The sequence below is a fragment of the Hymenobacter rubripertinctus genome, assembly GCF_003583925.1.
Classification (GTDB): Bacteria; Bacteroidota; Bacteroidia; order Cytophagales; family Hymenobacteraceae; genus Hymenobacter; species Hymenobacter rubripertinctus.
Genome location: NZ_QYCN01000005.1, coordinates 112,680 through 168,109, shown reverse-complemented (window position 1 = coordinate 168,109; position 55,430 = coordinate 112,680). Strand labels below are relative to the sequence as shown.

At 63.2% G+C, this 55,430-nt stretch carries 48 protein-coding genes and 1 tRNA gene (1 of these 49 only partly in view); 29 read left to right on the top strand and 20 right to left on the bottom strand.

The window, feature by feature from the left end; genetic code table 11:
* Nucleotides 1-488: 488 nt before the first annotated feature.
* Nucleotides 489-2,771 (top strand): M4 family metallopeptidase, encoded by a 2,283-nt coding sequence (locus D0T11_RS05585; protein ID WP_119654790.1) that lies wholly within the window; start codon nucleotides 489-491, stop codon nucleotides 2,769-2,771.
* Nucleotides 2,772-2,990: 219 nt separating this feature from the next.
* Here the strand turns inward: D0T11_RS05585 and moaD are convergent, their stop codons facing one another.
* On the bottom strand, nucleotides 2,991-3,260 hold the full coding sequence (gene moaD / locus D0T11_RS05580) for a molybdopterin converting factor subunit 1 (protein ID WP_317127251.1): 270 nt from the start codon (nucleotides 3,258-3,260) through the stop codon (nucleotides 2,991-2,993).
* Nucleotides 3,261-3,356: 96 nt separating this feature from the next.
* Between moaD and moaA the strand changes: the two genes are divergently transcribed.
* Both moaA and D0T11_RS05570 read left to right on the top strand, forming a co-directional pair.
* Nucleotides 3,357-4,376 carry a GTP 3',8-cyclase MoaA gene (moaA, locus tag D0T11_RS05575; RefSeq protein WP_119654789.1) on the top strand — a complete coding sequence of 340 codons (1,020 nt, stop codon included), beginning with the start codon at nucleotides 3,357-3,359 and terminating at the stop codon, nucleotides 4,374-4,376.
* 171 nt (nucleotides 4,377-4,547) lie between these two features.
* Nucleotides 4,548-4,826, top strand: a complete 279-nt coding sequence (locus D0T11_RS05570) for a DUF1294 domain-containing protein (protein ID WP_119654788.1) — start codon at nucleotides 4,548-4,550, stop codon at nucleotides 4,824-4,826.
* A gap of 177 nt (nucleotides 4,827-5,003) precedes the next feature.
* Here D0T11_RS05570 and D0T11_RS22440 read toward each other — a convergent pair whose 3' ends face one another.
* Together D0T11_RS22440 and D0T11_RS05565 are read right to left on the bottom strand one after the other, a co-directional pair.
* Entirely contained in the window at nucleotides 5,004-5,150 is a 147-nt protein-coding gene (locus D0T11_RS22440) for a hypothetical protein (protein ID WP_182888260.1), read from the bottom strand.
* A gap of 29 nt (nucleotides 5,151-5,179) precedes the next feature.
* Entirely contained in the window at nucleotides 5,180-5,581 is a 402-nt protein-coding gene (locus D0T11_RS05565; protein WP_119654787.1) for a hypothetical protein, read from the bottom strand.
* A gap of 144 nt (nucleotides 5,582-5,725) precedes the next feature.
* Here D0T11_RS05565 and D0T11_RS05560 point away from each other — a divergent pair, with 144 nt between their 5' ends.
* From D0T11_RS05560 to D0T11_RS05530, 7 genes are all read left to right on the top strand, one after another.
* Entirely contained in the window at nucleotides 5,726-7,783 is a 2,058-nt protein-coding gene (locus tag D0T11_RS05560; RefSeq protein ID WP_119654786.1) for a WG repeat-containing protein, read from the top strand.
* A gap of 99 nt (nucleotides 7,784-7,882) precedes the next feature.
* Nucleotides 7,883-10,621, top strand: a complete 2,739-nt coding sequence (locus tag D0T11_RS05555; RefSeq protein ID WP_245990611.1) for an alpha-L-rhamnosidase-related protein — start codon at nucleotides 7,883-7,885, stop codon at nucleotides 10,619-10,621.
* 87 nt (nucleotides 10,622-10,708) lie between these two features.
* The gene (locus D0T11_RS05550; protein ID WP_119654784.1) at nucleotides 10,709-11,125 is read left to right on the top strand and encodes a group III truncated hemoglobin; all 417 of its coding nucleotides are present in this window, start codon (nucleotides 10,709-10,711) and stop codon (nucleotides 11,123-11,125) included.
* Nucleotides 11,126-11,264: 139 nt separating this feature from the next.
* Complete coding sequence (locus D0T11_RS05545) at nucleotides 11,265-11,633, top strand: group III truncated hemoglobin (RefSeq protein ID WP_119654783.1); 369 nt, start codon at nucleotides 11,265-11,267, stop codon at nucleotides 11,631-11,633.
* Between the two features lie 340 nt (nucleotides 11,634-11,973).
* On the top strand, nucleotides 11,974-13,596 hold the full coding sequence (locus D0T11_RS05540; RefSeq protein WP_119654782.1) for an isocyanide synthase family protein: 1,623 nt from the start codon (nucleotides 11,974-11,976) through the stop codon (nucleotides 13,594-13,596).
* 92 nt (nucleotides 13,597-13,688) lie between these two features.
* Nucleotides 13,689-15,455, top strand: coding sequence for a TauD/TfdA family dioxygenase (locus tag D0T11_RS05535; protein ID WP_119654781.1), 1,767 nt, complete (start codon nucleotides 13,689-13,691; stop codon nucleotides 15,453-15,455).
* A 94-nt stretch (nucleotides 15,456-15,549) separates the two neighbouring features.
* Nucleotides 15,550-16,671, top strand: a complete 1,122-nt coding sequence (locus D0T11_RS05530; RefSeq protein WP_182888259.1) for an NAD(P)/FAD-dependent oxidoreductase — start codon at nucleotides 15,550-15,552, stop codon at nucleotides 16,669-16,671.
* 14 nt (nucleotides 16,672-16,685) lie between these two features.
* Here the strand turns inward: D0T11_RS05530 and odhB are convergent, their stop codons facing one another.
* The 3 genes from odhB to D0T11_RS05515 all read right to left on the bottom strand — a co-directional run bounded on the left by odhB (nucleotide 16,686) and on the right by D0T11_RS05515 (nucleotide 22,656).
* Nucleotides 16,686-18,332, bottom strand: a complete 1,647-nt coding sequence (odhB, locus tag D0T11_RS05525; protein WP_119654779.1) for a 2-oxoglutarate dehydrogenase complex dihydrolipoyllysine-residue succinyltransferase — start codon at nucleotides 18,330-18,332, stop codon at nucleotides 16,686-16,688.
* A 126-nt stretch (nucleotides 18,333-18,458) separates the two neighbouring features.
* Nucleotides 18,459-21,308 (bottom strand): 2-oxoglutarate dehydrogenase E1 component, encoded by a 2,850-nt coding sequence (locus D0T11_RS05520; protein WP_119654778.1) that lies wholly within the window; start codon nucleotides 21,306-21,308, stop codon nucleotides 18,459-18,461.
* A 211-nt stretch (nucleotides 21,309-21,519) separates the two neighbouring features.
* The gene (locus D0T11_RS05515) at nucleotides 21,520-22,656 is read right to left on the bottom strand and encodes an L-dopachrome tautomerase-related protein (protein WP_182888258.1); all 1,137 of its coding nucleotides are present in this window, start codon (nucleotides 22,654-22,656) and stop codon (nucleotides 21,520-21,522) included.
* Nucleotides 22,657-23,085: 429 nt separating this feature from the next.
* Here D0T11_RS05515 and D0T11_RS05510 point away from each other — a divergent pair, with 429 nt between their 5' ends.
* On the top strand, nucleotides 23,086-23,607 hold the full coding sequence (locus tag D0T11_RS05510) for an RlpA-like double-psi beta-barrel domain-containing protein (RefSeq protein WP_147374535.1): 522 nt from the start codon (nucleotides 23,086-23,088) through the stop codon (nucleotides 23,605-23,607).
* Between the two features lie 48 nt (nucleotides 23,608-23,655).
* Here the strand turns inward: D0T11_RS05510 and D0T11_RS05505 are convergent, their stop codons facing one another.
* The 3 genes from D0T11_RS05505 to D0T11_RS05495 all read right to left on the bottom strand — a co-directional run bounded on the left by D0T11_RS05505 (nucleotide 23,656) and on the right by D0T11_RS05495 (nucleotide 27,122).
* Nucleotides 23,656-24,681 carry a hypothetical protein gene (locus tag D0T11_RS05505; protein WP_119654775.1) on the bottom strand — a complete coding sequence of 342 codons (1,026 nt, stop codon included), beginning with the start codon at nucleotides 24,679-24,681 and terminating at the stop codon, nucleotides 23,656-23,658.
* 570 nt (nucleotides 24,682-25,251) lie between these two features.
* A complete protein-coding gene (lipA, locus tag D0T11_RS05500; protein ID WP_182888262.1) occupies nucleotides 25,252-26,145 on the bottom strand; it encodes a lipoyl synthase in 894 nt (297 codons plus the stop codon).
* A gap of 185 nt (nucleotides 26,146-26,330) precedes the next feature.
* Nucleotides 26,331-27,122 (bottom strand): hypothetical protein, encoded by a 792-nt coding sequence (locus D0T11_RS05495; protein WP_119654774.1) that lies wholly within the window; start codon nucleotides 27,120-27,122, stop codon nucleotides 26,331-26,333.
* A gap of 117 nt (nucleotides 27,123-27,239) precedes the next feature.
* Here D0T11_RS05495 and D0T11_RS05490 point away from each other — a divergent pair, with 117 nt between their 5' ends.
* Nucleotides 27,240-27,647 (top strand): OsmC family protein, encoded by a 408-nt coding sequence (locus D0T11_RS05490; protein WP_119654773.1) that lies wholly within the window; start codon nucleotides 27,240-27,242, stop codon nucleotides 27,645-27,647.
* 73 nt (nucleotides 27,648-27,720) lie between these two features.
* On the opposite strand, the gene ytxJ is transcribed toward D0T11_RS05490, so the two are convergent.
* From ytxJ to D0T11_RS05470, 4 genes are all read right to left on the bottom strand, one after another.
* A complete protein-coding gene (ytxJ, locus tag D0T11_RS05485; protein WP_380283837.1) occupies nucleotides 27,721-28,062 on the bottom strand; it encodes a bacillithiol system redox-active protein YtxJ in 342 nt (113 codons plus the stop codon).
* A 24-nt stretch (nucleotides 28,063-28,086) separates the two neighbouring features.
* A complete protein-coding gene (locus D0T11_RS05480) occupies nucleotides 28,087-28,419 on the bottom strand; it encodes a hypothetical protein (protein WP_119654771.1) in 333 nt (110 codons plus the stop codon).
* A 122-nt stretch (nucleotides 28,420-28,541) separates the two neighbouring features.
* Nucleotides 28,542-28,856 (bottom strand): hypothetical protein, encoded by a 315-nt coding sequence (locus tag D0T11_RS05475; RefSeq protein ID WP_119654770.1) that lies wholly within the window; start codon nucleotides 28,854-28,856, stop codon nucleotides 28,542-28,544.
* A gap of 95 nt (nucleotides 28,857-28,951) precedes the next feature.
* Nucleotides 28,952-30,973, bottom strand: coding sequence for an alpha-ketoacid dehydrogenase subunit alpha/beta (locus D0T11_RS05470; protein WP_119654769.1), 2,022 nt, complete (start codon nucleotides 30,971-30,973; stop codon nucleotides 28,952-28,954).
* A gap of 138 nt (nucleotides 30,974-31,111) precedes the next feature.
* Here D0T11_RS05470 and D0T11_RS05465 point away from each other — a divergent pair, with 138 nt between their 5' ends.
* Both D0T11_RS05465 and D0T11_RS05460 read left to right on the top strand, forming a co-directional pair.
* A complete protein-coding gene (locus D0T11_RS05465; RefSeq protein ID WP_119654768.1) occupies nucleotides 31,112-33,706 on the top strand; it encodes a TonB-dependent receptor plug domain-containing protein in 2,595 nt (864 codons plus the stop codon).
* A 144-nt stretch (nucleotides 33,707-33,850) separates the two neighbouring features.
* Nucleotides 33,851-35,122 (top strand): M16 family metallopeptidase, encoded by a 1,272-nt coding sequence (locus D0T11_RS05460; RefSeq protein ID WP_119654767.1) that lies wholly within the window; start codon nucleotides 33,851-33,853, stop codon nucleotides 35,120-35,122.
* Between the two features lie 91 nt (nucleotides 35,123-35,213).
* Here the strand turns inward: D0T11_RS05460 and D0T11_RS05455 are convergent, their stop codons facing one another.
* Together D0T11_RS05455 and D0T11_RS05450 are read right to left on the bottom strand one after the other, a co-directional pair.
* Nucleotides 35,214-35,870, bottom strand: coding sequence for a hypothetical protein (locus D0T11_RS05455; RefSeq protein ID WP_147374534.1), 657 nt, complete (start codon nucleotides 35,868-35,870; stop codon nucleotides 35,214-35,216).
* Nucleotides 35,871-36,196: 326 nt separating this feature from the next.
* Nucleotides 36,197-36,742: a hypothetical protein gene (locus tag D0T11_RS05450; protein ID WP_119654765.1), complete on the bottom strand. Its 546-nt coding sequence runs from the start codon at nucleotides 36,740-36,742 to the stop codon at nucleotides 36,197-36,199.
* 211 nt (nucleotides 36,743-36,953) lie between these two features.
* Between D0T11_RS05450 and pheS the strand changes: the two genes are divergently transcribed.
* From pheS to D0T11_RS05410, 9 genes are all read left to right on the top strand, one after another.
* The gene (gene pheS, locus D0T11_RS05445) at nucleotides 36,954-38,009 is read left to right on the top strand and encodes a phenylalanine--tRNA ligase subunit alpha (protein ID WP_119654797.1); all 1,056 of its coding nucleotides are present in this window, start codon (nucleotides 36,954-36,956) and stop codon (nucleotides 38,007-38,009) included.
* Between the two features lie 67 nt (nucleotides 38,010-38,076).
* Entirely contained in the window at nucleotides 38,077-38,994 is a 918-nt protein-coding gene (locus D0T11_RS05440) for a 3-hydroxyacyl-CoA dehydrogenase NAD-binding domain-containing protein (protein WP_262681793.1), read from the top strand.
* Between the two features lie 74 nt (nucleotides 38,995-39,068).
* Nucleotides 39,069-39,515, top strand: coding sequence for a Rieske (2Fe-2S) protein (locus tag D0T11_RS05435; protein ID WP_119654764.1), 447 nt, complete (start codon nucleotides 39,069-39,071; stop codon nucleotides 39,513-39,515).
* Between the two features lie 96 nt (nucleotides 39,516-39,611).
* A tRNA-Asn gene (locus D0T11_RS05430) sits at nucleotides 39,612-39,688 on the top strand.
* Nucleotides 39,689-39,872: 184 nt separating this feature from the next.
* On the top strand, nucleotides 39,873-41,201 hold the full coding sequence (locus tag D0T11_RS05425; RefSeq protein WP_119654763.1) for a phage integrase SAM-like domain-containing protein: 1,329 nt from the start codon (nucleotides 39,873-39,875) through the stop codon (nucleotides 41,199-41,201).
* A 302-nt stretch (nucleotides 41,202-41,503) separates the two neighbouring features.
* Entirely contained in the window at nucleotides 41,504-42,748 is a 1,245-nt protein-coding gene (locus D0T11_RS22920; RefSeq protein ID WP_220473701.1) for a family 1 glycosylhydrolase, read from the top strand.
* Between the two features lie 15 nt (nucleotides 42,749-42,763).
* A complete protein-coding gene (locus D0T11_RS22915; protein WP_220473700.1) occupies nucleotides 42,764-43,648 on the top strand; it encodes an SDR family oxidoreductase in 885 nt (294 codons plus the stop codon).
* 263 nt (nucleotides 43,649-43,911) lie between these two features.
* The gene (locus D0T11_RS05415) at nucleotides 43,912-45,489 is read left to right on the top strand and encodes an FAD-dependent oxidoreductase (RefSeq protein ID WP_119654762.1); all 1,578 of its coding nucleotides are present in this window, start codon (nucleotides 43,912-43,914) and stop codon (nucleotides 45,487-45,489) included.
* 30 nt (nucleotides 45,490-45,519) lie between these two features.
* Nucleotides 45,520-46,485, top strand: a complete 966-nt coding sequence (locus D0T11_RS05410) for an MBL fold metallo-hydrolase (protein ID WP_119654761.1) — start codon at nucleotides 45,520-45,522, stop codon at nucleotides 46,483-46,485.
* Between the two features lie 380 nt (nucleotides 46,486-46,865).
* Here D0T11_RS05410 and D0T11_RS05405 read toward each other — a convergent pair whose 3' ends face one another.
* Entirely contained in the window at nucleotides 46,866-47,060 is a 195-nt protein-coding gene (locus D0T11_RS05405; protein WP_119654760.1) for a hypothetical protein, read from the bottom strand.
* Nucleotides 47,061-47,130: 70 nt separating this feature from the next.
* Here D0T11_RS05405 and D0T11_RS05400 point away from each other — a divergent pair, with 70 nt between their 5' ends.
* The 5 genes from D0T11_RS05400 (at nucleotide 47,131) to D0T11_RS22910 (ending at nucleotide 52,092) form a co-directional block, all read left to right on the top strand.
* Nucleotides 47,131-47,715, top strand: a complete 585-nt coding sequence (locus D0T11_RS05400) for a thermonuclease family protein (RefSeq protein ID WP_119654759.1) — start codon at nucleotides 47,131-47,133, stop codon at nucleotides 47,713-47,715.
* Nucleotides 47,716-47,780: 65 nt separating this feature from the next.
* The gene (locus D0T11_RS05395; protein WP_119654758.1) at nucleotides 47,781-48,527 is read left to right on the top strand and encodes a hypothetical protein; all 747 of its coding nucleotides are present in this window, start codon (nucleotides 47,781-47,783) and stop codon (nucleotides 48,525-48,527) included.
* Between the two features lie 123 nt (nucleotides 48,528-48,650).
* On the top strand, nucleotides 48,651-49,064 hold the full coding sequence (locus D0T11_RS05390) for a hypothetical protein (protein ID WP_245990609.1): 414 nt from the start codon (nucleotides 48,651-48,653) through the stop codon (nucleotides 49,062-49,064).
* 214 nt (nucleotides 49,065-49,278) lie between these two features.
* Nucleotides 49,279-50,313 carry a PDDEXK nuclease domain-containing protein gene (locus tag D0T11_RS05385; RefSeq protein ID WP_182888257.1) on the top strand — a complete coding sequence of 345 codons (1,035 nt, stop codon included), beginning with the start codon at nucleotides 49,279-49,281 and terminating at the stop codon, nucleotides 50,311-50,313.
* Between the two features lie 96 nt (nucleotides 50,314-50,409).
* Complete coding sequence (locus D0T11_RS22910) at nucleotides 50,410-52,092, top strand: DEAD/DEAH box helicase family protein (RefSeq protein WP_220473699.1); 1,683 nt, start codon at nucleotides 50,410-50,412, stop codon at nucleotides 52,090-52,092.
* Here D0T11_RS22910 and D0T11_RS05375 read toward each other — a convergent pair.
* Together D0T11_RS05375 and D0T11_RS05370 are read right to left on the bottom strand one after the other, a co-directional pair.
* Entirely contained in the window at nucleotides 52,071-52,895 is an 825-nt protein-coding gene (locus tag D0T11_RS05375) for an IS630 family transposase (protein WP_182888256.1), read from the bottom strand. The two genes, D0T11_RS22910 and D0T11_RS05375, sit on opposite strands and share 22 nt — an antisense overlap.
* Nucleotides 52,808-53,083, bottom strand: a complete 276-nt coding sequence (locus tag D0T11_RS05370) for a helix-turn-helix domain-containing protein (RefSeq protein WP_119654755.1) — start codon at nucleotides 53,081-53,083, stop codon at nucleotides 52,808-52,810. The genes D0T11_RS05375 and D0T11_RS05370 overlap by 88 nt, the downstream gene beginning before the upstream one ends.
* A 38-nt stretch (nucleotides 53,084-53,121) precedes the next feature.
* Between D0T11_RS05370 and D0T11_RS05365 the strand changes: the two genes are divergently transcribed.
* Complete coding sequence (locus D0T11_RS05365; protein ID WP_182888255.1) at nucleotides 53,122-54,663, top strand: DUF3427 domain-containing protein; 1,542 nt, start codon at nucleotides 53,122-53,124, stop codon at nucleotides 54,661-54,663.
* 19 nt (nucleotides 54,664-54,682) lie between these two features.
* Here D0T11_RS05365 and D0T11_RS05360 read toward each other — a convergent pair whose 3' ends face one another.
* The gene (locus D0T11_RS05360; RefSeq protein WP_119654753.1) at nucleotides 54,683-55,318 is read right to left on the bottom strand and encodes a PD-(D/E)XK nuclease-like domain-containing protein; all 636 of its coding nucleotides are present in this window, start codon (nucleotides 55,316-55,318) and stop codon (nucleotides 54,683-54,685) included.
* A gap of 19 nt (nucleotides 55,319-55,337) precedes the next feature.
* Nucleotides 55,338-55,430, bottom strand: the 3' portion of a protein-coding gene (locus D0T11_RS05355) for a hypothetical protein (RefSeq protein WP_245990608.1). The gene runs 168 nt beyond the window's last position; only the last 93 of its 261 coding nucleotides appear in the window; its start codon lies beyond the right edge, outside the window; the stop codon is at nucleotides 55,338-55,340.

Below are 55,430 nucleotides of genomic sequence, written 5' to 3'. Positions count from 1 at the left end.
TGAGCGACGGGCAGAAATCCTTCCACGAGCGCTTCGTTAAGCACTAATCCGCTGCGGTTCAGTTGCTTTTATAACCTGAAAAGGGTCCGCCAACCGGCGGGCCTTTTTTTTGTGCCCACCGGCCCGGGAGAGTGCCCCAAATATTGCGGAGCTTATCGGCCCGTGTGGCCCCGGAGGGGCGTTTTTTCGGCGAACGGGCGGCGGGTAAAACGGTAAAATGGCAGGGTCCTGTTAAAAGACAATTTCAGGGCTGGAAGAGGGGTGATTTAAAGCATTTTTTAGCTACGGCGAATACCCACTGAGTTAATGATTTGATATTTTTTCCGCCCTTTTTGGGTCATGAAAGGCATTTTAATGAAAATATTGTTGGCAAATGAGGTGTAAATTTAAAAAAAGCATAATTTGCCGCCGTGGTAGCTCTCCAAAGCGCCGCATTTTTAAGTCCTATTTGCCTTTCATTTCTTCCATCCACAACCAACCTACACGGTATGATCAACAAATACTCAGCGGCTACCCTTTTGCTGCTCGGAGGTCTGTCCTCTACCACCTTTGCCCAGGATTTTTCCCGGGTAAAAAGCCAGGAACTCAACGAAAACGGCACCCCCGCTCTGGTGCAGTTCCGGGAGCAGGGTGCGGCCTACCAGCTCAGTGAAGCAAAGACCGCCCTACGCGACCAGCTCCAGCTGGGCAGCGAAGACCAGATGGTGCAACTGAAGACCGACGCCGATCAGGCCGGTTTCGTGCACGAGAAGTATCAGCAATACTACAAGGGCATCAAAGTGGAGCACGCCACCTACTCGGTACATGCCCGCCAGGGTCGGGTGGAGAGCATCAGCGGCCAGTTTGAGAAAGTGCGGGGCCTGAACACCACGCCCGCTCTGGACGCCGGAGCCGCCCTGGGCCGCGCCATGCAGTTTGTGGGAGCCAAGGAATACATGTGGCAGGATGCCGCCGAAGAGGCGTATCTGAAGGCCCAGGAAAACGACCCCTCGGCTACGTATGCGCCTAAAGGAGAGCTGGTCGTGGTGCGCGACATGCGCTCGGCTAACCCCCTGAAAGTGGGCAGGCCCACGTTGGCCTGGAAGTTCAATGTGTACGCCAAAGCCCCCGTGAGCCGCGCGTTCATCTACGTGGACGCCCACTCCGGCGAAGTGGTATTCCAGGATGCCATCATCAAGCACGCCGCCGCCACCGGCTCGTTTGCCACCCGCTACAGCGGCACCCAGAGCAGCACCACCGACAGCTTCAACGGCTCCTACCGCCTGCGCGACGTCACCCGCGGTTCGGGCGTGCAGACTTTCGACATGAACCAGGGCACGAACTACAGCTCGGCCGTGGACTTCACCGATGCCAACAACAGCTGGACCGAATACAACAATTCGGCCTTCGACAACGCCGCACTGGATGCCCACTGGGGCGCGCAGGCAGTGTATGATTACTGGAAAAACGTGCACGGCCGCAACTCCTACAACGGAGCCGGAGCCGCCATCAAGAGCTACGTGCACTACAGCCGCAGCTACGAAAATGCCTATTGGGACGGTACGCGCATGACCTACGGCGATGGAGCCACGCGCTTCTCGCCCCTGACCTCGCTGGACGTGTGCGCCCACGAAATCGGCCATGCCGTGTGCTCCAGCACCGCCAACCTGACCTACTCTTACGAATCGGGCGCCCTCAACGAAGGCTTCTCCGACATCTGGGGTGCGGCCGTGGAATACTACAAGGCCCCCAACAAGCAGACCTGGCTCATCGGCGAAGACATTGACAAGCAGCGCCCGTCGTTGCGCTCGATGAGCAACCCCAACGCCGAAGGGCAGCCCGACACCTACCAGGGCACCTACTGGGCCACTGGCTCGGGCGACAACGGCGGGGTGCACACCAACTCGGGCGTACTCAACCACTGGTTCTACCTGCTGAGCGTGGGCAAGAGCGGCACCAACGACAAAGGCAACGCCTACAACGTAGCGGCCATCGGCATTGATGCCGCCGCCAAAATTGCCTACCGTACCGAAGCGGTGTATCTGACGGCCAGCAGCAACTACGCCGCTGCCCGGACTTACAGCATTCAGTCGGCCAAGGATTTGTACGGAGCCGGTTCGGCCCAGGAAATTGCCGTAACCAACGCCTGGTATGCCGTGGGCGTAGGAGCCGCAGCTTCCGGCGGCGGCGGCGGCACTCCACCTCCAACTCCGGCTTCTTACTGCACCAGCAAAGGCAGCAATACCACCTACGAGTGGATTGACCTCGTGCAGCTGGGCTCTATCAACCGCACCTCGTCGGCCGATGGGGGGTACTACAACGGCACGGCTACTTCGACTTCGGTTGCTGCCGGTTCTTCCCAGACCATTTACATCTCGGCCGGTTTCCGCTCCACGGCCTACACCGAGAACTGGAAAGTATACATCGACTACAACCAGGATGGCGACTTCACCGATGCCGGTGAAACCGTAGTGTCCGGTTCTTCTTCGAGCAGCGCCACTTTGTCGGCCAGCTTCACGGTGCCGGGTTCGGCGAAATCGGGCGCCACCCGGATGCGGGTAGTGATGAGCGACAACGCCGGCACAACCAGCTGCGGCAGCTTCAGCTACGGCGAAACGGAGGACTACACCCTCAACATCACCGGCGGTACGCTGGCCTCGCAAGGGGTGGCGGCCTCTTCCACGGCTACGCCGAGCGCCTCACTCAGCACCAGCGTGGCCGATAAAGCCGTGAGCCTGTTCCCGAACCCGGCTGAGCGACGGGCAGAAATCCTTCCACGAGCGCTTCGTTAAGCACTAATCCGCTGCGGTTCAGTTGCTTTTATAACCTGAAAAGGGTCCGCCAACCGGCGGGCCTTTTTTTTGTGCCCACCGGCCCGGGAGAGTGCCCCAAATATTGCGGGGCTCATCGGCCCGTGCGGTCTGCTTTTGCGGGCGCTCTGGCGGGAGACGGACAACCTGGAGAAACGCACAACAGAATACCTAGGCGGGACGGCGTGCGGGAGGGCGCTTCTAGCCGCCGCTTACTGGGGGAATCAGGGCTATTTCGTCGCGCTCGTGCAGCGGGGTATCATCGGTGGCGTACTCGTTGTTCACCGCCACGGCCAAGCTGCTCAGGCCGGCCAGGGCCGGATACTGCGCGTGCAGCGCCACAAGCAGGCCCCGGGCCGACTGGCCGGCCGGCGCGGCAACTTCCAGCGTGGACTGGCCGACGATTTCGCGGGCGATACCGAACAAGGCAATTTTCAGGTTCATGGGCGGATCAATATAATTGGGCAACATTACGTAGAGCAAACCCAAACAACCGCACCGGTGTTACGTTTTCTCCCCGATGCCCGGTTTCACTCCGGAGGCTTCCTCTCTTTTTCTTCTTCTTGCATGGCCCTTTCTGCTGCCCCGTCTGTTTTGTTCGATAACCACGGCCGCCCGCTGGAATACCTGCGGCTGGCCGTTACGGACCGGTGCAACCTGCGCTGCTTCTACTGCATGCCCGAGGAAGGCATTAAGTACCTGCCCAAGCAGGAGTTGTTGACCTACGAGGAAATGGAGCGGCTGGTAGCCCTCATGGCGGGTCTGGGCGTGCGCAAAGTGCGCCTGACGGGCGGGGAGCCATTCGTGCGGCGCGACCTGGTGCCGTTTATGGACCGCCTGAGTCAGCTGCCGGGTATCGAGGAGCTGACCCTGACCACCAACGGCGTGCTCACTGCTCCCCACGTGCCCGAACTGGCCCGCATCGGCGTGAAAGCCGTTAATCTGAGCCTCGACACCCTGGACCGCGCCCGGTTTGCCGCCATCACCCGCCGCGACGAGTTGCCCCAGGTCCTGGCCACGCTGTATGCCCTGCTGGCGGCTGGTATCCGGGTCAAAATTAACGCTGTGGTGATGGACGGGCAGAACACCCAGGACCTGCTGCCCCTGGCCGAGCTGACCCGGGAGTTGCCCGTAGATGTGCGCTTCATTGAGGAAATGCCCTTCAATGGCGGCAGCCACGAGGCCACGCCCGCCACTCTGCCCTGGAACCACCACCGCATCCGGGAGCATCTGGCCCTGAACCTGGGTGAGCTGACGCCCGTGCCCACCCGCCCCGGCGACACGGCCTCGCATTACACCGTGGCCGGCCACCAGGGCCGCCTGGGCATCATTGCGGCCTATTCGCGCACCTTTTGCGGCACCTGCAACCGCATCCGCCTCACGGCCGAGGGGGGCCTCAAAACCTGCCTCTACGACCAGGGCGTGCTCGACATCCGGGCTTTGCTGCGCGGCGGCTCCTCCGATGAGCAGGTTGCTGAAGCCCTGAAATCGGCCTTTCGCCACCGCGCCGCCAACGGCTTCGAAGCCGAAAGCCAGCGCCCCCTGCACCAACTCAGTTTCGAGTCGATGAGCACGATTGGGGGGTAGGCGGGGCCAATAGTTTCAGGTACTGACACCGGCTATCCAAGCAGTTTATCAGGTGTAACGGCAAAGCCTTGCTGGTCTTTCCGGCTTTTTGCTTAAACCCAGCTCTGTAACTTGCGGCTCCACTGATGCACTCTTCGTTTGCCACACCCCTGGCAGCCCGCCTCCCGCACCATGAAAGTACTCCTGAGCTGCCTGCTGCTCTTCAATCTGCTGTGTTTTTTGCTCTTCGCCCTGGATAAAAGGAAGGCTCGGAGTAACCAGCGGCGCATTGCCGAAAAAACGCTGCACTTCGCTACGCTACCCGGCGCGGCGCCCGGCGCATGGGCGGCAATTTTGCTGCTGCATCATAAAAACCGCAAAGCCTCTTTCTGGGGCGTTACCCTGGCACTGACGCTGCTGCAAGGGGCGGCGCTCTATTTCATGTGGCCTTATTTGCAGGCACCGTTCTAGCTCAGTCAAGCTTCTGCATGCGGGCAATCGGGCCATGCGCGCGGCAAGCAACGGGGATATCATGCGACTACCAACGCGCCCTGCGCCGGATTTTGGCCAGGCAGTTAAAATCAGAACACGTTGTTGCTCCTATTCGGGGCGGGAACAACTTGCAGCAGATGCCAGTGCTACGTACTGTTAGCTGGCCTCATCAAAGCGGAAGATGATGAGGCCGGCGCAGTCGTGGGGCCAATGTAGCGCCATACGGCTGCTTTCGGTCAGGCCAGCGTCAGGAACCCCGTCGGGTAGCTTGCTGGCTTCGGGCTTGATGCTGCCCGCTTTCACAAGAGCGGATATATTTATCCGGGGGAAGGCTAGCGCGAGAGAGTAGAGCCCAGTTTGATGAGCAGCTTGCTGAGCTGGGCCAGGGGGGCGCTGTAGTTGTCGGCGGTTTCTTCGGCCACTTTGGCAGTTTCATTGCCCAGGGAAGCCAGGGTTTCGGCCAGGTCGTGGGTTTGGGTGTCGGCGGCGTTGAGCTGTTCGCGCAGTAGGGCTAGCTCCTGGGTAATTTTGGCCAGGCCGGGCCGGCTGGAAGCCCGTAGTACTTCCGTCCAGCGGTCTATTTCGGTCAGCCCCAGGGGGTTATTCTTGTCGGGAGTACCGGCGCTGAGCAGGCTGAGCGTATCGGTGAGCAGGGCAGAATTCTGCTGGTCGGTTACGGTAAGCGCAACAGTGGGCACGGGGACGTTCTGGGGGGTGGAGGCGGTAGAATCCATAAAACGGGACGGAAAGTAGGTAAGGCGACTATGCTGGCTATACTCATCCGCTGCCGGAAAAGTTGGCGCATCCCGGCGGCCAATGCTGCGTACAGGCTCCTCGGCTTACCTTGGCCGGAAAGTTGCGGCCCCCACCGCCCGCCTATGCTGCACCAGTACCAATCCGCTCCGTTTTCCTCGCCCACCCGCCAGCAGCAGTTCGATGCCGTAGAAGCGGCCCTCGCGGCCGAGGCCGCCGCACCCGCCACGCTGTTGCTGGGCCACGTGCCGCTGGCCGGGGGGCTGGTGCTCGATGCCCTCATTCTGCGTCCGCGCAGCCTTACCATCGTGCAGTTGCTGCCCACTGGCGGCCGGCTGCACATGCCGGATCTGCGCACTGGCTCCTGGTACCTCGATGGGGCGCTGCTGGAGCTGCCCGATGAGGCCGCCAACCCTTTCGAGCGCTTCGAGCAGCAGCGTACGGCGCTCATGGCCCAGCTTCAGGGGCTGCTGCCCGCCGAAGCCGCCAACCTGCACTTTATCACGGGGTTGGTGTTGTTCGCGGCCCCGGTCAGTTTCGGCCCCGAGGTGGAGGCGCGCATGGCGGCCGTGCCCGCCGCCTCCACGTTTCACCTGCTGCCCGACCCGGCCCGTTTCACGCGCCGGCTGGCCCAGCTGGCTACTCCCGAAATCGACCTTACCCCCGCCGACCTGGAGCAGGTTGCCCGGGCTCTGGGAGCCGTTGCGGTAGTGCTCCCCACTCCGGCCGCTCCGCCGCTACCGGCCCCGGCACCTACGCCGGCCGAGGCGGCCCCGGCTGAAGCTGCTGGGTTGCCGGAGCCGGCCACTACCAGCGAGTTGCTGCGCCAGAAGGCGGGCCAGCTGTGGCGGTGGCTGGGAGCGGAAGATCTGGACGAGCTCGACCGCACGTCTACCGGGTATGAGATTGACCTTGACGCCCGCAACCAGGAAAAGCAGGAGCTGGAAGCCCTGCGCCTGCGCCTGCAAGCCGATATGCAGCAGCAGATGCGGGCGCTCGAAAACCGCGAAACCGAGCGGGAAGAGCGCATGGCCCAGCTTCAGCAGCAATTGTACGCCGCCCCGGTAGCTCCCGAAGCCCCCGACCTGCAAGCACAGCTGGCCGCCGAGAAGCGGGAGAAGCAGGCCCTGGAATCGGCCATGGACGGCTACCGGAGCGAACTGGAAACACGGAATCAGGAACTGGGGCAAAAAATCCAGCAACTCGAACAGCTCATCAACCGGCTGGCTGTTTCCCCCTCCGAAGCGCCACCGGCCCCGGTGGCCGTTTCGGTTGCGGCCCCAGCCCCTGCTGCGGCCGCCGCCGCAACGCCCGCTCCTACCCGCTCCCGCCCGGCCGTTGCGCCCCATTCACCCGGGCCTGCTCCTGGCCGCCCGCAGTTTGGCCGGCCCGCGCAGGCGCGTCGGCCGCTGCTGGGCACCGCGTTGCGCTGGTGGCCGCTGACGACCCGCTGGCTGGCCCGGCGCGGCATCCCGGACCGGTGGGCCGCTGCCCTGCCGGGGCGCCGCCCGGCCTACGTAGCCGCCGCCGGTGGTACGGCCCTGCTGCTGGCCCTGGCCGTTGCCCGTTGCGGCGGCTCCGAAGCCCCCGTGCCTTTTTCTGAAAACGGCCGCCAAGGGCTGCTCGCGGCCGACGGCGACACGGTGCTGCCCGCCCGTTACACCCGAATCGGGGAGTTTCGGCAAGAGCGGGCCGTGGTGGAGCAGGAGGGCGTGTTCGGGTTCGTGGGCGCTGATGGCCAGGAGGTTGTTGCGCCGGCCTACGATGCGCTCTACCCCTACGCCGACGGCTACGCCCGGGCCCGGGCAGGTGGGCTCTACACGTTCCTGAATGAGGAAGGCGAGGAATTCAGTACGTTTTACTACGCCGCCCGCGACTTCGCCGAGGGCTATGCCGCCGTGCTCGACAAGCAGGGCTGGCACTACATCCAGGGACCCGAAGAGCCGGCCGAACCAGTTGTTTTTCAGGAAGCCTACGATTTCAGTCAGGAGCTGGCACGCGTGAAGAAGGACGGTTATTTCACCTTTATCAGCCCCGCCTATCTGGCCGATACGACCACTGGTTCGGCCCCCTTCGGACGCTATGCCAGCGCCACCGACTTCGATGCCAAGGGCCGGGCCCGGGTTACCCAAAACGGCCGCTCCTTCTTCATCAACCGGAGCGCGGAGCTCGTAAACGACTAGCCGGCTGATTGGGGCCGTCGGCCGGGTGCTGCGCCCGTAAGGTGGCCCTGCCCCTGGCCCACTAGGCGTTCCCAGCGGAAGACGTGCGTACTTTGTGGGATGCGTCACCCCTTGTTTGCCACCGGCCTGAGTATGCTCGGGTTGCTGGGCTCCTGTCAGATGTCGAAACCCACCGTTCCGGCGGCGGCGGCCCCGGCCGCCCGGGCCGCTGTGCCCGTGTGGCAGTCGGCCGCTTTCACCGTCTACCCCGATTCGCTGGTGCAGGGCGCCTTTACGGCGCGGGCTTTGTCGCGCACCCGTCTTACCTCCGATTATCAGAGTCCGGCCAACGCCTTCCAAAGCCCCCGGGTGAGCTTCAAGTTCAGTCTCAATGGCCAGGACAACGAAATGCCCCCCGGCCAGGACCACCTGCTGCTGGCGCTGGCCCCCACCGACGGGGCCGCGCTGACGACGCCCGTCATCGTGTTCGGCCAGCAGTACCTAGACCCGCGCCCCGCGCCGGCCGATGCCTACCTGGCTCCCAACACCCCGCTTACCATCCGCCTCGACCTGCGGCCGGTGCTGGCCGCCTTCAAAGCCCAGGGTTTTTACCCGCTCTACAATGGGCAGAAGCTCTATCAGGCCGATTTCAAGCAGGTGTTCGTGGCCGGCAATGTGGCCCCGCTGAGCTGGGACTTCGACAAGCTCAGCCATAAGCCCGCGCTGGAACTGCTCGATGCCGATGGCGACGGTATCTACCAGGCCACGCTGGTCCTCAATGCCCACCCGGACCAGAACGCCACCGCCGGCCAGTGGCAGGCCAGCCTCGACGTGAGTGGGTTTCCCCAGCTTGAATCCGACTATCCGCTGCTCGACGGCCTCTACAACCTGGCCCTGGAAGAAGCCCGCCGGGCCGTGGAGCCCGATGGGACCTTGCGCACGGGCCAGGAGTGGGCCGGCGTCTGGACCCGCGACGTCAGCTACAGCATCGTGCTGGCCCAAGCCCTGCTTCAGCCCGAAGCGGCCAAAACCAGCCTGCGCCGCAAAGTCACGCCGGCCGGCCGCATCGTGCAGGATACCGGCACCGGCGGGGCCTGGCCCGTGTCCACCGACCGCATTATCTGGGCCACGGCGGCCTGGGAAATCTACCAGACCACCGGCGACGAGGACTGGTTACGCGAAGTGTATCCCATCATCCGGAACACGATTGAGGACGACGTGCCGGTGGCCTACGACCCGGAAACCGGCCTGGTACGGGGCGAATCGTCGTTTCTGGACTGGCGGGAGCAGACCTACCCCGGGTGGATGCAGCCGGCCGATATTTACCAGAGCCAGAGCCTGGGCACCAACGCCGCCCACTACCAGGGCAACCAGGTACTGGCCCTGATGGCCGCCCGGCTCGGGGAAACCGACGTGGCCCAGGCGGCTACGGAGCGGGCCGGGCGCATCAAGCGGGGCCTCAACCAGCACTTGTGGCTGGAGCAGGCCGGTTACTACGGGCAGTACCGCTACGGCCGCAACTTCCCGGTGCCGTCGCCCAAATCGGAGGCCCTGGGCGAGGCACTGGCGGTGCTGTTCGGGGTGGCCGAGGAAGGGCGCGCCCGCGCGGTGGTGGCCAGCACGCCCGTCATGGACTTCGGCGTGCCCTGCATCTACCCCCAGATTGCCGGCATTCCGCCCTACCACAATAACGCCGTGTGGCCCTTCGTGCAGAGCTATTGGGGACTGGCGGCGGCCAAAGTCGGCCACGAGGAATCGTTCCTGGCCAGCCTGATGGCCGTGGCCCGGCCGGCCGCCCTGTTCCTGACCAACAAGGAGAACTTCGTGGCCCGCAACGGCGACTTCGCGGGTACCCAGATCAACAGCAGCAACATGCTCTGGAGCCTTTCGGGCACGCTGGGCCTGGTATACAAGGGGCTCTTTGGCATGGACTTCCAGCCCGATGGCCTCACGTTCCGGCCCTTCGTGCCCGAGGCCCTGAAGGGCACCCGCCGCCTGCGCAACCTGCACTACCGCGCGGCCGTGCTGAGCGTGGAGCTGACCGGGTTTGGCCACCAGATTAGCCGCGTTACCCTCGACGGGCAGCCCCTGCCCGAGGCCACTATCCCGGCCACGCTTACCGGGAGCCACACGCTGCGCATTGAGCTCGGCAACGAAGCCCCGCCGGCCGCCACTCAGCACCTGGTGTCCCATCACGTAGCGCCCCCGACGCCCGCTGTTACCTACGCCGCCGGCCAGCTCCGGTGGGAGCCGGTGGCCGGGGCCACGGCCTACCAGGTGCTGCGCAACGGGCAGTTTGCGGCCCGCACCACCGATACCATGCTGCCCGTACCGGCCCCGGAGCGCTACGCCGAGTACCAGGTGCTGGCCGTGGATGCGGTAGGAGCCGGTGGCTTCGCCAGTGAGCCGGTGCCCGTGGGTGCGGCCCGGCGGCGCACGGTGCTGGAGCTGGAAACGGTGACTGCCCCGGCGGCACGGCCCTCCCAGGGCTACACCGGCCAGGGGTTTATCGAGCTCAGTACCAGTGCCAACCGCCGCCTCGAGCTGCCGGTGAGCGTGCCCGCCGCCGGCCGCTACGCCCTCGATTTTCGCTACGCCAACGGCAACGGCCCCCTCAATACCAGCAACAAGTGCGCCCTGCGCACCCTGCGTCGGGGCGAGCAGTGGCTGGGCACCGTGGTGCTGCCCCAGCGCGGCGTCGAAGAATGGGCGAACTGGGGCTACTCGAACCCGATTGAGGTGACGCTGCCCGCCGGCCGCACCGTGCTCACGCTGAGCTTCGAGGCCGCCAACGAAAACATGAACGGCGCGGTCAACCAGGCCCTGCTCGACCACCTGCGCCTCACCCGTCTGGACTGATTGGCTGGCTGTTAGCAGAAGCGCTGTTTCCTGCGCCACCGCTCTTGCGCCGCAGCTTTTCACTCTCCCCCGCAACAGCCACCTGTCATGACCTCAGCCCTGCCCGATATCCGTACTGACATTGACATCCGCCGGCTGGTAGACGGCTTCTACCAGCGCGTGCGGGCGGATGAGCTGCTCGGACCCGTATTCGGAGCGGTGGTGGGCGACCAGTGGCCCCGTCATCTGGCCACCATGTACGATTTCTGGAGCGGGCTGCTGCTGGGCACGGGCCGCTACCGGGGTCGGCCGTTTCCTAAGCACCTGGCCCTGCCCATTGATGGGCGGCACTTTCGCCGCTGGCTCACACTGTTCGTGGAAACCACCGAAGTCTGTTTTCGGGGGGCCGTGGCCGATGAGGCCATTTACCGGGCCGGCACCATTGCGGCTGTGTTTGAGCACCGGATAAGCCAAGCGCGCAACCGCCCCGGTGACTTCGATGTAAATGGTCATCACAGCATCTAAACCCCGATTAAACGCGCAAAAACGACCCATGCCGGTGCTCTGTTTACCTAATTTGACAGGAATATTTTTCGCTGAAGCGTGACAATTCTAAAACTTGCGTAAATTCGCTACGTATTCAGGCCATCCTATCCCCTGCCGTATGGTTACTTCGTCTACCCTCCCCGATCTGCGTACCGAAGGCGACATTAAGACGCTGGTGGATACGGCTTTCAGCAAGGCGACCAACGACGAACTCCTGGCCCCCCTGTGCCAGGCCGTAGCCCAGGTGCACTGGCCCCGCCACCTCACCTCCCTCTACGATTACTGGAGCAGCGCCCTGCTGGGCACCACCCGGTACCAGGAAGGCCAGATGGTTCCGTTGCACTCGGCCCTGCCCCTGCGCGGGCCGCACCAGCAGCGCTGGGCCGATCTGCTCGGAAAGGCGCTCGAAGAAAAATTTGCTGGCAGCAAAGCCGAGGAAGCCAAGGGCAAAGCGGCGGCGCTGGCGGCCATTTTCCGCACTGCCTGACCTCTTTTTCACCCACACTATACCCACCCGTTCTCCTCACTCACTCATCCACCCACCCAAAAAATCCGCCGGACCCGAATCCGGCGGATTTTTTTGAGTCTTCCGTCGCCTTTCGCCCCTCGGATGGCCTGTTGCAGCAGGTCCCGATGGCATCCGGCCCTAGCTCCCCCTGGAGCCTCAACCCCAACGCCCCGGCTCTGAGTCGGGGCGTTGGCGGTAACGGTGGTACCAGAAAGACTGCGCTAGGGTATTCCGTACGCCTTTAGCGGCCGGCGCGAGCAACATACTGGAATTGGTTGCCCATATTGAGGTATTGTTCTGTTAGCCGACTGATTTATCCGTGCCTGTTTCTTCTGATTTCGTGGCCGGGGCGGCCTTCGCCCGGCGTCATCACCTGCTTGCTACCGGCCTGGGCTTATTCGCGGCGCGGGGGTTCCGTCATGTTTCGGTAGCGGCCATTGCCGAAGCCGCTGGTGCAGATTTGGCGGAAGTGTACCGTTTCTTCGGCTCGACTACCGACTTTGTGCTGGCCCTCTACCAGCAGATCCAGAGCGAGCTGGAAACCCGGGCCACTGACTTGCCCACCGGCCCGGTAGCCGGGCGGTTTCAGCAATTGCTGAGCTGGAAGCTGGCGCTCCTGGAGCCCCACCGCCTTACCCTGCGGGGCCTAGCAGCCAACCTGCTCGACGCCGACGACGCTGTGGGGGTACTCAGCCCCGAAACCGAAACTATCCGTTTGCGGGGCCTGGCCCTGTTCGAGCTGCTGGTGCGCGGGGCCACCGACGCCCCCGCCGGCCCGGCTGGCCGCCAGCTGGCCACCACCTTGTACGCCGCCCACTGGCCGCTACTGCTGCTGCGCCTGCTCGACCGCACGGCCGAAGGCCAGGCCACTACGCAGGCGCTGGCGCTGCTGAGTGGCGGCTTGGGGCTGCTGCCCGCCTTCCGGCAAACCCTGCTGGGGCCACTGGTGCTGGGGCAGGCCGAAGCCTTGGTCAATCAATTTATGGGCGTGCGGCCCGAGGTCAGCTTCGACGTGGCCCGGCAGGTGCTGCGCTTGCTGATGCGGCGGCGCAAAATGCTGCCCGTACCCGGCCACGAAGCCTGCGCCGCTGACCCCTGCGAACAGTGCCTGGCCCTGCACCTGCCCCGGGTACAATACTTCGTGGGCCGGCAGCAGCCGGTGCACCTGATTCTGCCGGCCTTTCCGGCCAAATCGCCCAACCGGCGCAAGGTACTGGGCGAGTTGCCCGACCTGGGTGAGGAAATTGCCCTGATCACCCTCCAGACGCTCTGCCACGACATCCGGCAGGTGTATGCCCCGGGGGCGCGCATTTCCATCTGCGCGGATGGGCGCGTCTTTGCCGACCTCGTGCAGGTGTCCGACGAGGCAGTATCGGCCTACAATCAGGCCCTGAAGGCGCAGCTCGCCCGCCTCGCAGCCACTGACCTGGACGTGGTAAATCTGGAAGACCTGCTGCCGGCTACCTCCTTCGACGCGGCCCGCGCCTGGATAACCGAGCGCTACGCCGAGCCCCTGGCTGAACTGAAACAGCGCGTGCAGGATACTGAGCACCATCGGTCGTTGTTTAATGGCATCCACCGCTTCGTGACGGAGGACGGGCAGGCCCTGGAACCCGAAAAAAGCAAGAGCCGGGTGAAGGAGGAAGCCAAGCAGGTGGCCTACGAGGTTATCCGCCGCAGCAATGCCTGGACGCGCCTGCTGGCCGAGGTGTTTCCGCAGGCCGTGCGCCTGAGCATCCATCCCCACCACCCCCACGCCGACAAAATAGGTCTGCGCATCACCCGTGCCCAGGACGACTGGCTCACCCCCTGGCACGGGGTGGTGCTGCTGCGCGACAACGACTACGTGCTGCTTAAGCGCTACCAGGCCGAGGAGCTGGGAGCCGAGCTGGTGGAAAAGAACGGGCGGCCGAGTCACTTTGTGCTGGGGCCGGATTCTTAACCATTTCGGCCGCATTCTCAACCGATATATCAGCAGGAACGCCGCATATTTACTCCGGCTATTTTAGTGTTGCGTCCCGTTTTTTATCTCTGATGTCCGCTTACACCCTCGAACCCCAACTGCCTTTCGGCCTCATCGTGCGGGCTAGCCAGCCTGGCCACACCATTGCCGGCTTCGGGCGCGAACAAGTAGAAAGCTGGGTGCGGGAGCACCGCATCCTGATTTTTCGGGGCTTCGAGCTGTTCGATAAAACGGCGTTTGCGCTCTACGCCCAGCAATTGGGCGAGCCGTTGCAATGGCCGTTCGGGGCCATCAACGAGCTGAAGGTGAAACTGGATGCCAAGAACTACCTCTACACGCCCAGCGCCGTGCCCCTGCACTGGGACGGCGCGTTCATCGGCAAAATTCCCTACCTCATCTTCTTCCAGTGCCTGAAAGCGCCCCGGCCCGAGGACCGGGGCGGCACCACCTTCGCCGATACCGGCCGCGCCCTGGCCCGCGCCACGCCCGCCCAGCGCCGCCGCTGGCAGGCGGCTACCCTGCGCTACCGCACCGAGAAAATCGTGCACTACGGCGGCACTCTCACCCAGCCGCTGGTGCAGGCCCATCCCGTTACGGGGGCGCCCACCCTGCGCTTCGCCGAGCCGGTGCACGACCTGAACCCGGTGACGGTAGAAGTGCTGCACGCCACCCCCGAAGCTGGCGCGGCCCTTATTCAGGAGCTGCAAACGGCCCTGTACGCGCCGCAAGTCTTCTACATTCATACCTGGGCCGATAACGACATTGTGCTGGCCGACAACCATACCCTGCTGCACGGCCGCGACGCCTTTCTCAACCCCAACGAGCGGCACATTCAGCGCATCAACCTGCTGGCCCGCCCCGCGCATACGGGCCTGAAACAGTTTCTAAAAAACAGCAAAACCCTGCGCCGCACCGAGTTTTTGCTGGCTGAAATTCCGATTTTCTTCATTCCTATTCTGCTGAGCGCCGAGGGGTTTGGCTTTCTGAAAACGCCCGAGTTGTACGGGGGGCTGGCCGGCATCTACCTGCTGTTCAACTTCGGCGACATGGTGAATGCCTACGCCGACCGCCGCGTGGATGCCGTGTATAAGAGCCACCTGTCCAACGCCATTTTTGAGCTGGGCGACCAAGGGGTGCGCTGGCAGATGCGGGCCTCGGTGGCGGGCACGGTGGGCATCAGCCTGTGGCTGACGCGGCGCACGGGCCGCTGGCAGTTCGTGCCGCTCACGCTCATCGGCTGGGCGCTGGGCTTCCAGTATTCGTGGAAGCCGCTGCACTTCAAGTCGCGCGGGCTCTGGCAGTTACCGGCGCTGTGGGCGGTGCTGTTTTTCGGACCTATGGCGTACACCAGCAGCCTCGTTACGCATTTCCCGCGGCGGCCGGTGCTCACGCTGGCTGCCGCCTACGGCCTGCTGCAAATGGCCGTGCTGCTGCTCAACAACGCCGAAGACTACACCGAAGACCGCGCCGCCGGCCTCCAAACGATGGTGGTGGCCATGGGCCTGCACCGCAGTATGCGTGTCGCCCAAACGATGATAGCCGGCGCGGGCCTCGTCACGCTCGGCAGCCTGGCCTACCTGTACCGGTCCGAAAAGCTGCCCCGCGCCGCTTACCTGGGCCTGCTACCCCTGGCCGGCGCGCTGGCCTACGTGGCCCGGGGCTACGCAACCATCAACCAGAAAATAGCCGGGAAAGACGAAACCGCCGCTACCGCCATCATCAAGGAGAACGGCATGCTGGTGCCGAAATGGCTCAATGCCACGGCCTACACCTGCCTGCTGGCGGCGGGGGTGCTGTTTGCGGCCCGCGTAGTACGGGGCGGAAACCCACCAGCCTGAGGGCCGCAGCTCCACAAAAGGCAGCCGGTCCGGCGCCGGTTTTACCGCCGCGCAGCGTAGCGGCCTTGTTTCTCCCCAACAAAACCTGATGCCCATGCTCGCCCCATTCCCTGGTTCCTCCGCCGAAATCTACGACTGCGCCATTATTGGGGGCGGGGTGGCGGGGCTTACGCTGGCTGTGCAGCTGGCGCGGGCGGGACGGCGGGTGGTGCTGTTCGAGAAAGAAACTTACCCGTTCCACCGCGTCTGCGGCGAGTATATCTCGATGGAAAACTACGACTTCCTGTGCCGCCTGGGGGTGCCGCTGGCCGAAATGGAGTTGCCGGTGATGACGCGCTTCACCGTCTCGTCGCCCAGCGGCGTGGCCCTGCATCACCCGCTCGATATCGGCGGTGTGGGCCTGAGCCGCTACCGCCTCGACCAGCTGCTGGCCCAACTGGCCGCCCGGTGCGGGGCCAGCATCCGGGACGGTACCCGGGTAACGGACGTGGTGTTCGCCGACGAGCAGTTCACCATCACCACCGCCGACGGCGCAACCTACCAGGCCCGCCTGGCCTGCGGGGCCTGGGGCAAGCACGCCAACCTCGATGGCAAACTGCACCGGCCCTACCTCGAAGCCAGTCGCCAGGACCGCCAGTTCGTGGCCGTGAAATACCATTTGCAGAACGTTGATTTTCCGGCGGACATGGTGCAGATGCACAACTTCCGGGACGGGTACTGCGGCCTCTCGCCGGTCGGCGATGGCCTCACCAATTGCAGCTACATCAGCGACGTGCGCAACCTGCGCGCCCACGGCAACAGCATCGCCGGGATGGAGCGCCAGGTGCTCATGCAAAATCCGTTGCTGCGGCCCTACCTCGCGGACGCCCAGCGCCAGGGCACGCCCCCGCTGGTCATCTCCCAAATCACGTTCCGCGAGCGGTCCACCGTTGAGGGGCACGTCCTGATGCTGGGCGACGCGGCCGGCACCATCGCCCCGCTGGCTGGCAACGGCATGAGCATGGGTATGAACGCCAGTTTCCTGCTGCACCCACTGCTCCTTGATTTCCTGGAAAACCGCATTTCCCGCCCCGAGCTGGAGCAGCAATACACCCGTGCCTGGCAGCGCCTGCTGAGTTTGCGCATCACGGCCGGCCGGCTCATCCACCGGGTTTTCGGCCAGCCCTGGCTCACTACGGCCGGTATCCGGGTGCTGAAACGCGCTTCCTGCTATTAGTTTGAGTCAAAGCCTTATACGCCCAGTAGCAGACGGGTCGGGTCTTCGAGGAGCTCTTTCACGCGCACCAGGAACGATACCGACTCGCGGCCGTCGATGATGCGGTGGTCGTAGCTCAGGGCCAGGTACATCATCGGACGAATCACGACCTGGCCATTTTCGGCTACGGGGCGCTGGATGATGTTGTGCATGCCCAGAATGGCCGACTGCGGGGCGTTGATAATCGGCGTGCTCATCATGGAGCCAAAAATGCCGCCGTTGGTGAGCGTGAACGTACCGCCGGTCATCTGCTCGATGGTGAGCTTGTTGTCGCGGGCCAGCGTGGCAAGGCGCACTACTTCCTTCTCGATGCCCTCGAAGCTGAGGGTTTCGGCGTTGCGGATAACGGGCACCACCAGCCCTTTGGGGGCCGAAACGGCGATGCTGATGTCGCAGAAGTCGTTGTACACGATATCGGTACCATCAATCTGCGCATTCACGCTCGGCCACTCCTGCAAGGCCACGCATACGGCCTTGGTAAAGAAGGACATGAAGCCCAGGCCCACGCCGTTTTTCTCCTTGAACCGGTCCTTGAACTTGGTGCGCAGGTCCATGATGGGCTGCATGTTCACCTCGTTGAAGGTAGTGAGCATGGCCGTTTCGTTCTTCACCGTCACGAGGCGGCGGGCCACCGTTTTGCGCAGGTTGCTCATCCGCTCCCGGCGCTGGTTTCGGTCGCCGGTTGCCGGTTGCGAGTTGCCGGTAGCAGGTGCCGGAGCCGCCGGAGCCGCTTTCGGGGCGGGCGCAGCAGCGGGCTTGGCCTGGGCGTTCTGGGCATCCTCTTTCGTGATGCGACCATCCCGGCCCGAGCCCTGCACGTCGGCGGGGCTGATGCCTTTCTCGCCGAGGATTTTGCCGGCCGCTGGCGAAGGCGTACCGGTGGCGTAAGACGAGTTGCCAGTTGCCAGTTGTGAGTTGCCAGTAGCTGGAGCCGCCTGTGTAGTAGCTGGCGCAGCCGCCGGAGCTGAAGCCGGAGCCGAGGCAGCGCCGCTGCCGCCCTCGATGCGGGCAATGGTGGCCCCGATGCCGATGGTTTCGCCTTCCTTGGCTGCGTGGCGCAGGGTGCCGGCCGCTTCGGCGGGCAACTCAAAAGTAGCCTTATCCGATTCCAGCTCGGCAATGATTTCGTCGCGCTCCACCTGGGCTCCGTCCTCCTTCAGCCACTTGGCCACGGTGACTTCCGTAATGGACTCGCCCACGGCCGGAATTTTCATTTCCAGCGTGCCGCCGCCGTTGCCGGCCGGGGCCGCACTGGCGGCCCCGCCTTCGGGCTGACCGCCGTAGCCGGCTTGGTCGCTGGCTTTGGGGTTCTCCTCGCCCTTGCTCACCGGGTTGGCGGGTTGGGCCGGGGCGCTGGCGGCCGGAGCCGCAGGGGTTGCAGCCGCGCCGTCGCCGTCGATTTCGGCAATGGTAGTGCCGATGTCGATGGTTTCGCCCTCCGCTACTTTGATGCGAAGTACGCCGGCCGTTTCGGCGGGCAGCTCAAACGTCGCCTTGTCGGATTCGAGTTCGGCAATGATTTCGTCGCGCTCCACGGTGTCGCCGTCGGCTTTGAGCCATTTGGCGATGGTGACTTCGGTGATGGATTCGCCGACGGTAGGGATTTTGATTTCCAGACCCATAGGTGGGAGTTTTGAAGGGTTTCGGGTTTTTAGCTGTCAGCTATTAGCTGCTGGCTATTCACTTTTCGTTCTGGCAGTCTGCTGACAGCTGTCAGCCAAGTGGCTAACAGCTATCAGCTCCAGGGGCTAGTCCTGCTTCTTGGCCGCTTCGGCCGTGGCCTTAATGGCGTCGGCGTCTACCTCAGCGGGGCTGATGCCAAAGGCCCGGGCCACGAGGTCTTTCTGCTCCTGCACGTGCACCTTGTTGTAGCCGGTAGCGGGCGAGGCGGAGGGCTTGCGCGAAACCACGTCTTCCAGCTCGCGGCGCATGAAGCGCAGCAGGTAATTCCAGTAGCCCATGTTCTCGGGCTCTTCCTGAACCCAGTATACTTTGGCTTTCGGATACTTGGCTAGCTCCACGGCCAGCTGCTTCTTGGGGAAGGGGTGCAGCTGTTCCAGGCGCACGATGGCTACGTCCTTGCGCGCCGACTGTTGCTGCTCTTCCAGCAGGTCGAAGTACACCTTGCCCGAGCACAGCAGCACGCGCTTCACCTTCTTGTCCTCGGCGTACACGTCGCCGAGCACTTCACGGAAGCGACCAGTCGTGAATTCTTCCACCGGCGACACGCACAGCGGGTTACGCAACATGGACTTGGGCGACATAACCACCAGCGGCTTGCGGAACTCCCAGGTCAGCTGGCGGCGCAGGGCGTGGAAGAAGTTGGCCGGCGTGGTCATGTTGGCCACGATGATGTTGTGCTCGGCGGCCAGTTGCAGGAAGCGTTCGGGGCGGGCGTTGGAGTGCTCCGGTCCCTGGCCCTCGTAGCCGTGGGGCAGCAACATCACGAGGCCGTTCATGCGCTGCCACTTGCTTTCGGAGCTCACAATGAACTGGTCAATCATGGTCTGGGCACCGTTGGCGAAGTCACCGAACTGGGCTTCCCACACCACCAGGGCCGTGGGGTTGGCCATGGCGTACCCGAATTCAAAGCCCAGCACCGCGTACTCGCTCAGCAGGGAGTTATAAATAGCCAGCTTTTCCTGCCCCTCCCCAATATGGTTGAGCGAGTTGTAGGGGGCCGACGTTTCGGCGTCGTGCAGAACGGCGTGGCGGTGCGAGAACGTGCCGCGCTGCACATCCTGGCCGCTCACGCGCACAATGTGCTTTTCGGTGAGCAGGGAGCCGTAGGCCAGCAATTCGCCGGCGGCCCAGTTGAGCACCCGCGTTTCGAAGAACATCTTCTTGCGCTCGTCCATCAGCTTCTCAATCTGCTTGAGGGGCCGGAAGCCTTCGGGCAGCGTGGTCAGGGCCTGGCCCACGCGCTGCACCGTTTCTTCGCTGATGCCCGTTTCGGGCGACTGATCGAAGTCCTCGGGCTTGCTGCGGCGCAGGCTGCGCCACTCGTTTTCGAGGGCTTGGTAGTTGTAGGGCAGCGGCTTCTGCTTCACCAGGTCCAGGCGGGCCTGGAGGGTGTCGCGGAACTCCTTGTCCAGCTCGGCGGCCAGCTCGGCGTCCACGTCGCCGCGGGCCACCAGCTCGGCGTTGTACACCTCGCGGGGGTTCTGGTGCTTGCTGATGAGGTTGTAGAGCACGGGCTGGGTGAACTTGGGCTCATCCGACTCGTTGTGGCCGTGGCGGCGGTAGCACACCATATCAATAAAGATATCGGCATGAAACTGCTGGCGGTACTCGGTGGCCAGCTGCACGGCAAACACCACGGCTTCGGGGTCGTCGCCGTTCACGTGCAGCACCGGCGCGTCAATAATTTTCGCCAGATCGGTGCTGTAAATGCTGGAGCGGGCGTCCTCAAAATCGGTAGTGAAGCCTACCTGGTTGTTGATCACGAAGTGGATGGTGCCGCCCGCCTTGTAGCCTTCCAGCTGCGACATCTGGGTAACTTCGTAGCCGATGCCCTGGCCGGCCACGGCCGCGTCGCCGTGGATGAGAATGGGCAGCACCTTGTCGTAGTCGTTGCCGTAGCCGTGGTCGAGCTTGGCCCGCACGAAGCCTTCCACTACCGGGTTCACGGCTTCGAGGTGGGATGGGTTGGGGGCCAGCTTCAGGTTCACGGAGTGGCCGCCGCCGGCATCTACCTGGCTGCTGTAGCCCATGTGGTACTTCACGTCGCCGTCGCCCATGGTCAGGTCGGGCACGGCCGTCCCCTGGAACTCCGAGAAAATCTGCTCGTAGGTTTTGCCCATGATGTTGGCCAGCACGTTGAGCCGCCCGCGGTGAGCCATGCCAATCATCACCTCTTCCACGCCCAGCTCGGCCCCCTTGCGGATGATGGCGTCGAGGGCGGGAATAGTGGTTTCGCCGCCTTCCAGCGAGAAGCGCTTCTGCCCCAGGAACTTGGTATGCAGGAAGTTCTCGAACACCACGGCCTCGTTGAGCTTGCTCAGGATGCGCTTCTTGTACTCCTTGCTCGGGTTGAAGTTCAGCGAGTCATGCTCCACTTTTTCCCGGAACCAGTCCAGCACCCGCGGGTCGCGGATGTACATGTACTCGAAGCCGATGGTGCGGGTGTAAATCTTTTGCAGGGCCGCCACAATCTCGCGCAAGGTAGCAGTAAGCCCCAGGCCGATAACCTCACCATTGCGGAATTTCGTGTCCAGATCAGCCTCACTCAGGCCGAAATCGGCTAGCTGCAAGCGGGCCTTGCGGTCCTTCCGCTCGCGCACCGGATTGGTACGGGCCACCAGATGGCCCCGGCTGCGGTAGGCGTAAATCAGGTTGCGCACCTGGGTTTCCTTGTCGCCGGCCACCAGATCAACGGCCCGCACGCTGGGGGCCTCATTGGTGCTGGCGCTGGTGGTCAGCACCCCCTCGCCATCGGCCTGGGGCACGTCGCCCTCGGGGTATTGCCGGGCAAAATCGAAGCCTTCAAAGAATTTCTGCCAACTCACATCCACCGAGGCCGGATCGGCCTGGTAAGATTGGTAAAGCTGGTCGAGGTACTCGCCGTGGGCGTTGGCGATATAAGAATATGCGTCCATGCGGTGGGAAGTGGTAGTGTCAGAAAGTAAAGGTAACGGATCTGAGGAAGACGCAAAAACCGATATGCGCATCCACGAATAAACCTGTACTACAGACAGATGAATTCCGAGGCCGTTGTCTTCAGGACAGGTAATATGGCAATCTATTGAAATAGCCGGCACCGGCCACTACTGCCGGAGCCCATAACCCATAAAAAGGCGGTGGGCCGAGCTACCGGGTGGGCGGCCGGAAACGGTAGATGGCGTATTTGCCCCGCTGGGCCGGCGCGTACTGCAATTGCGAGGTGGTGAAGTAGAGGTTGCCCGCAGCATCCTCGGCAAACGTATCGGCCCACCGGATGCGCGGGTCCTGCACGACATCCGTCACGGTGCCCGTGCGCGGGTCCGTACTCCGCACGGCATCCGTCGTGAGCATCCCCGACCATATCCGGCCATCAGCAGTGCGCCAGAGCCCGTCGGCCGGGCCGATTGAAGCTACCGTCTGCACGGCGGCGCGCAGGCTGTCGGGGGCCGTGGCCCGGCGCAGGAGGCGGGTAGGCACCCGGAACAGCTTCTCGCCGGTCAGTACGGCAAAGTACAGCGTGTCGCCGCTGGCCGTCAGCTCGATGCCATCGGAGTGGACCTGATTGGTGAATTTGAGGCCGCCCGCGAATTCCAGGTAAGGCAGGCCGGGCTTGGTAACGGGCGCTTCGGCCAGCTGGCGACGCACCCGCCCGGAGGCTAGCTCCACCACCAGCAGCGCCCCGGAGCCTGAATCGGTCAGGTAGGCCACGTCACGGTCCACGTCTACGCGCACATCGTTGAGGTACGAGGTGGGGTTCCAGGTAGCCGCCGGAAAGGAGTAGGTCCGCAGCAGTCTGCCGCTGGCAATGTCGAATGCGTGCAGGCGGGGGCCGCCGGGCAGCACGCCCTTAAACTGCGGGTTGTTGGCGTCCACCACCCACAGGCGGTTACGGCGGTCGGCCACCACGCTCTGCACGCAACCGAACTTTTCGTCGGGCGAGGAGCCCGGCGTCCAGTTATTGCGGGCCGCGTCGGGCCAGGCCCGGGTAGTGCCGTCGGCCAGCAGCTCGGCCACCGACACGGGCACATCGTCGGACCAGCGCGGAAAGTTAACGAAGCGGCGGCCGTTGGGAGCAATAGTGAGGCCGGTCCACTGCCGGTCGTTTTGGGCCACCAGTTCCAGCGCTACCGGGGGCGTTGCGGCCAGGGTGCTATCTGGCGCAGCTACTGGTTGGGTCGCTGTTTCGGCTGCCGGGGAGGAGCAGGCCGCCAGGCCGCCCATGGCCAGCAGAGAGGCAGTTACCCCAACCAACAGGCGGGGGCACAGCGAAGCAGAATTCATCATATGATAACACAAAGGTTCGGGGTACCGCGATACCCGGCTGGCCCGCCATCCGGGCCGCATCTGCTTACGGTCAGCCGGCAACCGGGTTCCCGGCAGCAGATAACCTTATACCCGACAGTCGCGTATGGCCGGGGCCGTAGCCGTTGCCAGTCGGCTAAGGTTCAGTTGACAAGGAAAATGGAATAGAAAAAAAGAGCTTACCTTTGGCCCCTTCAAAGCGGGAAGGTTTCATAAGTGCAAATAATTATCATAATTATACACTTTGTAACGCATTTTCTGCCTCATTTGCCTGATTTCGGCCATTTTGCCTTTGTCAGATTTTCAGAAACCGGCCTTTTTTAAAAAAAAGCTGCGGTTTTTCCCCTTTGCCGAGTCGGGCCGGCTGTCTACCCTCTCCAGACCAAGCGAGAGTCCACGAACCCAAAGGCCATGTCCATTGCGTTATTCCTACTGACTTTCCTCTTCCCCCCCCGCACTCTCGCGGTTCCCACGATGGCCCTGCCCTCCACCGTGGCTACGCTGACTCCACGCCCGGTAGCCGTCGCGCTGCCCGTGTTGCCGGTTAAAAAGGCTCCCAGCACCCTGGCGTACCGGGTTACGGCCACTACCTACTGGCCCGAAGTAGGGCAGACCGACGACAATCCGATGGAAACCGCCGATGGTTCCATCATTCCGCGCCGGCATTCCAGCAAAACCCGCTGGCTGGCCGTATCCCGCGACCTGCTTGCCCACTGGGGCGGCCCGTTCAGCTACGGCGAAAAAGTCCGCGTGAGCGGCATGTCGGAGGCCCTCGACGGCATCTACATCATCCACGATACCATGAACCGCCGCCACCGCCACTGCGTGGACGTGCTGGTAAACGAGCAGGAATGCAAAAACGGGATGGAAGGCCGCTGGTCGGGCATCCAGCTCCGTAAGCTTGGCCCCGAGCCAACCTGGCAGGCCGGCTAGGCCGGCCCGCAAGCAGGCAACTACTACCTGCCTTTCCGCTTTCTTCCCCTACTTCCTGATTTCCTCCGGGTACCGCGCCAGGTGCCGGGGCTGTCCGTCTGCGTCGTAGAGGAGCGAGAGGGGTGCTTCGGGGTCGGCCAGAATTTCTGCCAGCGGAATCTGCCACCGCTTCCACATTTCCAGCAACGACTGCGCGTAGGCGCTGTTGTCCCAGGGGTTAAAGATGTCGCCGATGGTATCGTCGATGAGGGTATCGAGCACGACTTCCGTATCGCCGGGGTGCGTCGGGCGGGGGTAGTAATCGGGTACCACGTTGAGCAGGTAGGCGGCGTAGTATACCCGGGCTTTGAACTCCGCCGCCTGCACCGGGTGCAGCGGCCGTTTGGCCTGCTTGTACACGCGGCGCATGGCCTGGCCAATGATACCGTTATCCACCAGGCAGGCCACCAGCACAGTGCTATCGAGTTTGATGCTGAAGGTGATGGTGCTCAGGTCGTCGTCGTACTCGAAGGGCATGTCGTCCTGAGCGGGGTCGGTTTCGAGCAGGAACACCGAGCCGGGCACGAAATCATCGTAGCTCATGGGTACGCGTAGGGCCTGCAAGGGCTGGAAGAACGCCTGGAACCGCCGCAGCATCTGGGCGTTTTCGGCCAGCGGATACCGGGGTACAGCCAGCGGGTCGAGCTCATTGAGCAGTTCGGTAACCAGCACGCCATAGAACATCTTGCCCAGCCACAGAAACAGGGTCTGCTCGTCGAGCTCCCGGAAACCCTGTACGCCCTGGCGGCTCACCTGCTCCAGGTGGGCCTCCAGGGGCTCCACATGCCGGGTGCGGCACTGCCCGCAACAGGCAATGCGCAACTCGGGGTAGGCCACAATGCGCATGTCGAGCAGCTTGATGGACCGCTCCCGGAGCTGGTAACGGTCCATGAGCCAGTCGGCAAACACGGGCACCGAATCCTGGCGGGGTACGGTAGGCGTCCCGCACAGAAAGCATTTCTGCGGACCGAACTGCATTCCTTCGAAGGGGTAGTAAAGCGTCAGATCAGCGGGGGAGGCAGCAGCAGCAGTCATGGGCATGTAAGCAAGAGAGGACACAAAGCTACGCCACAACCTGGTTTGGGTGCATGCTGTTGGGCCGGCGGTGGCGGCTGCGGCCGCCCAGAACGGCCGTACGGATGCCTCCCCTGCCACCGGGGTTGCTGACCAGCGGCTACCCGACTGATCAACAACTGTACCCCCAACCATTCCCGTACCCCCACCCTGCCCGCGCCGGCGCGAGGGTGGCGCAAGTGGGTGGCAGTACCCGGAAACCAGGAATGCAGAGGTCGGTCGGGAGGCGGGAATTGCCGGGGGCGTGGGAGGGCAAAGGCGTATACCAGCCCGGTTCCTTTTCTTCGTTTAACTCTCCTTCGACTTGAAAACAGTGACATCAGGGCTATTTTTCGGTCAGCTGATACCAACCCAAACAATAGCCGGTTCGGAAAGTAACCGCACGAAAAAGCCCTTCCGGCCACATGGCCGAAAGGGCTTTTGAGTTTTGGGTAAGAATACACCCCGGTCCCGGAGGCACGGCAGCAGGAACCCGGCAGCTTGCCGCAGGTTGAGCCCTGCTGCGATGAGCCAGCTGCCCGGCTTCTTTGGCTAAATCGGCACGTTCACGTGGCGCTCGGCGTGGTAGCTGGAGCGGACCAGCGGGCCGCTTTCCACGTACTTGAGACCCCGGCGCAACCCTTCCTCCCGGTAATGCGCGAACAGGTCGGGGTGGATAAATTCGGCTACTTCGATGTGGCGCTTGGTGGGTTGCAGGTACTGGCCCAGCGTCAGAATATCGAGGCCGTTGGCCACCAGGTCGTCCATAGCCTGGTACATCTCGTCCTGCGTTTCGCCCAGGCCCAGCATAATGCCCGACTTGGTGCGCTTGCCGGCCTGCTTGGTCCGGCGGATCTGCTCCAGGCTGCGGTCGTACTTGCCCTGGGGCCGCACGAGGCGGTAGAGGCTACCCACGGTTTCCATGTTGTGCGACACTACTTCCTGGCCGCCGGCAATCATGGTGTCCAGGGCTTCCCAGTTGGCCTTCACGTCCGGAATCAGGGTTTCGATGGTGGTGGCGGGGCTCAGTTGCTTGGTCTGCACTACCGTTTCGTACCACACGCTGGCCCCCCGGTCCTTCAGTTCGTCACGGTTGACGGAGGTGAGCACCGCGTGCTTCACGCCCATGAGCTGAATGGCTTCGGCCACCCGGCGGGGCTCATCCAGGTCGAGCTCGGAAGGCCGGCCGGTGGCCACGGCGCAGAACGAGCAGGAGCGGGTGCACACGTTGCCCAGAATCATGAACGTGGCCGTACCCGCGCCCCAGCATTCGCCCATATTGGGGCAATTGCCGCTCTCGCAGATCGTGTGCAGTTTATGTTCGTCCACCAAACGGCGCACGTTGGCGTAGGCCGGACCCACCGGCAGCTTCACGCGCAGCCAGTCGGGCTTGCGGGGTTTGGCAGGAACAGCCACTTGGGGCTGAATGATGGGTAAAGTCAGCAACAGATCATCCATGTTGCAAAGGTAAGAGGAATGAGGGGCGGAAAATTCCAACCGTAAGACAATTCCGACCTGCCGGGAGTTTGGGGCAGGCAGGGAGAAAAAAAGAAGGAGCCGGGCAAGCGCGGGAACGAAGGCTATTGCGTCCTTCCCGTCCTTGCCCGGCCCCTGAGTAAGGCCGCCGGTAATCAGTTGCGGCTACCCAGGTAGATGGTCAGGTACACGGAGGGCATAAACCGGTCGTTGAGCGACTCATCGGATGCGTTTTTCACCCGGATAATGGCTGGGGCCTTGGGATAGGCCTCTACTACGGCTCCTACTTCCACGCCCGCCACGGCATCCCGGTAACGACCGTACTCGAAGCTCAACGCCCCCCGGATATGGGCTCCCAACTTCAGTTTGGTGTCCCCGGCCCCGGAAAACAGCGGGGCCCGGTCCATAATGCGCCGGTTTTCCTGATCGTGGATGGCCGGGTCATACTGCTCATTGCGGGCATCCGTGATGGGGTCACGCGGGCTTGCCGGCTCCGAGTAGTTGTAGGTAATAAAATAGGGCATGAGCAGACCGATGGAGGGGCCGGCCCCGAACAGGCCGTTCACCTGCACCCCGGAATCGGGTGCCTTGCGGAAAATAACGCGCTGCAACCCTACCGACGGCCGGATCACGTACAGGTAATTGCTCTTGTGGTCGACGATGGTACCAGCGTAGCCCGTTACTACTTTCTGCTCCTTCGGGTGCTTCACCTCTACCGCCTCAATGCTCCAGAACCGGGCCCAGTCCTGGCTGAGCAGGTGGGTGGAACGGACGGCCACGCCCCCGATCAGGCCGCCCCGGGTATTGAAATTGATTCCGTAGGTGAACTCCTTGCGGTAAGAAGGCGCATCACTGCTCGATGCCGGAGTTTGCTGAGCCTGGGCCAGCGGGGCGGTGGCCAGTAACGCCAGCGCGAGGCTGCTGCCAAAAACAAGCGAAGTACGCACAGGTTGGGGAAATGTAAACAGGCGAATTGAAAAACGCTGACCCGGGAGCCGCTCACCGGCTACCCTTCCGAAAGTACGTAAATTTACCCGCATACCGTCCTTCTAAATCAACTTGCCATGAGCACCGCCACCGCCCGCTACGCCGGCCACCTGCGTACCGAAGCTACCCACGTAGCCTCGGGCACTACCATTCTCACCGATGCGCCCGTGGATAACCACGGCCGGGGCGAGGCTTTTTCGCCCACCGATTTGGTGGGTGCCGCCCTGGGCGCGTGCATGATGACCATTATGGGCATTGTGGCCGAGCGCCACGACCTGGACCTGACCGGTGTGCGCTGGGACGTGACCAAGCACATGCTGGCCGACCCACGCCGCATCGGGCAACTGGACGTGGTGTTTCGCCTGCCGGCTACGCTTACCGAAAAGGAGCGGAATCTCCTCGAAAAAGCGGCCCGTACCTGCCCGGTTGCCCTGAGTCTGAATCCGGAAATCAGGCAGCAGGTTCAGTTTGAGTACAGTGCCTGAACTGCGCCCGCTGCCACCTAAACACGAGAACGGTCATCCTGCCAGCAGGATGACCGTTCTCGTGTTTAGGTGGTTACGCGCTCAAAGCGCTTTTTACTTCACTCAGCTTGATGCCCATGTGCGAGGCGTCGTAGCTGCACTCGCCGTTGCGGATGAGTAGCAGTTGGGGCGACTCGTGGTGGACGCTGAATTTCTGGGCTATTTCCTGGGAGATAGGCCGGAAGCGCAGCAGGTCGAGGTAGTAGATTTTCGCGTCGTCGAGGCCGGCATCGGCCCACTGGCGCTCTACTTTGCTCTTGGCCATGGCACTGATGGAGCAGCTGGTGCTGTGCTTGAAAATAATGACCGGCTGCTCGTAGGATTCGCGGACGATATCGGTGAGCTGCTCGGCAGCGGTGAGGGGTTGCCAGGGAATCATAGGAAGGAATTAGCGCGTGAATTAGTGCGCGACGGCAGCGTCGCGCTTCTTGCGAAGACGAAAATTGTAGCGTGATGGTTCGCTCACGCGCGGCGCGCCGGTACGGTCGAACTGGTAGCTGGCCCGCTCATCGGTGGGCGGATTCACGGCTAGCCGGCCACCGGACTGGTCCTTGAGCTCCTCCTTCTTCACCGTCAGGTGCGACTCTTTGTACTTGGCGTCGAACTTGCGGGCATCGCGCAGGGCCTTACGGTTGGCCGCGCGCTGTCCGGCCGGGCTGGTCGATTCCAGCTGAGCCCGGGCCTGGGTGCTGAGCAGGGCCAGCAGAAATGTTCCGATCAGGGCGTAACGCATGGTCCTAAGCAGTAAAAACGGTGAATAACAGAGAAGCAGGGCAGATAGCGGAGGCGGAAAAACTGGCCGGGGCCTTGGCCCGGCGGTTGGTTATGTTCCGTCGCCGGGGTTGTTTACGGGGCTTATTTCTGAAAGGGTAAGGGGATACCCAGAAACCTGCGCGGCCCCACTTTGCGCCTGAGTCGCCGCCGCTCATACTTGGGCTTTTTGAGCAGCCCTTGCTTGTCGTAGCTGTTTTTCTGAGCCTTCACCGACTCCTTTTCCACGTCCAGCGCCCGGCCGTCAGCCGATTCGTTGGCGGGGCTTTTCGCCTTTTTTACTTTGGGCTGGGGCGGCCCCGTGGGGCTGGGCAGGCGGTAGCGGTGGCAGGCCGGGGCCGCCAGCAGCAACACCGCCGCCACACTCAGCAAACCCAGACGCCGCCCGAAAAAGGCCATAACATTCATTTGACTAACGCTCAACTGCTTGTCGAACTTCACAAGGTACATAATTCGGCCCGGCCGCCAACGGCCGGCCGGGCCGGGGGGGCGGGCTAGTAGCCGCGCATCTTTTCCACAGCCTGGCGCAGGCGCTGCTGGGGCAGAAACTGTTTTTCGAGGGAGGGCGCGAAGGGCACGGCCGTATCGAGGGAGGCCACGCGCATGATGGGGGCATCGAGGCTACGGAAGCAGTTTTCGGCAATCCAGGCCCCGATTTCGCCCGCCAGGCCGCCCGTGAGCGTGTCTTCGTGGAGCAGGATGATGCGGCCGGTTTTCTCCACCGTGCGGCGCACGGCGGCCTCATCCCAGGGCAGCAGCGTGCGCAGGTCGATAATATCACAGTCGAGGTGCAGCTCCTCGGCCAGGGCGGTGGCCCAGTGCACGCCCGCCCCGTAGGTGATGATGCTCATTTCCTGGCCCTCGCGCACCAGCGCAGCCTGCCCGATGGGCGTGGTGTAGTAGGCATCGGGCACGGGAGCCGAAAGGCTGCGGTAAAGCAGCTTGTGCTCGAAGAACATGACCGGGTTGGGGTCCTCGATGGCGGCGCAAAGCAGGCCCTTGGCATCCACGGGGTTGCTGGGGTACACCACCTTCAGGCCGGGCGTGTGAGTAAACCACGCTTCGTTGCTCTGGCTGTGGAAGGGGCCGGCGGCCGTGCCCGCACCGGTGGGCATGCGCACCACCACGTCGGCGTTCTGGCCCCAGCGGTAGTGGGTTTTCGCCAGGTTGTTGATGATCTGGTTGAAGCCGCAGGTCACGAAATCGGCGAACTGCATTTCCACCATCGCCTTCTTGCCCTTGATGCTCAGGCCCAGCGCCGCCCCCACAATGGCCGATTCGCAGAGCGGCGTATTGCGCACCCGGCCCTTGCCGAATTGCTTTACGAAGCCATCCGTAATCTTGAACACGCCCCCGTACTCGGCAATATCCTGGCCCATGAGTACCAGCTCCGGAAACCGCTCCATGCTCTGGCGCAACCCGTCGGAAATGGCATCGACGTAACGCTTGTCAGTGGCCGGTTGCCCGTTGTCAGTGGCCGGGTCGTTCTGGTCTTCGTCCTCCCCGGCAACTGGCAACTGGTCACTGGCCACTGGCAACTCAGCGTACATATCCCCGATTTCCTGCTCCAGACTGGGCGTGGGCAGGGGCTCGGCTTCGGCAATGCGCAGGCCCTCCTCAATTTCGCGCTTGATGGTTTCGCGGTAGCGCATGCGGGCCTCCTCATCGAGAATGCCCTCCTGCATCAGCCACTTTTCGTAGTTTTCCACGGGGTCTTTGGCGGCCCATTCCGTGAACAGCTCCTGGGGCACGTACTTGGTGCCGCTGGCCTCCTCGTGGCCGCGCATCCGGAAGGTGAGGGCCTCCAGCAGCACCGGGCGCGGGTTCTGGCGCAGGTCCTCGGCCAGGCGCTTCACCGTGTCGTACACTTCCAGCACGTTGTTGCCGTCTACCTGCACGGCTTCCATGCCGTAGGCCGGGCCTTTGTCCACGAAGTAGCGGAAGCGGAACTGCTCGTTGCTGGGCGTGCTGAGGCCGTAGCCGTTGTTTTCGATGATGAAAATGACCGGCAGCTGCCACACGGCGGCCACGTTGAGGGCCTCGTGAAAGTCGCCCTCCGAAGCGCCGCCGTCGCCGCTGTAGGTTACGGTTACTTTGGGCTTCTCGTCCAGCACATCGGCCAGGGCAATGCCGCCGGCCACGGCCAGCTGGGGGCCAAGGTGGCTGATCATGCCCACGATGTGGTATTCGTTGGTACCGAAATGGAAGCTCCGGTCGCGGCCCTTGGTGAAGCCGTGGGCCTTGCCCTGCCACTGGGCAAAGAGGCGGTCGAGGGGAATATCGCGGCCCGTGAATACGCCCAGGTTGCGGTGCAGGGGCAGAATATACTCGTCGGGGTTCAGGGCCAGGGTGCTGCCCACGGAAATGGCCTCCTGGCCGATGCCCGAAAACCACTTGCTGATTTTGCCCTGGCGGAGCAGAATGAGCATTTTCTCCTCAATCAGCCGGGGCTTGAGCAGGTGGCGGTAGAGGTGGAGCAGGGTTTCGTTGGCGTAGTCCTTGCGGTCGAAGTGCATAGCGGAAAGGCAGGTAGCGGGTGGGTGGGGCCAAAAGTACGGGTTTGGGCCGGAAGGGAAATTATTCGGGCCGGTTTGTGAAATCTGGCTGGTTCCGCCCTCTATCTTCGGGGCCATATTCCCGCTTTATCCTCCCCTATGACTCGATTTTTATCCCTCGGATTCCTCTTCTTGCTCCCGCTGGCCGCCCAGGCCCAACAAACCGACGCGCTCAGCCTAGGCCGTATAGCGGTACGCCCCGATAGTTTAAGAGGCGTTATTCAAGGTGAGATTCTCGTATTTCATCGCCCATTCACCCCGCTTCTTCCCCTCCAGGAGCAGCTCCGCCAGGTAGCCGGGGTGCAGGCTACGCCCTACTCCGGGGCTCTGGGGGCGCAGGTGGCAGTCCGGATTCGGGGGGCGGCCAGCCTGTCGGGCAACGCCCAGCCGCTGTACGTGGTGGACGGGGTGCCGGTCTTCCAGCACACGTTTCAGCTGAGTAACAGTAACAGCCCCGGTGGCATCGTGCCGGCCGAAACCATGGAGCTGGATACCAACCCGCTGCTGAGCATTCCGAGTGAGGATATTGAGCAGGTGGAAATTTTGAAGGGAGGCTACGAAACGGCGCTCTACGGCTCCCAGGGCCTCAACGGCGTCATTCGCATTACCACCCGCCGGGGCAAAGCCGGCAAGCCCCGCCTGACCTACGCCGGCTACGGCGGCGTGCAGCGCACCCGCTACCGCTACGACCTGCTGGATGCCCGCGAGTACGCCACCCTCCACAACGAAGTAAGCCAACGCTACGGCCTGCCGGCGAAGTACTCGCCTGCTCAGGTAGCAGCCTTAGGCAAGGGCACCGACTGGCAGAACGAACTGCTGCGCACGGCTGCCGTGCACGAACACCACCTGGGCCTCTCGGGCGGCACGGCCACCACCCGCTACTACGCCGCCGCCGACTACCTCAACCAGGAGGGCGTGGTGCTGAACTCGCGCCTGCGCCGCTACGCCGTGCGCGCCGCCCTCAACCAGCAAATCGGCCAGCGCCTGCGCCTGGAGGCCACCGGCAGCTTCAGCCAGACCGAGCAGCGGATTCCTGCTTATTACGCCGTTGCCAACGCGCTATTTACGCCGCCCACCCAGTCGACGACCGATAACCCCGACCCCGGCTACTACGTGAACCCAGTGGAGGTGGCCCGGCAGGCTTACCAAGCTCCCGAGCAGCAACGGCTGCTGGCACAGCTGGGGGCGCGCTATGAGGTAGCCACCGGCCTCATCTTGGACCTGCGCGCCAATCTGGAACGGGCCACGCTCCGCAGCCGCTCCTACCGCGCGGCGTTTGGCAGCTTCCCGCCGGGCCAGAATGGCGACCTTCTTTTCACTTACCGGCAACTGGTGCTGAACCCGGCCCTGCGCTACGCCCGCAGCTTCGGCGAGCAGCGGCACTCGGTAACGGCCAGCCTGGAGGCCATGCGACAGGCCCCGGAAACAACCACCGCGCAGCGCACCTACCTCCCAGACCCCAGCGGCATATTGACCACCAGCACCAGCACGGCCCAAAACAGCGTTACTTTTTACCAGCTCACGGCCGGCTATACTTTTGATGAGCGGTACCAGATCCGGGGCACTTTGCGCCGCGACCCAACCAATACTTTCGACGCTACCAAGCCTTGGAGCTGGCTACCGGGAGCCCAGGTGCGCTGGCACGCGGCCAAGGAGAACTTCTGGACCTCCGCGCCCGGCAAGCTCGACGTGTGGGTGGGCTGGGGGCGCACGTCGGGGGCTGGCAACTTTGGGCGAAACCACTTTCTGTCTATGCTATCCGGAGGTAACCCTAGACAGATGATACCCCTATTCCTCCCCGAACCAAGCCAGCAGCTGGATGCGGGCGCGGAAGCGGGCCTACTCCATAACCACCTGACCGTGACGGCCCAGGCCTACTCCCGGCAAACCAACACCACGGTTAGCAACTTCTACTTATCCAGCATCACCCACGACGATTACCTGCGCAATACTGGCCTGGAGCTGACCGTGCGAGGCAGCTGGCAGGCCGGTAAAGTGCACGGTAGCAGCCAGCTGGCCGCCGCCGCCAACCGCAACCGATTTGAAACGGGTGATGACATCTCCTACAGCTTTTCTCACCACCGCACCCTCAACCACCAGCCCCTGAGCACGTTCTACGGCTACCGCGTTCAGGGGCTCGACGCCACCCACGACCTGAAGTACGAGGACGTGAACGGCCGCGGCAATCCGGGAGATCAGCAGCCCTTGGGCAGCGGATTGCCCCGGCAACTGCTCAGCTTCACGCAGCAGCTCACGATGGGCCGTCTGGAAATGCAGCTTCAGGCTGATGGCATGTTCGGGTATCAGTTGCAAAATAGCGCGCTAATCTACCTGGATGCCACCAACAGTGGTACCAACGCCTCCGGCCGGGTCCGCCAGCGCTGGACGCCCACCCACCCGGACACCGACGTGCCGGTAGCCGGCACGTTACTGCCCCGAGTCAGCACCTATACCCTGCAATCGGGCAACCACGGGCGGCTCTCAGCGCTTACGGTCAGCTACAAAGTCTGGGAAAAGGAAGCCCGCAACGTCCGCCTGTGGGTGGGCGGGCAGAACCTGGTTGTGCTCACCAAGTACCGCGGCTTTGACCCCAACGTCAGCTCGGCCGGCTCCCACAACCAGCAGGCCGGCCTCGACGCCGGGGCCTACCCCACCGCCCGCACCATACTGCTGGGCGTGCGGGCTACGTTGTAGGCGGCGGCCCGCCCGAAACTTCTGTTTCGGGCGGGCGGTTACGTAGCACGAACCGACGGTTTCGCCCTTCTTCTGCCGAAGCAGTTATCGGTAAATATGAAAAGAAGCTTGCAGCTTGCAGCTTCCAGCTTGTAGCTTTCCTCCATGATTCAGTTTGAAGAATTTACCCTGGCCAACGGCTTGCGCTGCATTGTCCACGAAGACCACAGCACGCCCATGGCCGTGCTCAACGTACTCTACAACGTGGGCTCCCGCGACGAAGCACCCGACCAGACCGGATTCGCCCACCTGTTCGAGCACCTCATGTTCTCGGGCTCCGTCAACATTCCCAGCTACGACGAGCCCTTGCAGCTGGTGGGCGGCGAGAACAATGCCTTCACCTCCCCCGACATCACCAACTACTACCTGACCCTACCCGCTGCCAACCTCGAAACCGGCTTCTGGCTCGAATCGGATAGGATGCTGAACCTGGCTTTCTCCGAGAACGGCCTCGACGTGCAGCGCAAAGTGGTGGTCGAGGAATTCAAGCAGAACTACCTCAACCAGCCCTACGGCGACGTCTGGCTGAAGCTGCGGCCCCTCGCCTACCAGCATCACCCCTACCAGTGGGCCACCATCGGCAAGGAAGTCGCCCACATTGAGGAGGCCACCATGCAGCAGGTGCGCGACTTCTTCGCCAAGCACTACGCCCCCACCAATGCCGTGCTGGTCGTAGCCGGCGACGTAACCGTGGCCGAGGCCCGTCGCCTGGCCGAAAAGTGGTTCGAACCCATTCCGGGCGGCATTCACTACGAGCGCCAACTGCCCCGGGAGCCCCGCCAGACCGAAGCCCGCTTCCTCGAAGCAGGTGCCGAGGTGCCGCTGTCGGCGCTCTACAAAGTCTACCACATGCCCGGCCGGGGCGAAGACGACTACTACCCCGCCGATCTGCTCTCCGATGTGCTGGGCCGGGGAAAATCGTCGCGCCTCTACCAGCGGCTGGTGAAAGACCAGGCCCTGTTCAATTCGCTGTCGGCCTCTGTAATGGGGTCCCTGGAACCGGGGCTGCTCGTTATCAGCGGCAAACTAAACGCGGGTGTTACGCTGGAACAGGCCGATGCGGCCCTGGAAGCCGTGGTGGCCGAAATGCTCACCACTGAAGTACCGGTCGCAGAGTTGGAAAAAGTGAAGAACCAAGCCGAAGTGAGCATCGTGTTCGGCGAAATCGAACTCCTGAACCGGGCCATGAACCTGGCTTTCAGTAAACTCCTCGGCGACGCCAGCCTCGTGAACCAGGAAAGCACCAAGGTGCAGGCCGTAACTACCGCCCAGGTGCTGGAAGCGGCCCGGGAAGTGCTGCGCCCCGAAAATTGCAGTACCCTCTACTACCGGGCTCAGCCCGTAGCCGAACCCGTGCTGGTAGAAGTGGCGCAATAGCGGGCGGCTTAACGTTGATAAACGAAGAACGCCCATCTGGTATCACCAGATGGGCGTTCTTCGTTTATCGGTCTGAGTGAAGCAATAGCCGTTACCAGCCGCTGCCACCCCCGCCCCAGGCATCATCTGCCTTCTTAGCTGGAGCGGCCTTTTTAGCGGGAGCCGCCGCCGGAGCAACGCTTTTCTTGGCAGCGGTAGTACCGCTACTTTTGGTGCCGGCCGAAGCGGCGGCCGTTTTGGTAGCCGTGGCTTTGGGAGCGGCAGGAGCCGCCACTACCACTGGTTCAGGCTCAGGTTCCGGGGCCATTACGGGCAACGGAGCCGGGGCCGGGGGCGCAATATCAACCGAGCGGACCGAACGCCGCACGTACGGGGCCAGTGGACGGCCCCGGTAGTCGGTGGTTACCCGTCGGGAAGGGGCAGCCGTGAAGCCCGGGGCCAAGCTAGCCCCAATAGGCTGGCTTTCAGGAGCTGGCGCTGCGGAAGCCGCGCCGGCAGCGCCACCCCACGCACCCGCACCCGCCGCCGGGGCCGTAGTGGCAGCGGCAGGTTCGGCAACGGGCATAGCCGTTTTGGTAGCGGCCGTTTTATCGGCAGCCGCCTTGGCCGGGGCTGCTTTCTTGGGTGCCGAAGCGCCCCAGCCATCGGAGGAGCCCCAGTCGTCCCCCGCTTTTTTCTTTTGGGCTACGGCAGGAGCGGCTATCAGAAGGCCACCAATCAGCAGCAAAGGAAGAATTTGACGAGTCATGAAGAAGATGATAAACAGGTTGTTGGCGCGAAGGTACGGTGCCCCGTGCGGGTCCGAAATACCTGCCCCATATTTTGGCAGAACGCGACGCTAGCCGGGAAGTTCCCCGCAGATTATGTTTGCGGATAATCAACAGATTATCCGACTATTACCTAACGACTGTCTCCCGGCTAACGTTCCGTTTTTCTTGCTGGCCCCGGTCCGGGGCCAGTAGCAAGTCGATCAAAGACGGCCCCGGCCGGCTCCGCGGGCATCTTTTTGGGTCAACGGTCATTCGGCCATCTGCCCCCCTGGCCGGGCCATTCGGGGTGTGGGGAGCACGGAGCTTACCAGCCTGCCACCACAGCCGGGTTGGTAGCGGGGAGGTTAAGGGCTACCTCTGGAGTGGGCTGTCGCAAGGGCCGGCCGTGGTAGTCGGTACTCGCGCCCCGGTAGGGAGCCGTATTCATGCCGGGAGCCAGCATGGCCCCCGAAGACTGCATCATCGGGTCGGTTTGGACCACCCGCACCGACCGGGGCCGGTACGATTTACCCCGGGCAACCGGCCGGCCGTGGTAGTCGGTACTCGCGCCCCGGTAGGGAGCCGTATTCATGCCGGGAGCCAGCATGGCCCCCAGAGACTGCATCATCGGGTCGGCGGAAACGGCAGCCAGCGAATCGGCCGTTGACGGATGGGTGGGCACGGGGCGCTCGGCACGGGCGTCGCCCCAGCCCGCACTCCAGCCCCAGTCGTCGGCGGCAGCACGGGCGGCGGGGGCCACGCTGGTGTTGGTGGGCGGCTGAACCGTTGCTTTTTTGCTGGATTGCGCCTGCACCTGAGACGCACTGAGGAGGCCGATAGCTACGGCTGCGGCGAAGAATAACTGTTTCATACAGAATGATTTAGTGCAGGTGAAGGCCGGTGGTCTGGTTGAACCGGGGCCGCAGCCATCTGGCGGGTGCTACCCCACGGCCGCTAGCTGCGGGCCTGTGCTGCGGGCCGACTTTGCAGCAACCGTACCAGCTTTTTGGATACCCCGCCCTGGTCGTGTTCTAAAGCATTGCTTCCGCAACAATCCGCAATCAGCCTACCTTTGCAGGATGATGCAGGAAACCATTGCCCGGGTACGGTTGGAAATTGAAGCCTACGACCTGACCACGGCGGAACAGCTCGACCAGTTCCGCATTGCCTATACCGGCCGCAAGGGCCAGCTGGCCGACCTGTTCGACCAGCTCAAAACCGTGGACCCGCCGGACCGCCGGGCGGTGGGCCAGGAGCTCAACCAACTCAAGCAGCTGGCCGTCGCCCGCTTCGAGGAGCGCCAGCAGCAGCTGGAATCGGCCACTGTCAACGCCCCCGCTAACCCCACCTTCGACTACACGCTGCCCGCCGTGCCCCAGGCGCTGGGCACCCGCCACCCGCTGAGTCTAGTGCGCGAGGAAATCGTGCGCATCCTGGCCCGTATCGGCTTCAACGTGGCCGAAGGACCGGAGATCGAGGACGACTGGCACAACTTCACGGCCCTCAACTTTCCCGAAAACCACCCCGCCCGCGATATGCAGGACACCTTTTTCGTGAAAAGCGCGCCGATACCGGGCGAGCAGGCCCCGGCTCCCAGCTACCTGCTGCGCACCCACACCAGCCCGGTACAGGTGCGCGTGATGAAGTCTCAGAAGCCGCCCATCCGCAGCATTATGCCTGGCCGGGTGTACCGCAACGAAGCTATTTCGGCGCGCGCCCACATGATGTTCCATCAGGTGGAGGCCCTGTTCATTGACGAAAACGTGAGCTTCGCCGACCTCAAGCAGACAGTTTACTACTTCGTGCAGGAGCTGTTCGGCGCCGATGTGCAGGTGCGCTTCCGGCCCTCGTTCTTTCCCTTCACCGAGCCTTCAGCCGAAATCGACATCACCTGCCTGATTTGCAAAGGCCAGGGCTGCAACATCTGCAAGGGTACCGGCTGGGTCGAAATCGGCGGCAGCGGCATGGTCGATCCGGCCGTGCTGGAGCAGTCGGGCATTGATCCGGAGCGCTACTCGGGCTACGCCTGGGGCATGGGCATCGAGCGCATCACGATGCTCAAGTATCAGGTTAAGGATCTGCGCTTGTTCACCGAAAACGACCTGCGCTTCCTGCGCCAGTTCGAAGGCCTTCAGTAAGAGGGGCACGAAGGATTTACGGCCCTGCTTTAGCCACTTATCGTCACTTTATTCCCGCCCGACTCCCATGTCCGCTTCCCATCCCACTTCGTCTGCTTCCTCGTCCGCCCGCCACCCGGCCCCTGGTCCCTCCATTAGCACCGTGGCCATTGTGGGGGCAGGCACGATGGGCCTGGGCATCGCGCAGGTGTGCGTGCAGCATGGCTTGCCTACAATTCTCTTCGATATCAACGCCGATATGCTGCCCAAGGCCCAACAGGCCATTGCGGCGGGGCTGGGCAAGCTGGTGGAGAAGCAGAAAATAACGCCCGCCGACCGCGAAGCCGCCCTGGCCCGCCTCACCCTCACGGCTGACCTGACCCAGGTGCAAGCCGACCTGATTGTGGAGGCCGTGGTGGAGAGGCTGGACGTGAAGCAGCAGCTGTTTCAGAACCTGACCCGACAAAACCCGGCCACCACTATTTTTGCCTCCAACACGTCGTCGCTGCCCATCACGCGCCTGGCAGCGGGTATTCCGCACCCGGAGCGCGTGGTGGGTCTGCACTTCTTCAATCCGGCCCCCATTATGAAGCTGGTGGAAGTTATCAGCGGCGTGGCCACCGCGCCCGCCGTGGCCGATGCCATGTACGCGCTGGCCGAACAGCTCGGCAAGCGCCCCGTGCGCGCCGCCGACGCGCCGGGCTTCATCGTGAACCGGGTAGCGCGCCACTACTACGTGGAAGGACTGAAGATAGCGGAGGAGCAGGTAGCCTCCGTGGAGGTGACGGATGAGCTGCTGGAATCGGCTGGCTTCCGCATGGGACCTTTCCGCCTCATGGACCTGATTGGGGTCGATAGCAACTACCTCGTCACGGCGGCTATGTACGAGGCCTTTCACTACGACGCCAAGTTCCGGCCCAGCCGTTTGCAGCAGCAGAAAGTAGATGCCGGCCACCACGGCCGCAAGTCGGGCCGGGGCTTCTACGACTACCCCGCCGCAACGTAAACCCCGGCCGGTCGCACCATTTGGGTCGCAACGCATGTTCTGGCGGTCCAACCGCCCCCCATCTGATTTCTCTAATGCCCGTTTCCCACCTGTTTCGCCATACGACCATAGTGGCTACCCTGCTTCCGGGCTTGCTGTTGACCCTCATGGCCTGCAACTCGGGCAGCACCGTGCAGCCCCAGATTCCGCTGGCCGCCGTGAACGAGTTGCTGGTGCTCACCGACCAGCAGAATGCCAGCCTGCGCTTCGACAACGGAGCTGTATACCACAAGGGCGGCGTGCGGGGCCTGATCGTCGTCCGGCAAAACGCCAGCACCTATCTGGCCTTCGACCGTAACTGCCCTTACCAACCCCAGGACACCTGTGCCCGGGTCTTCATCAGCCAATTGATTCAGCTCCATGACCCGTGCTGCCAGTCGCGGTTCAGCTTCACGGGCCAGCCCCAGGGAGGACCCGCCACGCTACCGCTCCGACGGTACAATACCGCCCTGTCCGGCAATAACCTGACAATCACGAACTAAAAAAGAAGCATCAACTTTTTTGAAACGCATAGTTGCAGCTTCGAGAACTTTGTTCTAATATTGCACCAGCAACGGCAAAAAAATGCCGCCATAACCGCTTCCTTAGCTCAGCCGGTTAGAGCATCTGACTGTTAATCAGAGGGTCCCTGGTTCGAGCCCAGGAGGGAGCGCCACATATAAAAACACCCGCCGATAGCCGGCGGGTGTTTTTGCGTTTATGCCCTTTTGGTTGCCGTCAGGGCATATTTGGTTGCGGAATCAGCTTGACTATCCGATAATCTTAGACTACCTTAGGAAGAAAACCAGGGCGGAAACTGAGGCGAAAGCCAGGGCGACATCCTACAATTCTCCCGACCGATGGACCAGTCAAAGCAGTTCAAAAGGAAGATAAGCGTCCGGCTGCATCCGCGGCTGGCGGAGGCTGATAAGCAGGGCTACTGCCCGCTGCGGCTTACGGCGCGCTGGCACGGGCAGGAAATCCAGGAGAATACCGGCGAGCGGGTACTACCCCAACGGCTGGACAGGCACGGACAGCCGGAGGAGCTGTGGAGCGCCGGCCTGGGCCGGGTGCTACGGGGCCATGATGACTTCGTGGCCATCAATGGCCGGTTGAGCGACTGGGAGCGGGATATTCTGGGGGCCTTCAACCGGCTTTTCGATGCGGCTCCGTTTCAGAAGGTAGAAAAGAAGGCGTTGCTGGCCGAGCTGTTCCCCGAAGCCAGGGTTAAGGCAGCGACACCAGTGCCGCAAGAGGCAGACAACAGCCGCACGTTCCGGCAGGTGCTGGAGGAATGGAAGGAGCAGAACCGTAACCTGGGCAAGGACTCGCTGCGCAAGTACGACCAGCTGGCTACGATGATGGAAAGCTGGCAGCCGGACCTGCGCCCGGAGCAGGTTACGCAGAAAGTAGCCAAGGAATACCAGCAGCACCTGCTAGACCTGCAGAAGTCGGACGCAACTATCAAGGTGCATTTCACCGGCCTGCGCAAGTGCTTGGAGCAACTGGACCTAAAGGCGGATATGCCCTGGCTGCAGTACTCGGCCAAGAACGCGCCGCAGCTGGACCTGGAGATTGAAGAGGTGCGGCGGCTTATCGGGTGGAAGCCCACAGAAGAGCATCTGGCCGAAGAGCGGGACCGGTGGCTGTTTCAGCTGTTCAGCGGGCGGCGGTACGAGGACCTGGAGAAGTTCGACAAGCGCGAGCGGATATCCCTGCCCCTGGCCGATGGTACTTCGGTGCCGGCACTGCTGCACGCGCAGGGCAAGACGGGCAACGATGCGGCGGTGCCGCTCCCTCCTATTGCCGTGCGTATCGGGGAGCGGTGGGGCTGGAAGTTTCCGGCCCGCACCTGGCAGCAGCGAGGTGAATGGATTAAGGAGGTGGCCCAGCAGGCGGGCCTGACGCGGGAGTGGGACGACCGGCTGATTACGGGCGGCAAGGTGGTCCACAACTGGCGGCCGATTCATCAGGTCATCGGGACGCACACGGCGCGGCACACGGCCGGCACGCTGCTCAAGCAGGCGGGCAACGGTAACAAGGCCCTGGCCAAGCTGGTGCTCGGGCATGCGGAGGAGGATGTGACGGACCGCTACGCCAAGGACAAGGCGCGACTATTGGCGCCGGCGGTGCTGGAGGCTTGGCGGGCCATTCTGGGCGAGTGGTATGATAAAGAGCCGGCGGTGTAGTTTTCGGCCAATGGTGGTCGTTGTTAGCCTATCTTCTTGCCGGAGCAACCAGCCCCGGACAGGAGGATGGCCTACCCGCCCCTAGGGAACCTTGGCGGTAATCTGACAGTATAGCTCACCGAGAAATCGGAAGAGCCCGCGCGTAAGCCTGCCGTTTCCTACTCCACCGAAATAGTAGAAAAGCTGGTGTCGCGCGACCCCGCCAAGCCGTAAGGCCGTTAGCTGCTAACCTATTAATGCCAGATTTAAGACCCTCTACAAACCCCGAAATCTGGGGTGGCGTCGAATGCACCTGCCGACGCGTGGGCGACGCTTATTCCGACCAGCTCACGCGCAGCGGCCACCGCCACCGGCCGGAGGACCTGGACCAGTTTGCCGCCCTGGGCCTGCGTACGCTGCGCTACCCGGTGCTGTGGGAACACGTAGCCCCCAACAGCCTCGACGAGCCGGATTGGCAATGGCCCGATGAGCGGCTGGCCCGCCTGCAGGCCCTGCAGATTGAACCCATCGTGGGCTTAGTTCACCACGGCAGCGGCCCGCGCTACACGGCCCTGCACGAACCCACGTTTGCCCCCGGCCTGGCCCGCTACGCCCGGATGGTGGCCGAGCGCTACCCCTGGGTGCGCTACTACACGCCCGTGAATGAGCCGCTGACAACGGCCCGGTTCAGCGGCCTCTACGGCCTGTGGTATCCGCACGGGCGCGACGACGCCACCTTTGTGCGCATCCTGCTCAATGAGCTGCACGCCACCCGGCTGGCCATGCTGGCGATTCGGGAAGTTAACCCGGCGGCGCAGCTGGTGCAGACCGAAGACCTGGGCTACGCGCACTGTTCGCCGGCTTTGGCGCAACAGGCCGAATTTGAGAACCACCGCCGCTGGCTCACCTTCGATTTGCTGGGCGGGCACGTGACGGCGGCGCATCCGCTCTGGGGCTACCTGCTCCGCCATGGCATTGCGGAAGCCGAATTACAAGCCTTTATCGACCAGCCGCTGCCGCCCGACGTGCTGGGCATCAACCACTACGTAACCGGCGAGCGATACCTGGACGATGTGCTGGCCGGCTATCCTGGGCAACCGCCAATTAGTGGCCTGCACCACCCAGCCTACGTGGACGTGGAAGCCCTGCGCGTGCGCGGCGTGGCCGTGCGGGGCCTCGAAGGGCTGCTGCGCGACACCTGGCAGCGTTACCATAGGCCGCTGGCCATTACGGAATCGCACCTGGGCTGCACGCGGGAAGAGCAGCTGCGCTGGCTGCACCAAAGCTGGCACGCGGCCAACCGGCTGCGGACCCAGGGTGTGCAGGTGCGCGCCCTGACGGTGTGGTCCTTATTGGGGGCCTTTGATTGGGATAACCTGCTGACCCAGGATGGCGCTTCGTACGAGCCCGGCGTGTTTGATGTGCGCGGTGGACTGCCCCGCCCCACGGCGCTGGCCAGAATGGTGCAGGCCCTTATTCAGGAGGGCCATTACGCCCACCCAGTACTGCAGGGTCTGGGCTGGTGGCAGCGGGACGTCCGTTTTTACTGGCCCGTCGAATCCGTCTAACCTCATCGCTTGCTTATGCTAACGACGCAACCCCTGCTCATTACCGGCGCCAAGGGCACGCTGGGTCAGGCCTTTTGGCGGGTGTGCCGCATGCGGGGCTTGGCCGTGGTGGCGCTGGACCGAGCCGCTTTAGACATCGCCAGTACTAATTCCATTGCCCAAGCCCTGCGGGAGCACCAGCCCTGGGCGATAGTGAATGCTGCCGGCTATGTGCGTGTCGATGAAGCCGAAATGGATGAGGCCCGTTGCATTCGCGAAAACACTACCGGCCCGCAGCTGCTCGCCAAGGCCTGCGCTGCGCACCACCTACCATTGCTCACCTTCTCCTCGGATTTGGTATTCGATGGCGGGCAGTCCGCACCGTATCTCGAAAGCGATGCGCCATGCCCGCTAAGTGCCTACGGTCGCAGCAAATGGCAAGCTGAGCAAGCCGTGCTAGCCCACTTGCCCACGGCCCTGGTGGTGCGCACCAGCGCTTTCTTCAGCGCTTGGGACCCGCATAATTTCGTGCACCACGCCCTCATGGCCGCCCGCGCCGGCCAGCCCTTCGCCGCGGCCGATGACCTGCTCATCTCGCCTACGTATGTTCCCGACCTCGTTAACACGGCGCTGGACCTATTGCTGGACGAGGCCCAGGGCCTATGGCATTTAACCAACCAAGGCGCCTGTACCTGGGCCGAGCTGGCACGTTTGGCCCTCACCCTAGCTGGTCTGGATGCCGCTGGGGTGGTTCCCCAACCGGCCGCCAGCTTTGGGTGGGCGGCCTCCCGCCCGGGCTACAGCGTCTTAGGCAGTGCGCACGGGGCCTTACTGCCCAGTGTGGAAAGCGGCCTGCACCGCCACCTAGCCGATGAGCGGTTGCTGGGCTCCGCTAATCCACCGGCCATGCTACTCATCTAGCGTAAGCAGGTCCTATAGAGCAGATTCTAAAGAGCGTCACCAGGCGGCTTATCCACTAGTCAATAGCCCGCCCTACAGCTGTGCTTAGCCCATGCGGCTTGAAAAGCGGGCCAACCCTCCGCCAATCAGGCGCGTAGGACGGGCAATAGCTACCCATTTACGCGGCACCCCGGCTCCTCGCTTTTGAGGGAAGCGGGGTGGAAATGAGGTTGGCTAGCTACCCGGTGCATCCTGCTTTTCTTAACAGTTACAACCCAACCTGTATGGCCCCTACTGTTGACCCTGCCCGCACCTCTGGTGCTACTGTTTCGAGTTGGTTTGCTACGGCGGCCACGCCGCCCACCTTTGCGCCGCTGCGCGAAAACACCACGGCCGACGTGGTCGTGGTCGGGGGCGGAATTGCGGGCCTCACCACGGCCTATCTGCTGGGGCAGGCGGGCAAAAAAGTGGTATTGCTCGAAGATGGCGAACTGGCCAGCGGCGAAAGCGGCCGCACCACGGCCCACCTCTCCAATGCCCTCGACGAGGGGTACACCGTCTTGGAGGAGCTTTTCGGCGCCGAAGGGGCGCAACTGGCGGCTGAGAGCCACACCGCGGCCATTGCGCAAATCGAGCAAATCGTCGGCGTCGAGCACATCAGCTGCGACTTCGCGCGCCTCGATGGCTACCTGTTTTTACCCAAAGACGGCAACCCGCAGGAGCTACACGACGAGTTGGCCGCCGCCCACCGCGCGGGCCTCACAGGCGTGGAGTGGCTGTCCGATTCGGGCACCAAGGGCTTCGCGACGGGCCAGTGCCTGCGTTTTCCCCAGCAGGGCCAGTTCCACATCATCAAATACCTCAACGGCCTGGCGGCGGCGATTACGGCGCAGGGCGGGCGCATTTTCACCCGTTCGCACGTGACGGAGGTGAGTGGCGGCAGTCCGGCCAGCGTGCGCACCACCGAAGGCTTCACCGTGGAGGCGCAGGCCGTGGTGGTGGCCACCAACTCGCCGTTCAACGACCGGGTGGTGATGCACACCAAGCAGTCGCCCTGGCGCACTTATGCCTTGGCGGCGCGGGTGCCGAAAGGCGCCATTGCCACGGCCCTGTACTGGGATACGCCCGACCCCTACCACTACATCCGCATCCAACCGGTAGAATCAGATGAGCACGGCCAACCCGCGGATTACGACCTGCTGCTGGTTGGCGGCGAGGACCATAAAGTGGGCGAGGACGACCCCCAGGCCCGGCTGGACTGCCTGGAGGATTGGGCGCGCACGCACTTCCCCCAAATCACGGCCATCGACTACCGCTGGTCGGGCCAGGTGCTGGAGCCCAACGACAGCCTGGCCTATGCCGGCCGCAATCCGCTCGATTCGGACAACGTGTACATCATCACCGGCGACTCGGGCCACGGCATGACGCACGGTACGCTGGGCGCCATGCTGCTGCGCGACCTTATTCTAGGCCACCCCAACCCCTGGGAGTCGCTTTACGACCCCGGCCGGGTAACGCTGAAAGCGGAATCACTCAAGGAATACGCCAAGGACAACGCCAGCGTGGTGGCCGACTTCACCGAACTGCTCACGGGGGGCGACGTGGCTTCGGCCGACGATATTGCGCCCGGCAGCGGGGCCGTGCTGCGCCAGGGCCTGACCAAAGTAGCAGTGTACAAAGACCCGCAGGGCCAGACGCACACCTGCTCGGCTATCTGCCCGCACCTGGGCTGCGTGGTGCATTGGAACGATTTGGAAACGAGCTGGGACTGTCCCTGCCACGGCTCACGCTTCGACGCCTACGGCCACTTGCTGGCGGGCCCGGCCAATTCCGATTTGGCCCCGAAAAGCCTGAGTGAATAAGTCTTTTCTTTTCCCTTAGCCACCTGCTATATGCTCTCCAATCACGCCACGCGCGCCACGACGCCCGCTTTGCAGCCCCTAGTGCCCGGCGTAACGGCCTGGCGCAACGTGTTTGCGAATCTGTACTACGTTCAGCCCACGCAGCAGGAGCAGCAGCCGGCCACTGGTGCCCCTTGGGTGCTGGTGGATGCGGGCCTGCCGGCTTCGGCCCAGCATATTCGCCACCACGCGGCCGAGTTGTTTGGGGCGGACAACCCGCCGCAGGCTATTGTGCTCACCCACGGCCACTTCGACCACGTGAGTGCGCTGCCCGACTTGCTCGCTGCCTGGCCCGAAGTGCAGGTGTATGCGCACCCGTTGGAGCTGCCTTACCTGACCGGCCGCTCCGCCTATCCGGCCCCCGACCCCACGGTGGGCGGGGGCGGCATGGCGGCCCTCTCGTTCCTATACCCTAAAGCGCCGCTCGATTTGGGCCGGCGCGTGGAGGCGCTACCCGCCGATGGCAGCGTGCCGCACCTTCCGGGCTGGCGTTGGCTGCACACGCCGGGCCACACGCCGGGTCATGTCTCCTTCTTCCGCGAGGCCGACCGCACGCTGCTGGCCGGCGATGCCTTTACTACCGTGCGGGCCGAATCGATGGCGGCCACCTGGACCCAGCAGCAGCAGGTGCATCGGCCCCCCGCCTACTTCACGCCCGACTGGGAAGCAGCCCATGCCTCCGTCGAGCGGTTGGCCGCGCTGGAGCCGGAGGTGGCCGCTACGGGTCATGGCATTGCCATGGTGGGCGACGAGCTACGCCGGCAGCTTCAAGAACTGGCGGCTCATTTTCAGTCCCAGGTGCCAGCCCACGGCCGTTACGTGGCGCAGCCGGCCGTAGCCGACGCCTCGGGGGTGGTTTCGGTGCCCCCACCCCTGGTAAGTCCGTGGGTAAAAGGGCTGGTTGTAGCCGGGGTTGTGGGCCTGCTGGTGGCACAAGTGGTGCGCAAACGCGCCTAGAGCTTTCTGCCTCTTCAGTCGCTTGTTTTCCTTGCGAGCTAAGAAGCGATAATAGTCACGCGGCCATAGGATGGCTGCGGCTAGTTGAATACACCTCGCGCCGGCCAGTCCTTCGCGGCGACCAACGACATGCTCATCTCGCCCACGTACGTTCCCGACCTCGTCCACACGGCACTGGACCTGCTGCTTGACCAAGCTCAAGGCTTGTAGCATTTGGCCAACCAAGGCATGCAACCATGGACCAAGGTGGCGCGCATAACTAGCACCCTGTCCGACCGTGATATGATAGCAGTCTGCAAGACAGCAAACGGCCCCGACCCTATCTAGGGCCGGGGCTTTTTCGTGCTACAAGGTGACTGCAGACTGCCTCCGTCCTGCCTTCAGCCCCGGTTGAGGGCGGCGGCAACTTCGGCTTCCGGGAGGCGGGTATAGGCGCAGAACTCGGCCACTGAAACGTAGGCGCGGGCGGGCTTGCGCAGCTGGGTGCGGATGCGCTGCAACAGGCGCTTGCCGGCGTCGTAGCCGGTGCCAGTGAGCTGGGCAACGTCTTTGGGGTAGAGGCAAACCTGGGGCATGTTGGGGCGAATTGGGGCTACTTGGACAGACGAATATACAACGGTAAAAAGCCGGTTGTAGGTTCGCTATATGAAAGTTAAAGCACTGTATATCAGCGGGTGGTTGCTCCTGATTGCTACTGGTTTCGGATTGAATAAAGTAGCCGCTCAGGTGTTGCCTGCTACGCGGCCGACTCTCGTCCTGCCCAGGGAGGAAGCCGGGCGGGTGGTACGGGTCGTGGATGCCGACACCTACGACGTGCTGGCCGGGAGCGTGGTGTACCGGGTGCGGCTGCTGGGCGTGGATGCGCCGGAGCGGGACCAACCATTCGGGCGGCAGGCGGGCGACTCGGTGGCGCAGCTGCTCAGGCCTGAACGGCAGGTACTACTCGGGCGGCGCGGCCTGGACCTGTACGGGCGGACGCTGGCCACGCTACGACTGCCGACGGCCAGCGGGTCGGCCTTGGCGCTGGATTCTCTGCTGGTGGTACGGGGCTGGGCCTGGGCGTGGGACCCCAGGCACCGGGTACGCGGGCGGGCCGCGCAGCAGGCCTCCGCTTTAGCCGCCCGGCGCGGGCTCTGGAAGTGCGGGGCGGTGGGCGTGCTCACGCCGCGGCAGTGGCGGCAATTCAACTACAAAAACAAGCGGCGCTACGGGGTGGGCTGCACCTGGTAGCAACGTCGCGCAAGCGCAAGCAGCCACAGCACAACGGATTTTTCAACCCTTAACAACTTACTACTATGGCACGTCAAACGGGCATTATTGGCATCCAGGGCACCGTAGGGGGCCTGGTGTTCAGCAAAAACGGAAACATCTCCCAAAAGCCGGCCAGCGACAAAGCGGCCTTCGCCAATTCGCCGAGCCGGGCGCGGACCCGCGAAAACGCGGCCGAGTTTGGCCTGGCCGCCAAGTACAGCAAGCTGCTCCGCGACTCGCTGCGGGTGGCCATTGCCTCGGCCAGCGACAGTCAGCTGGCGGCCCGCCTTACGAAGGTGATGCGCGAGGTTATCGGCCTCGACGACACGAATGACCGGGGCCAGCGCGTGTTCGACTCGGGTAACTCGGCGCCCCTGCTCGGCTTCAACTTCAACGCCGGGGCCGGTATCGGGCAGACCATGTACTTCCCCTACGAGCTAACCGGCAACGGGGCGGACGTGACCATGAGCATCCCGGCGCTGAATCCGGCCTCGGACATTGCCGCGCCGCAGGGTGCCACGCACTTCGAAGTGGTATTTGCGGCGGCGGACCTGGACATGGAGATGCTGACGTTCACTGGTGCCGTGGTGGCTGCTCCGCTGGGTATTCTGCCCATTAACAGCGCGGCCTTGGTAAACCAGACGGTGGTGGCCAGCTTCCCGGCGGCTCCGACGGCGGCTAATCTGGTGGTGGGCGTGGTGGGCATCAACTTCTACCAGCAGATTAACGGCAAGTTCTACGCCCTCAACAACAACAGCACGAACCCGCTGGCCATTGAGTACGTGGCCTAAGCCGGGCCGTGAGCGGCACGAAACGGCCGGCCGAATATGGCCGGCCGTTTTTCTTTCTCTTCCATCCTTTACTCTTTTCACATCATGGCACTTACTGCTTATCAAATCCAATTCAAGCGGCGCATGAAGCGCGCTATCCGCCAGCGGGCCCGGTCGGACCAGAAAGCCCGGCGCTACACCCAGCTGCTGGCCGACGCGTTGCGGCTGTCCCAGGACGCAGCCGCGCAGATGAACGCACTCAACCAGCTCTACAACGTGGACGTGAGCACTCAGACGATTCTGGTACACGACCTGCTGGACGTGCTGCAACCCGACCAGCTGACGGGTTTGCTGGGCCAGAGCACCCCGGGCGAGGAAGAGCAGTTATTCAACCCGATTCCCGACGGCAATAGTGGTCAGCCACTGCCAGCTGACCCACTGTTCGGGGAGGTAGCTGCAGGTACCCCGATTATACCGCCGGCGCCGGCAACAATGGCTGCGGCTCCAGGAAAGGATGCGTTGTCTGTCGCTGCACAGGAAACGGAAACGCTGGGTTAGCAGTCTCCCTGGGTATTAATGACCGGCAAGGCCGGCTCCTGCTTGCAGGAGCCGGCCTTTTGCATTCGGGGGGAATTGAAGTGTCGGGTGGTACCAGCTTGGGTTGCTGATTTTCAGATAGCGTCTGCAGAATCTTTTGCAGCGTGGCATGACAAGCCGGAGTAATTTCGGGGGCCCGCTTTTGCTTCCCTTAGCTGCTTTCTATCTTCGTCCCATGCCTGTTCTCCCGCTACCATCCGACTACCCGCAGTTTCTGGCGGAGCTCAAGGGCCACATCCGCGAAACGCAGGTTCGGGCGGCGCTGGCCGTGAATTCGGAACTGGTGCAGCTGTACTGGCGCATTGGCCGGCAGATTCTGCAACGGCAGCAGCAGCAAGGCTGGGGGGCCAAGGTGATTGGGCAGCTGGCACAGGACCTACGGCAGGAGTTTCCGGAAGCGTCGGGGTTCTCGCCCCGCAACCTCAAGTATATGAGGGCTTTTGCCATGGCTTGGCCGGATTTGGCAATTGTGCAGCAGGCTGCTGCACAAATCCCGTGGTTCCATAACTGCCTGCTATTGGACAAGGTGAAAGACCCGGCCGAGCGGGCGTGGTACGTGCAGCAGACCATTGATAATGGCTGGAGCCGCAACGTACTATCCGCGCAGGTGGAAAGCGGCCTCTACCACCGGCAGGGACGGGCGGTAAGCAACTTCAGCCGCACGCTGCCTGCGCCTCAATCAGAGTTGGCGCAGCAGATTTTGAAAGACCCGTACACATTCGATTTCCTCTCGCTGGGGCCCGAGGCGCAGGAGCGGGATTTGGAGCGGGGCCTGCTCGGGCATGTACGTTCGTTTCTGCTGGAGTTGGGCAAGGGCTTCGCGCTAGTAGGCAGCCAATACCATTTGGAGGTCGGCGGACAGGACTACTACTTAGACTTGGTATTCTATCACCTCAAGCTGCGGTGCTTTGTTATCATCGACCTGAAAATGGGCGAGTTCAAGCCCGAGGATAGCGGCAAGATGAATTTCTACTTGTCGGCGGCCGACGACCTGCTGCGCCACCCGACCGACCAGCCCACCATCGGGCTGGTGCTGTGCAAGAGCCAGAATCGGGTGGTAGCTGAGTACGCGCTACGCGGGCTAAGCCAGCCGATTGGAGTGGCCGAATGGCAGCTTACCCGGGCCCTGCCCGCGGAGTTGCGTCGCAGTCTGCCCACGTCGGAGGAGCTGGATGCGGCCCTGGGCGCGCCGGAGCTGCCAGAGGCCTAGCGGTGCTTTCCAGGAGTACAATAAGGGCTTGTTAAAAATCGATTCATATTGCGCTGAGTGCGCGAATTCGCGCTTAGCTACTCTATCCATACTGTATTGAAAACCGGCCATTACGAAACCCTGGTCACGCAACAACTGCAGGGCCAGCTTGCTACTTTAGAAACGGCGGTTTATGCCATTGCGGAGAAAAAAATAGGGGCGGACGATGCCGCCGTGTTTATCACGCGGCACCTGACGCAGCTGCTGGGCAGCGTGCTGGGGCAGCTGGCGAAGAACGAGGAGGTAGGCGAGCAGCTGGCGCTGGCTAACGGGATTATTGCCTACCTGCAGGAAAAGTCGGATGTATTGGCGGCGGGCAGCCACCTGGCGCCGGAAGGGCAGTTGCTGCGAGCGGTGCTGCCGCGGCTGCAATTGCCGCTGGCGGCGCAGCACGATTTGGGCAAGCACCTCGACGGCGTAGAGCCGGCGCTACGGTTTTCGCAGAGCGACCTGTTCAGCGGAGGCAATTCGGAGCTGTCGTTGGAAGCCGAGTTGAAAAAGGAAATTGCGACGGCCGACCGCATCGACTTCATCGTGAGTTTTGTGAAGTGGAGCGGGCTGCGGCTGTTGCTGCCCTCGCTCCAGGCGTTTGCCGAGCAGGGCAAGCCGCTGCGGCTGCTCACGACTACCTACATGGGCGCCACCGACCAGAAGGCGGTGGATGCGCTGGCCGCCTTGCCGGGGGCCGAGCTGCGCATCAGCTACAACACGGCGCACGAACGGCTGCACGCCAAGGCCTACCTGTTCAGCCGCAATTCGGGCTTTGATACGGCCTACATTGGGTCGAGCAACATGAGCCGCTCGGCGCTGACCAGCGGGCTGGAGTGGAACGTGAAAGTGACGGCCCAGGACAATGCGGCCATTTTGAACAAGTTCCGGGGCACGTTTGAAACCTACTGGAACTCGCCGGAATTTGAAGAGTACAGCAGCTTGCCCGAGCAACGCCTGAAGCTGGCCCGGGCCCTGCGCCAGGAAAATAGCGGAGCGGCGGAGCCCGATTCACTGCCCAACTTTCGCATTCGGCCGTTTCCGTACCAGCAGGAAATCCTGGACCGGCTGGCGGTGGAGCGCAGCTTGCGGGGGCACTTTCGCAACCTGGTGGTGGCGGCCACGGGCACGGGCAAAACGGTGGTGTCGGCGTTTGACTACGCCCGCTTTGCCAAGCAGTTTACCACGCTGCCGCGGCTGTTGTTTGTGGCGCACCGGGAGGAGATTCTGCGGCAGGCCCGCGCCACGTTTCGACACATTCTGGGGGAGGCCAACTTTGGGGAATTGTGGGTGGGTGCCGAGCAACCTGTTCAGTTTGAGCACCTGTTTGTGTCGGTGCAAACCTTCGCGTCGCGGCTGGATTTCTTTCAGCAAACCATCCCACGGGACTATTACCAATACCTGGTGATTGACGAGGTGCATCACTTGGCGGCGGCTTCTTACCGGCCCATTTTGGCGTGGTTTGAGCCCACTATTCTGCTGGGGCTGACGGCTACGCCGGAGCGGGCCGACGGGGAGAGCATCCTGCCGGATTTTGATAACACCATTGCGGCGGAAATCCGGCTGCCGGAAGCCATTGCGCGCGGGTTGCTGGTGCCGTTTCAGTATTTCTGCATCACCGACCCGGTGGACTACCGCAACGTGCGGTGGACCAATGGGCGCTACGCCGCCGAGGACCTGACCAACGTGTACACCGGCAATGATGTGCGGGTGAGTGCCATTTTAAGCAGTCACGCAAAACTAACCGTATAGTTTCTGCCAACGCGGTTCAGGACGTATTCAACGCGCTGGAGCAAGGTGTGGTCGGATTGGTAGTCTTCGGGTCGTACCCAGTAGTGCTTGCAGCGATGCCAGAGCAATTCGATGTGATTGAGTTCAGGGCTATAGGGCGGCAAGAATAAGAGCGTCAGGCCCCTGTCCGCCCACTCGGCCAAGCAGGCCCGCACGACCAGCGCGCGATGGATAGAGGCATTGTCGAGCACCAGCACGGTGGGGCAGTTCAGGGTCTGGGCGAAGTCGTGGACGGCCAGCACAAACAGGTCGGCCGTTAGACTGCCCGCCCGCACGTAAGCCTGCAGGGGCTGTCCCGGGGCGTGGGCCTGCCAAAAGCCCAGCACGGAGTGCCCGCCGCTACCGCGCACGGCGGGCAGCGCCACCGGAGGCTGCCCGCGGCGCTGCCAGGCATAGGGCACGGGGGCCTGGCGCGAGAAACGGCACTCGTCCACGTAAACGACAGCCAATTCGCCACGGGCCTCGGCCCGGTGCAACTCCCGCAACCGGGCCTGGCAGGCGGCAAACGCGGCCGGGTCGCGCTGGGCCCGCAAGGAGCGGCGGCACCGCTTCCAGGCGTAGCCGGCACGCCGGGCCAGCCGGCGCAACGTGCTGATGTGCAGCTTGACGCCGAAGGCCCGGCGCAGGCGCGGAATCCAGCGCCGCAACTGCTGGGTGGCGGGGCCAAGCCAAGCGCTTACTTTTTTTGGGCCGCCGGGGGCAGTTTGGGTGGGCGGCCGGCCCGTTGTCCTTCCAGCAAGCCCGCCAATCCCTGGTCGCGCCACGCGCTGAGCCACCCGTGAACGGTGGCGTAGCGGACGGCGAAGAAGGCCGCCAATTGGTTCAGGCTTTGGCCCCGGTGGTGGCCCAGCACGGCTTGGGCGCGGCGGCGCTGGCGGGGATGGCGGGCGTGGTGGCTGCACGCGTCGAGAGTGGTGACTTCGTCGGGAGTAAGGGCAAGGGGGGCACGCATGCACCAAAAGTAACGCTCACGTTTTTATGCGATTACTTTTGCGTGACTACTTAGAGGCACTGCAGCGCTATTTGCTGGCGCCCCACCAGGCGCGGGCGCTGGGTTTCTGCGCCACGCGGGAGCATGCGCGGTTGATGGCGGCCAAGTTTCAGGCAGCGGGCCTGAATGCCAGCTACCTGGCCAGCGGCGACACTACGGCCGAGCAGCGGCGGGCGGCGGTGGCGCAGCTACGGCGCGGGGAGCTCAACTACCTGTTCGTGGTGGATATTTTCAATGAGGGCGTTGATATTCCGGAGGTGGATACGTTGCTGTTTCTGCGGCCCACGGAAAGCCTGACGGTGTTTTTACAGCAGTTGGGCCGGGGGCTGCGCCTGCACGAAAGCAAGGAGTGCCTGACGGTGCTGGACTTCGTGGGGCAGGCCCGGCAGGAATACAGCTATGAGCAGAAGTTCCGGGCGCTGCTGGGCCGCACCGGCGGCTCGGTGCTGAGCGAAGCGGAGGCGGGCTTCCCGCGGCTGCCCGTGGGGTGCAGCATCCAGATGGAGCGCGAAGCCATGCGGTTCATCCTCGACAACATCCGGGCGGCCACCGGCGAGAATGTGCGGGTGCTGGAGCGGCGGATACGCGGCTTTGCCCTGGAAAGCGCGCTGCCGCTCACGCTGGCCACCTTTTTAGCGCACACGCATTTTGCGCTGGTGGATATTTACCGTTCACGCGGTGACCGGGGCTGGACGGCGCTCAAAGTCCGGGCGGGGGTGCTGGCCCCGCCGGAGCTGGCGGCCACCGAAAAGCAGCTGGTGAGCAGTGTCTGGCGGTTGGCGCAGGCCAACGGGCCGGCTTTTCTGGCGTTTGTGCGGCGGGTGTTTGAGGCAGTGGAAGAACTGCCGCAACTGTTGAAACTCCCGCTGGGCCCGGAAATGGGGCTCATGCTGCATTACTTGCTCTACCAGAAGCCGGGGCCCAAGCTGGGGCTGGATTCGTTGCAGGACAGCCTGGCCACGCTACGGGCCATGCCGACCCTCACGGCGGAAGTGCTGGAGGTAGTGGCCGTTTGCGAAGCGCAAATCAGCATTCCGCCCGTGGCGCTGGTCCTACCCTACTCCTGCGCGTTGCAGTTGCATAGCCGCTACAGCCGCGACGAAATCCTGTGCGCGTTTGGCGTCTGGACGTTTGAGCGGAATCCATCCGTGCGCGAAGGCGTCAGCTACATCGCGCCCCTGAACACGGAGCTGCTGTTTGTCACGCTCGAAAAGTCCAGCCGCAACTACTCGCCTACTACGCTCTACCACGACTATGCCATCAGCGACACGCTATTTCATTGGGAGTCGCAGAACAGCACGGCGGAAGACACACCCAAGGGCCTGAGCTACATTCAGCACCAGGCGCAAGGCAAAACCATTTTGCTGTTTGTGCGCGAGCGGAATCAGGATGCGGCGGGGCTAACCATGCCCTACGTGTTCCTGGGTCCCGTGCGATACATGAGCCACAAGGGCAACCGGCCGATGGCGATTACCTGGGAGTTGGAGACGCCGCTGCCGAGTTTTCTGTGGCACGAGGCGGGTAAGATGGCCGTGGGGTAAAAGGGGTTGGTTTTGTCGATTACCTGCTGATGGAGTGGCGGCGCAGCAGCGCCGCGTACTTCTTGCGGCCCTGCTCGATGAAGCCGGGCGAGGCAGTGGCGTCGAATACCCAGACAGCGTGCGGGGCTTTCTTCTGCACGCCGATAATCAGGAAGCGGTCGGCCTGCAGCGCGTCTAGGTACAGGGCGGCCTGGCGGTCGTAGTCGTACTGCCCGGCGCAGGCCAGGAACTGCGGGAGGTCCTGGCAGCTGGTAGTCTTAAAGTCTATCAGCGTGGTGCGGCGGCCGGCGGGGCTTATCACCAGCAGGTCGGGACGGATTTTAACCTCTACACCGGTGGCGGTGTGGGTGGCCGTATGCGTCAACTCGGGGGTGCCACGGTAGAGCAGGTCGCGGCAGTAGCGCTGACGGCGTACTTGGCGGGCCAGCGCTTCGAGCTGGTCCCATGGACAACGGTCGGCGGTGCGGGCATAAGTGGCCGGCTCCAGGGTGGCGGTGTGGAAGGCAGTGCCGTAGGCCAGGGCCTGCGGGTTGGGCCTGCGTAGCTGGCCCAGCACCTGCGCTTTCAGATTTGAGAGGTCGGTATTGCTGATGGCCGGCAGGGCGCGGTGCTGCTCCTGGGTGAGGCCGGGGTTGGTTTGCAGATGGTGGAACATGGCGGTAGGTGAATTTGGGTTAGCGGATAATGGCCAGACGCTGGGAATCGGCGACACGGTGCAGCCAGACGTGGGCGCCGCCGCAGCCGACCAAGTAGTCGGGACCGGGAAA

Excerpts from the sequence above, each read along its gene's own strand:
- D0T11_RS05585 (WP_119654790.1), top strand. The coding sequence starts at position 489 with ATGATCAACAAATACTCAGCGGCTACCCTTTTGCTGCTCGGAGGTCTG.
- moaD (WP_317127251.1), bottom strand. The coding sequence starts at position 3,260 with ATGTTGCCCAATTATATTGATCCGCCCATGAACCTGAAAATTGCCTTG.
- moaA (WP_119654789.1), top strand. The coding sequence starts at position 3,357 with ATGGCCCTTTCTGCTGCCCCGTCTGTTTTGTTCGATAACCACGGCCGC.
- D0T11_RS05570 (WP_119654788.1), top strand. The coding sequence starts at position 4,548 with ATGAAAGTACTCCTGAGCTGCCTGCTGCTCTTCAATCTGCTGTGTTTT.
- D0T11_RS05565 (WP_119654787.1), bottom strand. The coding sequence starts at position 5,581 with ATGGATTCTACCGCCTCCACCCCCCAGAACGTCCCCGTGCCCACTGTT.
- D0T11_RS05560 (WP_119654786.1), top strand. The coding sequence starts at position 5,726 with ATGCTGCACCAGTACCAATCCGCTCCGTTTTCCTCGCCCACCCGCCAG.
- D0T11_RS05555 (WP_245990611.1), top strand. The coding sequence starts at position 7,883 with ATGCGTCACCCCTTGTTTGCCACCGGCCTGAGTATGCTCGGGTTGCTG.
- D0T11_RS05550 (WP_119654784.1), top strand. The coding sequence starts at position 10,709 with ATGACCTCAGCCCTGCCCGATATCCGTACTGACATTGACATCCGCCGG.
- D0T11_RS05545 (WP_119654783.1), top strand. The coding sequence starts at position 11,265 with ATGGTTACTTCGTCTACCCTCCCCGATCTGCGTACCGAAGGCGACATT.
- D0T11_RS05535 (WP_119654781.1), top strand. The coding sequence starts at position 13,689 with ATGTCCGCTTACACCCTCGAACCCCAACTGCCTTTCGGCCTCATCGTG.
- D0T11_RS05530 (WP_182888259.1), top strand. The coding sequence starts at position 15,550 with ATGCTCGCCCCATTCCCTGGTTCCTCCGCCGAAATCTACGACTGCGCC.
- odhB (WP_119654779.1), bottom strand. The coding sequence starts at position 18,332 with ATGGGTCTGGAAATCAAAATCCCTACCGTCGGCGAATCCATCACCGAA.
- D0T11_RS05520 (WP_119654778.1), bottom strand. The coding sequence starts at position 21,308 with ATGGACGCATATTCTTATATCGCCAACGCCCACGGCGAGTACCTCGAC.
- D0T11_RS05515 (WP_182888258.1), bottom strand. The coding sequence starts at position 22,656 with ATGATGAATTCTGCTTCGCTGTGCCCCCGCCTGTTGGTTGGGGTAACT.
- D0T11_RS05510 (WP_147374535.1), top strand. The coding sequence starts at position 23,086 with ATGTCCATTGCGTTATTCCTACTGACTTTCCTCTTCCCCCCCCGCACT.
- D0T11_RS05505 (WP_119654775.1), bottom strand. The coding sequence starts at position 24,681 with ATGACTGCTGCTGCTGCCTCCCCCGCTGATCTGACGCTTTACTACCCC.
- D0T11_RS05490 (WP_119654773.1), top strand. The coding sequence starts at position 27,240 with ATGAGCACCGCCACCGCCCGCTACGCCGGCCACCTGCGTACCGAAGCT.
- D0T11_RS05480 (WP_119654771.1), bottom strand. The coding sequence starts at position 28,419 with ATGCGTTACGCCCTGATCGGAACATTTCTGCTGGCCCTGCTCAGCACC.
- D0T11_RS05475 (WP_119654770.1), bottom strand. The coding sequence starts at position 28,856 with ATGGCCTTTTTCGGGCGGCGTCTGGGTTTGCTGAGTGTGGCGGCGGTG.
- D0T11_RS05470 (WP_119654769.1), bottom strand. The coding sequence starts at position 30,973 with ATGCACTTCGACCGCAAGGACTACGCCAACGAAACCCTGCTCCACCTC.
- D0T11_RS05465 (WP_119654768.1), top strand. The coding sequence starts at position 31,112 with ATGACTCGATTTTTATCCCTCGGATTCCTCTTCTTGCTCCCGCTGGCC.
- D0T11_RS05460 (WP_119654767.1), top strand. The coding sequence starts at position 33,851 with ATGATTCAGTTTGAAGAATTTACCCTGGCCAACGGCTTGCGCTGCATT.
- D0T11_RS05455 (WP_147374534.1), bottom strand. The coding sequence starts at position 35,870 with ATGACTCGTCAAATTCTTCCTTTGCTGCTGATTGGTGGCCTTCTGATA.
- D0T11_RS05450 (WP_119654765.1), bottom strand. The coding sequence starts at position 36,742 with ATGAAACAGTTATTCTTCGCCGCAGCCGTAGCTATCGGCCTCCTCAGT.
- pheS (WP_119654797.1), top strand. The coding sequence starts at position 36,954 with ATGCAGGAAACCATTGCCCGGGTACGGTTGGAAATTGAAGCCTACGAC.
- D0T11_RS05440 (WP_262681793.1), top strand. The coding sequence starts at position 38,077 with ATGTCCGCTTCCCATCCCACTTCGTCTGCTTCCTCGTCCGCCCGCCAC.
- D0T11_RS05435 (WP_119654764.1), top strand. The coding sequence starts at position 39,069 with ATGCCCGTTTCCCACCTGTTTCGCCATACGACCATAGTGGCTACCCTG.
- D0T11_RS05425 (WP_119654763.1), top strand. The coding sequence starts at position 39,873 with ATGGACCAGTCAAAGCAGTTCAAAAGGAAGATAAGCGTCCGGCTGCAT.
- D0T11_RS22915 (WP_220473700.1), top strand. The coding sequence starts at position 42,764 with ATGCTAACGACGCAACCCCTGCTCATTACCGGCGCCAAGGGCACGCTG.
- D0T11_RS05415 (WP_119654762.1), top strand. The coding sequence starts at position 43,912 with ATGGCCCCTACTGTTGACCCTGCCCGCACCTCTGGTGCTACTGTTTCG.
- D0T11_RS05410 (WP_119654761.1), top strand. The coding sequence starts at position 45,520 with ATGCTCTCCAATCACGCCACGCGCGCCACGACGCCCGCTTTGCAGCCC.
- D0T11_RS05405 (WP_119654760.1), bottom strand. The coding sequence starts at position 47,060 with ATGCCCCAGGTTTGCCTCTACCCCAAAGACGTTGCCCAGCTCACTGGC.
- D0T11_RS05400 (WP_119654759.1), top strand. The coding sequence starts at position 47,131 with ATGAAAGTTAAAGCACTGTATATCAGCGGGTGGTTGCTCCTGATTGCT.
- D0T11_RS05395 (WP_119654758.1), top strand. The coding sequence starts at position 47,781 with ATGGCACGTCAAACGGGCATTATTGGCATCCAGGGCACCGTAGGGGGC.
- D0T11_RS05390 (WP_245990609.1), top strand. The coding sequence starts at position 48,651 with ATGAAGCGCGCTATCCGCCAGCGGGCCCGGTCGGACCAGAAAGCCCGG.
- D0T11_RS05385 (WP_182888257.1), top strand. The coding sequence starts at position 49,279 with ATGCCTGTTCTCCCGCTACCATCCGACTACCCGCAGTTTCTGGCGGAG.
- D0T11_RS05370 (WP_119654755.1), bottom strand. The coding sequence starts at position 53,083 with ATGCGTGCCCCCCTTGCCCTTACTCCCGACGAAGTCACCACTCTCGAC.
- D0T11_RS05360 (WP_119654753.1), bottom strand. The coding sequence starts at position 55,318 with ATGTTCCACCATCTGCAAACCAACCCCGGCCTCACCCAGGAGCAGCAC.